At 72.7% G+C, this 54,832-nt stretch carries 54 protein-coding genes (2 of these 54 only partly in view); 19 read left to right on the top strand and 35 right to left on the bottom strand.

The annotated features are described in order from the left end of the window. The 5 genes in view from ACPPVX_RS04905 to ACPPVX_RS04885 are tightly spaced (at most 49 nt apart) and all read right to left on the bottom strand, a layout consistent with a single transcriptional unit that may run on beyond the window. Nucleotides 1-161, bottom strand: partial view of an amidohydrolase family protein gene (locus tag ACPPVX_RS04905; RefSeq protein WP_426573776.1) — the 5' end (the start) only. The gene continues 1,054 nt to the left of window position 1, outside the view; 161 of the gene's 1,215 nt are visible here — the first part of the coding sequence; it begins with the start codon at nucleotides 159-161; its stop codon lies beyond the left edge, outside the window. Between the two features lie 49 nt (nucleotides 162-210). Then, nucleotides 211-1,038, bottom strand: a complete 828-nt coding sequence (locus ACPPVX_RS04900) for an alpha/beta fold hydrolase (RefSeq protein WP_426573775.1) — start codon at nucleotides 1,036-1,038, stop codon at nucleotides 211-213. Nucleotides 1,039-1,047: 9 nt separating this feature from the next. After that, complete coding sequence (locus ACPPVX_RS04895; protein ID WP_426573774.1) at nucleotides 1,048-1,467, bottom strand: MmcQ/YjbR family DNA-binding protein; 420 nt, start codon at nucleotides 1,465-1,467, stop codon at nucleotides 1,048-1,050. Between the two features lie 3 nt (nucleotides 1,468-1,470). Then, nucleotides 1,471-2,307 carry a hypothetical protein gene (locus tag ACPPVX_RS04890; protein ID WP_426573773.1) on the bottom strand — a complete coding sequence of 279 codons (837 nt, stop codon included), beginning with the start codon at nucleotides 2,305-2,307 and terminating at the stop codon, nucleotides 1,471-1,473. Beyond that, nucleotides 2,304-3,290 carry an ABC transporter ATP-binding protein gene (locus ACPPVX_RS04885; protein ID WP_426573772.1) on the bottom strand — a complete coding sequence of 329 codons (987 nt, stop codon included), beginning with the start codon at nucleotides 3,288-3,290 and terminating at the stop codon, nucleotides 2,304-2,306. The genes ACPPVX_RS04890 and ACPPVX_RS04885 overlap by 4 nt, the downstream gene beginning before the upstream one ends. 117 nt (nucleotides 3,291-3,407) lie before the next feature. Here ACPPVX_RS04885 and ACPPVX_RS04880 point away from each other — a divergent pair, with 117 nt between their 5' ends. Continuing rightward, nucleotides 3,408-3,923 (top strand): methylated-DNA--[protein]-cysteine S-methyltransferase, encoded by a 516-nt coding sequence (locus ACPPVX_RS04880; RefSeq protein WP_426573771.1) that lies wholly within the window; start codon nucleotides 3,408-3,410, stop codon nucleotides 3,921-3,923. Between the two features lie 6 nt (nucleotides 3,924-3,929). Here the strand turns inward: ACPPVX_RS04880 and ACPPVX_RS04875 are convergent, their stop codons facing one another. Beyond that, nucleotides 3,930-5,393: a lytic transglycosylase domain-containing protein gene (locus ACPPVX_RS04875; RefSeq protein ID WP_426573770.1), complete on the bottom strand. Its 1,464-nt coding sequence runs from the start codon at nucleotides 5,391-5,393 to the stop codon at nucleotides 3,930-3,932. 86 nt (nucleotides 5,394-5,479) lie between these two features. Between ACPPVX_RS04875 and ACPPVX_RS04870 the strand changes: the two genes are divergently transcribed. From ACPPVX_RS04870 to ACPPVX_RS04860, 3 genes are all read left to right on the top strand, one after another. Then, nucleotides 5,480-6,571 (top strand): FKBP-type peptidyl-prolyl cis-trans isomerase, encoded by a 1,092-nt coding sequence (locus ACPPVX_RS04870; protein WP_426573769.1) that lies wholly within the window; start codon nucleotides 5,480-5,482, stop codon nucleotides 6,569-6,571. Nucleotides 6,572-6,649: 78 nt separating this feature from the next. Then, nucleotides 6,650-7,666 carry a mechanosensitive ion channel family protein gene (locus ACPPVX_RS04865; RefSeq protein WP_426573768.1) on the top strand — a complete coding sequence of 339 codons (1,017 nt, stop codon included), beginning with the start codon at nucleotides 6,650-6,652 and terminating at the stop codon, nucleotides 7,664-7,666. Between the two features lie 42 nt (nucleotides 7,667-7,708). Beyond that, nucleotides 7,709-7,993 (top strand): hypothetical protein, encoded by a 285-nt coding sequence (locus ACPPVX_RS04860; RefSeq protein WP_426573767.1) that lies wholly within the window; start codon nucleotides 7,709-7,711, stop codon nucleotides 7,991-7,993. Here ACPPVX_RS04860 and cydD read toward each other — a convergent pair. The 5 genes from cydD to valS form a co-directional block, all read right to left on the bottom strand. Further along, nucleotides 7,979-11,518: a thiol reductant ABC exporter subunit CydD gene (cydD, locus tag ACPPVX_RS04855; protein ID WP_426573766.1), complete on the bottom strand. Its 3,540-nt coding sequence runs from the start codon at nucleotides 11,516-11,518 to the stop codon at nucleotides 7,979-7,981. The two genes, ACPPVX_RS04860 and cydD, sit on opposite strands and share 15 nt — an antisense overlap. After that, on the bottom strand, nucleotides 11,443-12,459 hold the full coding sequence (gene cydB, locus ACPPVX_RS04850) for a cytochrome d ubiquinol oxidase subunit II (protein ID WP_426573765.1): 1,017 nt from the start codon (nucleotides 12,457-12,459) through the stop codon (nucleotides 11,443-11,445). The genes cydD and cydB overlap by 76 nt, the downstream gene beginning before the upstream one ends. A gap of 12 nt (nucleotides 12,460-12,471) precedes the next feature. Further along, nucleotides 12,472-13,968, bottom strand: coding sequence for a cytochrome ubiquinol oxidase subunit I (locus tag ACPPVX_RS04845; RefSeq protein WP_426573764.1), 1,497 nt, complete (start codon nucleotides 13,966-13,968; stop codon nucleotides 12,472-12,474). A gap of 173 nt (nucleotides 13,969-14,141) precedes the next feature. After that, complete coding sequence (locus ACPPVX_RS04840; RefSeq protein ID WP_426573763.1) at nucleotides 14,142-14,384, bottom strand: DUF5522 domain-containing protein; 243 nt, start codon at nucleotides 14,382-14,384, stop codon at nucleotides 14,142-14,144. Nucleotides 14,385-14,404: 20 nt separating this feature from the next. Further along, entirely contained in the window at nucleotides 14,405-17,029 is a 2,625-nt protein-coding gene (gene valS, locus ACPPVX_RS04835) for a valine--tRNA ligase (RefSeq protein WP_426573762.1), read from the bottom strand. Between the two features lie 174 nt (nucleotides 17,030-17,203). Between valS and cysS the strand changes: the two genes are divergently transcribed. Beyond that, complete coding sequence (gene cysS, locus ACPPVX_RS04830; protein WP_426573761.1) at nucleotides 17,204-18,631, top strand: cysteine--tRNA ligase; 1,428 nt, start codon at nucleotides 17,204-17,206, stop codon at nucleotides 18,629-18,631. Nucleotides 18,632-18,789: 158 nt separating this feature from the next. Then, nucleotides 18,790-20,022, top strand: coding sequence for an acyl-CoA dehydrogenase family protein (locus ACPPVX_RS04825; RefSeq protein WP_426573760.1), 1,233 nt, complete (start codon nucleotides 18,790-18,792; stop codon nucleotides 20,020-20,022). Between the two features lie 124 nt (nucleotides 20,023-20,146). Here ACPPVX_RS04825 and ACPPVX_RS04820 read toward each other — a convergent pair whose 3' ends face one another. After that, complete coding sequence (locus ACPPVX_RS04820; RefSeq protein ID WP_426573759.1) at nucleotides 20,147-20,536, bottom strand: hypothetical protein; 390 nt, start codon at nucleotides 20,534-20,536, stop codon at nucleotides 20,147-20,149. Nucleotides 20,537-20,674: 138 nt separating this feature from the next. After that, nucleotides 20,675-21,037 carry a hypothetical protein gene (locus ACPPVX_RS04815; RefSeq protein WP_426573758.1) on the bottom strand — a complete coding sequence of 121 codons (363 nt, stop codon included), beginning with the start codon at nucleotides 21,035-21,037 and terminating at the stop codon, nucleotides 20,675-20,677. A gap of 73 nt (nucleotides 21,038-21,110) precedes the next feature. On the opposite strand from ACPPVX_RS04815, the gene ACPPVX_RS04810 reads away from it, so the two are divergent. Next, the gene (locus ACPPVX_RS04810) at nucleotides 21,111-21,410 is read left to right on the top strand and encodes a pyridoxamine 5'-phosphate oxidase family protein (RefSeq protein WP_426573757.1); all 300 of its coding nucleotides are present in this window, start codon (nucleotides 21,111-21,113) and stop codon (nucleotides 21,408-21,410) included. Nucleotides 21,411-21,459: 49 nt separating this feature from the next. Here the strand turns inward: ACPPVX_RS04810 and ACPPVX_RS04805 are convergent, their stop codons facing one another. From ACPPVX_RS04805 to ACPPVX_RS04795, 3 genes are all read right to left on the bottom strand, one after another. Next, the gene (locus tag ACPPVX_RS04805) at nucleotides 21,460-22,023 is read right to left on the bottom strand and encodes an N-acetyltransferase family protein (protein ID WP_426573756.1); all 564 of its coding nucleotides are present in this window, start codon (nucleotides 22,021-22,023) and stop codon (nucleotides 21,460-21,462) included. Between the two features lie 178 nt (nucleotides 22,024-22,201). Beyond that, the gene (locus tag ACPPVX_RS04800; RefSeq protein WP_426573755.1) at nucleotides 22,202-22,882 is read right to left on the bottom strand and encodes a response regulator; all 681 of its coding nucleotides are present in this window, start codon (nucleotides 22,880-22,882) and stop codon (nucleotides 22,202-22,204) included. 110 nt (nucleotides 22,883-22,992) lie between these two features. After that, nucleotides 22,993-23,427: a pyridoxamine 5'-phosphate oxidase family protein gene (locus ACPPVX_RS04795; protein WP_426573754.1), complete on the bottom strand. Its 435-nt coding sequence runs from the start codon at nucleotides 23,425-23,427 to the stop codon at nucleotides 22,993-22,995. 196 nt (nucleotides 23,428-23,623) lie between these two features. Here ACPPVX_RS04795 and ACPPVX_RS04790 point away from each other — a divergent pair, with 196 nt between their 5' ends. Both ACPPVX_RS04790 and ACPPVX_RS04785 read left to right on the top strand, forming a co-directional pair. After that, nucleotides 23,624-24,229, top strand: a complete 606-nt coding sequence (locus tag ACPPVX_RS04790) for a hypothetical protein (RefSeq protein WP_426573753.1) — start codon at nucleotides 23,624-23,626, stop codon at nucleotides 24,227-24,229. A gap of 121 nt (nucleotides 24,230-24,350) precedes the next feature. Next, nucleotides 24,351-25,214 (top strand): universal stress protein, encoded by an 864-nt coding sequence (locus tag ACPPVX_RS04785; RefSeq protein ID WP_426573752.1) that lies wholly within the window; start codon nucleotides 24,351-24,353, stop codon nucleotides 25,212-25,214. 22 nt (nucleotides 25,215-25,236) lie between these two features. Here the strand turns inward: ACPPVX_RS04785 and ACPPVX_RS04780 are convergent, their stop codons facing one another. From ACPPVX_RS04780 to ACPPVX_RS04770, 3 genes are all read right to left on the bottom strand, one after another. Next, nucleotides 25,237-26,292 (bottom strand): PAS domain S-box protein, encoded by a 1,056-nt coding sequence (locus tag ACPPVX_RS04780; protein WP_426573751.1) that lies wholly within the window; start codon nucleotides 26,290-26,292, stop codon nucleotides 25,237-25,239. Between the two features lie 109 nt (nucleotides 26,293-26,401). After that, entirely contained in the window at nucleotides 26,402-27,703 is a 1,302-nt protein-coding gene (locus ACPPVX_RS04775; protein ID WP_426573750.1) for an ATP-binding protein, read from the bottom strand. Nucleotide 27,704: 1 nt separating this feature from the next. Next, on the bottom strand, nucleotides 27,705-28,376 hold the full coding sequence (locus ACPPVX_RS04770; RefSeq protein WP_426573749.1) for a response regulator transcription factor: 672 nt from the start codon (nucleotides 28,374-28,376) through the stop codon (nucleotides 27,705-27,707). Between the two features lie 112 nt (nucleotides 28,377-28,488). Between ACPPVX_RS04770 and ACPPVX_RS04765 the strand changes: the two genes are divergently transcribed. The 4 genes from ACPPVX_RS04765 (at nucleotide 28,489) to ACPPVX_RS04750 (ending at nucleotide 32,415) form a co-directional block, all read left to right on the top strand. Continuing rightward, on the top strand, nucleotides 28,489-28,932 hold the full coding sequence (locus ACPPVX_RS04765; protein ID WP_426573748.1) for a hypothetical protein: 444 nt from the start codon (nucleotides 28,489-28,491) through the stop codon (nucleotides 28,930-28,932). A gap of 27 nt (nucleotides 28,933-28,959) precedes the next feature. Then, nucleotides 28,960-30,060 carry a Rieske 2Fe-2S domain-containing protein gene (locus tag ACPPVX_RS04760; RefSeq protein WP_426573747.1) on the top strand — a complete coding sequence of 367 codons (1,101 nt, stop codon included), beginning with the start codon at nucleotides 28,960-28,962 and terminating at the stop codon, nucleotides 30,058-30,060. Nucleotides 30,061-30,240: 180 nt separating this feature from the next. Then, nucleotides 30,241-31,566 carry an acyl-CoA dehydrogenase family protein gene (locus tag ACPPVX_RS04755; RefSeq protein WP_426573746.1) on the top strand — a complete coding sequence of 442 codons (1,326 nt, stop codon included), beginning with the start codon at nucleotides 30,241-30,243 and terminating at the stop codon, nucleotides 31,564-31,566. A 15-nt stretch (nucleotides 31,567-31,581) separates the two neighbouring features. Further along, complete coding sequence (locus ACPPVX_RS04750) at nucleotides 31,582-32,415, top strand: hypothetical protein (RefSeq protein WP_426573745.1); 834 nt, start codon at nucleotides 31,582-31,584, stop codon at nucleotides 32,413-32,415. A gap of 123 nt (nucleotides 32,416-32,538) precedes the next feature. On the opposite strand, the gene ACPPVX_RS04745 is transcribed toward ACPPVX_RS04750, so the two are convergent. The 4 genes from ACPPVX_RS04745 to ACPPVX_RS04730 all read right to left on the bottom strand — a co-directional run bounded on the left by ACPPVX_RS04745 (nucleotide 32,539) and on the right by ACPPVX_RS04730 (nucleotide 37,265). Continuing rightward, on the bottom strand, nucleotides 32,539-33,342 hold the full coding sequence (locus ACPPVX_RS04745) for a hypothetical protein (RefSeq protein ID WP_426573744.1): 804 nt from the start codon (nucleotides 33,340-33,342) through the stop codon (nucleotides 32,539-32,541). Beyond that, a complete protein-coding gene (locus tag ACPPVX_RS04740) occupies nucleotides 33,339-35,306 on the bottom strand; it encodes a thiamine pyrophosphate-dependent enzyme (RefSeq protein ID WP_426573743.1) in 1,968 nt (655 codons plus the stop codon). The genes ACPPVX_RS04745 and ACPPVX_RS04740 overlap by 4 nt, the downstream gene beginning before the upstream one ends. A gap of 92 nt (nucleotides 35,307-35,398) precedes the next feature. Further along, the gene (locus ACPPVX_RS04735; protein ID WP_426573742.1) at nucleotides 35,399-36,649 is read right to left on the bottom strand and encodes a DUF1214 domain-containing protein; all 1,251 of its coding nucleotides are present in this window, start codon (nucleotides 36,647-36,649) and stop codon (nucleotides 35,399-35,401) included. Nucleotides 36,650-36,674: 25 nt separating this feature from the next. After that, nucleotides 36,675-37,265, bottom strand: coding sequence for a carboxymuconolactone decarboxylase family protein (locus ACPPVX_RS04730; protein WP_426573741.1), 591 nt, complete (start codon nucleotides 37,263-37,265; stop codon nucleotides 36,675-36,677). 108 nt (nucleotides 37,266-37,373) lie between these two features. Between ACPPVX_RS04730 and ACPPVX_RS04725 the strand changes: the two genes are divergently transcribed. From ACPPVX_RS04725 to ACPPVX_RS04705, 5 genes are read left to right on the top strand one after another with little or no spacing between them, the layout of a single operon-like run. Then, nucleotides 37,374-37,961: a TetR/AcrR family transcriptional regulator gene (locus tag ACPPVX_RS04725; protein ID WP_426573740.1), complete on the top strand. Its 588-nt coding sequence runs from the start codon at nucleotides 37,374-37,376 to the stop codon at nucleotides 37,959-37,961. Nucleotides 37,962-38,008: 47 nt separating this feature from the next. Beyond that, nucleotides 38,009-38,812 (top strand): SDR family NAD(P)-dependent oxidoreductase, encoded by an 804-nt coding sequence (locus ACPPVX_RS04720; protein ID WP_426573739.1) that lies wholly within the window; start codon nucleotides 38,009-38,011, stop codon nucleotides 38,810-38,812. Between the two features lie 53 nt (nucleotides 38,813-38,865). Then, nucleotides 38,866-40,047, top strand: coding sequence for a sulfotransferase family protein (locus tag ACPPVX_RS04715; protein ID WP_426573738.1), 1,182 nt, complete (start codon nucleotides 38,866-38,868; stop codon nucleotides 40,045-40,047). Then, nucleotides 40,044-41,030: an NAD-dependent epimerase/dehydratase family protein gene (locus ACPPVX_RS04710; RefSeq protein ID WP_426573737.1), complete on the top strand. Its 987-nt coding sequence runs from the start codon at nucleotides 40,044-40,046 to the stop codon at nucleotides 41,028-41,030. The genes ACPPVX_RS04715 and ACPPVX_RS04710 overlap by 4 nt, the downstream gene beginning before the upstream one ends. Before the next feature lies 1 nt (nucleotide 41,031). Next, nucleotides 41,032-41,841, top strand: coding sequence for an SDR family NAD(P)-dependent oxidoreductase (locus ACPPVX_RS04705; RefSeq protein ID WP_426573736.1), 810 nt, complete (start codon nucleotides 41,032-41,034; stop codon nucleotides 41,839-41,841). On the opposite strand, the gene ACPPVX_RS04700 is transcribed toward ACPPVX_RS04705, so the two are convergent. From ACPPVX_RS04700 to ACPPVX_RS04645, 12 genes are all read right to left on the bottom strand, one after another. Next, the gene (locus ACPPVX_RS04700) at nucleotides 41,817-42,878 is read right to left on the bottom strand and encodes a DUF2889 domain-containing protein (RefSeq protein ID WP_426573735.1); all 1,062 of its coding nucleotides are present in this window, start codon (nucleotides 42,876-42,878) and stop codon (nucleotides 41,817-41,819) included. The two genes, ACPPVX_RS04705 and ACPPVX_RS04700, sit on opposite strands and share 25 nt — an antisense overlap. A 16-nt stretch (nucleotides 42,879-42,894) precedes the next feature. Next, nucleotides 42,895-43,134, bottom strand: a complete 240-nt coding sequence (locus ACPPVX_RS04695; RefSeq protein ID WP_426573734.1) for a hypothetical protein — start codon at nucleotides 43,132-43,134, stop codon at nucleotides 42,895-42,897. 81 nt (nucleotides 43,135-43,215) lie between these two features. Further along, complete coding sequence (locus tag ACPPVX_RS04690; RefSeq protein WP_426573733.1) at nucleotides 43,216-44,886, bottom strand: AMP-binding protein; 1,671 nt, start codon at nucleotides 44,884-44,886, stop codon at nucleotides 43,216-43,218. Nucleotides 44,887-45,030: 144 nt separating this feature from the next. Next, nucleotides 45,031-46,461 (bottom strand): DUF222 domain-containing protein, encoded by a 1,431-nt coding sequence (locus ACPPVX_RS04685; protein ID WP_426573732.1) that lies wholly within the window; start codon nucleotides 46,459-46,461, stop codon nucleotides 45,031-45,033. Between the two features lie 89 nt (nucleotides 46,462-46,550). After that, a complete protein-coding gene (locus tag ACPPVX_RS04680; protein WP_426573731.1) occupies nucleotides 46,551-47,771 on the bottom strand; it encodes a thiolase family protein in 1,221 nt (406 codons plus the stop codon). Next, nucleotides 47,768-48,196, bottom strand: a complete 429-nt coding sequence (locus tag ACPPVX_RS04675; RefSeq protein ID WP_426573730.1) for a Zn-ribbon domain-containing OB-fold protein — start codon at nucleotides 48,194-48,196, stop codon at nucleotides 47,768-47,770. The genes ACPPVX_RS04680 and ACPPVX_RS04675 overlap by 4 nt, the downstream gene beginning before the upstream one ends. Continuing rightward, nucleotides 48,193-48,999, bottom strand: a complete 807-nt coding sequence (locus tag ACPPVX_RS04670) for an enoyl-CoA hydratase/isomerase family protein (RefSeq protein ID WP_426573729.1) — start codon at nucleotides 48,997-48,999, stop codon at nucleotides 48,193-48,195. Before ACPPVX_RS04670 ends, ACPPVX_RS04675 begins: the two co-directional genes overlap by 4 nt. A 73-nt stretch (nucleotides 49,000-49,072) precedes the next feature. Next, nucleotides 49,073-50,239, bottom strand: a complete 1,167-nt coding sequence (locus ACPPVX_RS04665; RefSeq protein WP_426573728.1) for a hypothetical protein — start codon at nucleotides 50,237-50,239, stop codon at nucleotides 49,073-49,075. A gap of 5 nt (nucleotides 50,240-50,244) precedes the next feature. After that, entirely contained in the window at nucleotides 50,245-51,741 is a 1,497-nt protein-coding gene (locus ACPPVX_RS04660; protein WP_426573727.1) for an aldehyde dehydrogenase family protein, read from the bottom strand. 30 nt (nucleotides 51,742-51,771) lie between these two features. After that, entirely contained in the window at nucleotides 51,772-52,992 is a 1,221-nt protein-coding gene (locus ACPPVX_RS04655; protein ID WP_426573726.1) for a cytochrome P450, read from the bottom strand. Then, complete coding sequence (locus tag ACPPVX_RS04650) at nucleotides 52,989-53,888, bottom strand: LLM class F420-dependent oxidoreductase (RefSeq protein ID WP_426573725.1); 900 nt, start codon at nucleotides 53,886-53,888, stop codon at nucleotides 52,989-52,991. The genes ACPPVX_RS04655 and ACPPVX_RS04650 overlap by 4 nt, the downstream gene beginning before the upstream one ends. Nucleotides 53,889-53,890: 2 nt before the next feature. Further along, nucleotides 53,891-54,541 (bottom strand): TetR/AcrR family transcriptional regulator, encoded by a 651-nt coding sequence (locus tag ACPPVX_RS04645; protein ID WP_426573724.1) that lies wholly within the window; start codon nucleotides 54,539-54,541, stop codon nucleotides 53,891-53,893. Between the two features lie 117 nt (nucleotides 54,542-54,658). Here ACPPVX_RS04645 and ACPPVX_RS04640 point away from each other — a divergent pair, with 117 nt between their 5' ends. Then, on the top strand, nucleotides 54,659-54,832 hold the beginning of the coding sequence (locus tag ACPPVX_RS04640; RefSeq protein ID WP_426573723.1) for an aldehyde dehydrogenase. 1,263 nt of this gene lie beyond the right edge of the window; the window shows 174 of its 1,437 coding nt (coding positions 1-174); its start codon is at nucleotides 54,659-54,661; the stop codon falls past the right edge of the window.

Here is a 54,832-nt window from a genome sequence, read left to right as displayed (position 1 = left end):
CGGCCCATAACCGCCCAGTCGAAGACGCGGGCCTTGTGCTTGGGGTCGAGGTGGCGGCTGAACGCGTCGAGCGCCTCGTAGTAGTGGTTGTCGGCATCGAAGGGCCGGTAGCCGTGAGCGCCCTCGAAGGCGTTGTTGGCAACGGTGGTGGGGTCGGACATGGCTCGCTCCCTGGGCGCTGGGCCGTACCCCTCCAGACTAGAACGTGTTTCAGTTTGAGAGGAAGGCGACGGCTTCTCGGGCCAGCAGCACCGGGTCTTCGAAGGGCCCGAAGTGGCTCAGCTCGTCGTAGCGGCGCAGCTCGCCCGCCGGGAGCGCGTCGGCGATCAGGCCGGAGAACCCGGCCGGCCCGAACTCGCCCTCGCGGCCGCCGCGCGCGATCACGGTGGGGGTGGCGACCGAGACGATCTGCTCGATGGTGGCCTTGTGGGCGCCTTCGAACGTCTGGGCCTCGTGCTCGGGCGTGCACTTGAGCACCACGCTGCCGTCGGGTGCATCGGCGAGCCCGTGGTCGACGTAGGCGGCCAGGGCGTCGGCCCGCCAGCCCCCCAGCGGCGGGCGGCGGGCGTAGCGGCCGAGGGCGTCGTCGCGCGTGGCGAACCCGGGTCGACGGCGACGGGCGGCGATGGCCAAGGGGTTGGCGCCCGAGTCGGGGCCCCACGAGCTGGGCACGATGATCGGCTCGAACAGGTAGGCGCCGGTGAGCAGCCCGGGCCGCCGCAGTTCGGCGGCGATGAGGCTGGCGCCGCCCATCGAGTGCCCGAAGCCGGCGACGGGGTCGCCGCCGAGCGCGTCGACGACGGCCAGCACGTCGGCCGCCATCCCGGTCCAGGCGAGGTCTCCGGTGGTGGGCGCGGTGGAGTCGCCGTGGGCCCGGAAGTCGACGGCCCACACGTGGAAGGCCTTCGCCAGGATCGGGACCATGGGGAGGTAGGCGCCGGCGCACATGCCGGTGGCGTGGGCGACGAGCAGGGTGGGGCCGTCGCCGCCGAAGTCGTGGAGCTCGAGGTCGACGCCGTCGGTGGAGGGAACGCGCATGGTCCGGTGCTAGTCGGCCACGGGCGGGCCGTCCGAATCGCCGGCGCCGGACGCGGCGTCGAGCTTGGCCACGAGGGTCTTGGGCGCCACCTGCCGGTAGGCCTCGGTGACGATGTCGCGCAGCTCGGCCCAGTCGGGCGCCACGTCGAGGCGCACGCCGATCCACCCGCGGTGGCCCACGTAGGCGGGCCGGTAGAAGCGCTCGGGCTCGGTGTCGATCAGCTCGGCCTGGGCGCCGGGGGGTGCGGCGCACCAGATGCCCAGGATCCCGTCGCCGTGGTGGTCGTCGTGGAACATCACGAACGACTTCTTGTCCCGGACGAAGAAGGTGGGGGCGCTGTGGCTCGGTCGCTCGGTCACCTCGGGCAGCGCGGCGCAGGCGGCCCGCACCTCGCGGAGCGCCTTGTCGACCTGGCGAGCGGTGGCCATGGCCTAGGCGTCGCGCCGGTTCACGAGGATGGCCCCGATGATCACGAGCCCCGCGCAGAACGCGGCGAAGTACAGGCCGCCGCCGAGGAGCGACTGGAGGTGCGTGGTGCTGCCCTGGTCGGGGCGGACCGTCATCTGGATGCCGTTGTTGAACGGCAGCCACTTCTGCGTGCCCTTCCAGATGTTGCCGACGAGCCCCTCGATGATCAGCGACTCGGCGACCATGATCAAGATGCCGGCGATCGGTTGGCGCACGATGGCCCCGATGCCCACGCCGGCGGCCGACCACAGCGCCGCGAACAGGACCGTGGCCCACATGACGCGCCGGTCGGTGCCATCGAGCACGAAGCCGTCGAGCATCACCGACCCCACCAGCCAGCACACGGCGAGCATGGCCGCGGCGATGGCCGCGCAGGCGGCGGACACCACGATGATCTTGGCGGCCATCACCCGGTAGCGGTGGGGTGCCGCCGTGAAGGTGGGCCGGATCGTGTTGAACCGGTACTCCTGGCCGATCACCTGGACCCCCAGCACCCCGAACAGAAGGGTGGCGAACAGCACGCCCAGGGTGATGTCGGTGAGGTGCGTGGTCTGGTTGCCGACGACCACCTCGAAGCCCGGTCCGCAGGCGTTGCCGGGATCGGGGACGGTGGTGGCCGACCCGGGCGCGGGCGTGGACTGCGACGTCTGCTCGCAGTGGATGGTGCTGGTGTCGGAGTTGAGGTGGTTGGCCGTGAGCACGGCGATGAGCACGACCAGCACACCGGCCAGCGCCAGGACGACGACGGTGGATCGGACGCTGCGGAACTTGATCCACTCGGATCGCAGGAGGTGGATCACGACCCGGTCCCTCCCGGAGCCGGCGACGCGGGCGGTGGCGGTGGGGGCGGCGGGGGCGGCGGCGTCGCCAGGCCGGGGTCGCCCTGGCCGCGGTACTCCTGGGCCCCGGCGGTGACCTCGAGGAACACGTCCTCGAGCGACGCGGTCTGCGGGCTGAGCTCGTGCAGCGTGGCGCCGAGGCCGGCGGCGACCTCACCGATCTGGGCGGCGGTGGGGCCCACCACGTCGATGGCGCCGGGGCCGGAGGCGACCACCTCGTGGCCGGCCTGGTGGAGCGCGGCGGCGATCTGCTCGAGCTGCGGGCTGCGGACGGTGACCCACTTCTTGGCGGCGCCGTCGACGAACGCGCCGACGGGCCCCTGGAAGATCAGCTCGCCCTTGCCGATGACGACGAGGTCGTCGGCCACCAGGGCGATCTCCGACAGGAGGTGGCTGGACACGAACACCGTGCGCCCCTCGCCGGCCAGGCCTTTGAGGAAGTGGCGCATCCACAAGATGCCCTCGGGGTCGAGGCCGTTGGCCGGCTCGTCGAACAGGACCGTCTGCGGATCGCCGAGCATGGCGCCGGCCAGCCCGAGCCGCTGCTTCATGCCGAGCGAGAACGCGCCGACCCGCTTGTTCGCCACCTCGGACAGGCCGACCAGGGAGAGCACGTCGTCGACGCGCGTGCGGGGGAGGCCGTTCGACGCGGCGAGCCCCCACAGGTGGTCCTTGGCCTTGCGGGTGGGGTGGAGGTACGAGGCGTCGAGGAGGGCCCCGACGCTGTGCATCGGGAGGCGGAAGTCGGTGAGCCGCTTGCTGTCGATGCGGACCGCGCCGGCGTCGGCCCGGTCGAGGCCCAGGACCATGCGCATGGTGGTGGACTTGCCGGCGCCGTTGGGGCCGAGGAACCCGGTGACCCGCCCGCTCTCGACCTTGAAGCTCAGGTCGTTCACCGCCGTGGTGGACCCGTACCGCTTGGTCAGGCCTCTCGCTTCGATCATGGACCTGCTCCGGTCGAGGACGTTGGCGGGCCACCGTACCGGTCGGCCCGCGCCCCGCCGGTCCACCTGTCCGATTCCCGCCAGTGGGAGCCACCGGATGGGCGTACCGTCGGTCCCATGGTCACCCAAGCACCCGCCGCCCCCACGACCGATCGCTACACGCGGGTCTCGTCCCCGGTCGACGACCTGATCCTCACCGGCGACGGCACCACGCTCACCGGCTGCTACTTCACCGGCACCGGCCACGACCACGATCCCACCGAGGGGCTCCTGCGGGACGACGGCGCCTTCGCCGGAGCGACGGGGCAGCTCGAGGAGTACTTCGCCGGCGAGCGCACCGAGTTCGACCTGCCGCTCGGTCCGTCGGGCACCGAGTTCCAGCTGCGGGTGTGGCAGCAGCTCCGAGCCATCCCCTATGGCACCACCTGCACCTACGGTGACGTGGCCCGCGAGATCGGCGCCACCAACGGCTTCCGGGCGGTGGGCCTGGCCAACGGTCGCAACCCCATCTCGATCATCGTCCCCTGCCACCGGGTGATCGGCGCCGACGGGAGCCTCACCGGCTACGGCGGCGGCATGGACCGCAAGCGGTTCCTGCTCGACCTCGAGGCCGGCACCCTGCCGTTCGGCTGAGGGCGGTCAGTTCCCGGTGTCGGTGGCGCGGGATCCGTTCCCCGACCCCGGCGCCGATCCTGCCGTGGCCGCCGGCCGGTCCGGAACGTCGGGGAGGTCGAGGGCGTCGCGGTAGGCGCCGCCCTTCGCCAAGACGTCGGCCACGTACGGGTTCGACCGGTTGTAGGCGAGGAGCGCGCCGCGGAGCTTCGCGGTGGTGTCGAGGTCGCCGCGCCCGAAGCACAGGTAGCGGGCGGCGCCGCCGGCAGCGTCGTAGAGGTTGTGCGGATCGGCCTTGCGGTCGGCGTTGTCGTCGACGGCCCACCGGCCCCAGGTGCCCGGCAGGAACTGCATCGGTCCGACGGCCCGGTCCCAGGTGGCATCGCCGTCGAGCAGCCCGCCGTCGGTGTCGGGCACTGCCATGGTGCCCGGCCGTCCGTCGAGCGGGATCCCGAGGATGGGCACGGTGGTGTCGCCGTCGACCGTGAGCTTGCTGCCGAAGGCGCTCCCGTGGCGGCTCTCCACCCGACCCACGCCCGCCAGGACCCACCACGGGATGGCGCAGGGGGCCAGGGCCGCGGCCCGCCAGTAGGCGTCGAGCGCCACGAGCGGGAGGTCGAGCCCCTCGACCCGGGCCGGCAGCCGGGCCCGTCGGCGCTCCACCAGCACCGCCTGCGAGGCGGCGGTGGCCTCGTCGACGTGGGCCTGGGCGCCGTCGACGGCCGCCTGGGCGGCGCGGAGGTCCTCGTCGAGGTGGTCGCGCTGGGCGGCGCGATCGCTGGCCGTCTTCGCTGCCGCACGGGCGGCGGCCGTGGCGTGGTCGACCCGGCGCTGCTGACGGGCGACGGCGCGCGTGGCCGCCACCCACGGCCGCTCGGCCTGGTCGAACAAGCGCGTCTGGATGGCGGCCCCGCGGTCGCGCAGGGCGTCGGCCCGCTCGGCTCTGGAGATGTCGGCGAACGTGCCGAGGATGGCGTAGGGGTCCTCGGGCGGCGCCGTGAAGAGGGAGGCGGCCAGGCTCCGCAGCTCCCGGCGCCTTGTCTCGTAGCGCGTCCGGAGGGGACGCTCGGCGGCCTGACGCTCCACCAGCACCTGCTGGGCGGCGGCCTGGGCGGCGGTGGCGGCGTCGAGCGCCTGCTGGGCGTCCTCGGCTGCCTGGACCGCCGTCCCGCGGCGTGCGGCCACCTCGGTGCGGGCCTGGCCGGTGTCGGTGAGCGCCCGCTGGGCCTTGGCCTGGTCGGACGCGGCGCGCACGAGGTCGGTGGCCGCCCGGATGGTGGCCGCCGTGGCTTCGACCGCGACGCCATCGAGCACCGGGTCGACGCCGGGCGTGTCGATCGGTCGGATGGCGACCAGGTCGATGGGCGCATCGGCGGGGGGATCGGCCTGGGCCGCGGCGGGCCTCGTCGACGGGACCAGCGCCGCGGTCCCCAGGAGCAGGGCGAGGGCGGTGGCGGGTGCGGTGCGTCGACCTCTCCTGCTGCCCGGCACGGAGGGTGACGCTACCGGAGGCATCCGGCGCCGCCCGCCCCTGGCGACACGAGCGAGCGACAGCCGCTTGATTAGGGTTCGACCCCATGTCCAGCACTGCACCTTCGACTGCCGCGTCGGCGAACCGTCGCCCTCACCGCGCCCCTCGCGGCCGCCTGCTCGCCCTCGGCGCGGTGGCGATCACCCTCCTGCTCGCCGCCTGCGGGAGCAGCGATGGTGGTTCCCTCGGCGGAAAGGTGGCCAAGGACGGCCTGGGCTGCACCGTCAGCCAGGTCGATCGCAAGACCACCGACGTCCCGGTCGTGAAGGCGGGCACCAAGGCCGGCAAGGCCACCACCGAGACCACGGTCACCGCGGCACCCAAGGGAGCCTGCACGGCAGACAGCACCATGTACCTGACCGTCGACGTGGTGGGCGCCACCGCCAAGGACGGCAAGGACTTCACCAACACCTTCACGACCGACCGGCCGCTCACCGTCCGCCTCGGCCAGAACCAGCTCATCGCCGGGCTCGAGACCGGTCTGACCGGCATGAAGGTCGGCGAGCGCCGCCAGATCGTGATCCCGGCCGCCGAGGCCTACGGCAAGGACGGCAACGCCGCCCAGGGCATCGGCGCCGACGAGGACCTGGTCTTCATCGCCGACCTCATCTCGCTGACCGACACCCCCACCTACTGCAACGCGGTCACGACGGTGCCGGCCGGCACCCGCGAGGGCAAGCCCACCCAGGTGAAGATGCCGGTGAAGGCCCCCACCGACAAGGTCGTCACCACGGTCCTCGTGCCGGGCGACGGCCCCAAGGCCACCAAGAAGAGCTACCTGACGGTCGACTACGCCGGCTTCTCCTGCGCCTCCGGCCAGCAGTTCGACTCGTCCTGGGACCGGGCCGACCCCATCACCATCGCCATGGCCGACGCCACCCCCACCGACACCGCGTTCAGCGTGATCCCGGGCTGGACCGAGGGCCTGAACGGCCAGGCCCAGGGCTCGACGGTGCAGGTCGACATCCCGTTCGAGGACGGCTACGGCACCGCCGGCTCGCCCCCCTCGATCGGCCCCAGCGATCCGCTCACGTTCATCGTGAAGATCATCAAGGTCTCCGACACGCCGCCGGCCTCGACCACCACCACCACCACGCCGGCCGGCGCCGAGACCACCACCACGGCCTCGGCCGGCTGATCTCCCGGCGATCCCGGTCGGCTCCCGCCGGCCGGGTCTCCCGCCGCCGGTGAGGCCCCTCGGTAGGGTTGACCAGCCATGGCACCACCACTGACCACCCTGCTGGGCGCGGAAGACCCCGTGCAGCTGGCCAAGGCGTGCTCCGCTCAGCCGGGCAACGCCTGCCAGTTCGTGTTCGAGCACACCCACAACCAGGCGCTGGCCAAGTTCGTCGACTGGATCACCGACGTCCCGCTGCAGATCCTCTGGATCCTGCTGGTCGCGTGGATCGTCAACCAGCTCGTGGGCCGGGCCATCCGGCGCTTCGGCGAGCGCATCCAGGGGATGCACGAGAGCGAGACGAAGCACAAGCACCGCTTCTTCACCAAGGAGCACCCGCCGTTCGTCGACACCGGTGAGGTCAACATGCGGTCGGCCGCCCGGGCCATGACCATCACCGGCGTGCTGCGCAGCGTGGCCTCCGGGGTGATCGGGGTGTTCGCCGTCATCTACATCCTCGGGGTCCTGGGCTGGGACCTCGGCCCGCTCATCGCCGGCGCCGGGCTCGTGGGCATCGCCCTCGGCTTCGGCGCCCAGAGCCTGGTCCGGGACTTCCTGTCCGGCTTCTTCATGCTCATCGAGGACCACTTCGGGGTGGGCGACGTGGTCGACCTCGGTGAGGCGTCGGGCACGGTCGAGCAGGTCACGCTGCGGGTGACCCGCCTGCGCGACCAGAACGGCACCGTCTGGCACGTGCCCAACGGCGAGGTCCGCCGGGTGGGCAACAAGTCGCAGCAGTGGGCGCGGGCCGTGCTCGACGTGGCCGTGTCGCCCCAGGCCGACCTCGAGCGGGCGGCCCAGGTGATCGGCGACGCCGCCGCCGCCGTGTGGGAGCTCCGCGAGGCGGCGCCCGACGTGCTGGGCGAGCCCGAGGTGCTGGGCATCGAGTACCTGGGCCCCGACGCCGCCACCATCCGGGTCCAGGGCAAGACCCGGCCCGGCGCCCAGTGGCGCGTCAGCCGCCTGCTGCGGGTGCGCATCGCCGAGGCCCTGGCCGAGGCGGGGATCGACCTCCCGCCCTCCACGTTCGTCCGCCAGAACGTCCCGCCCCGCTGACCCAGGTGGCGTCACCCCCCGCTGGTGGGGAATGCTGGGCCGATGGCTGCTGGTCACGACTCCTCCACCGTCGACGAAGAGGTCCCGCACGAGCACCCGGGCGAGGGCGAGCCCGTCGGCGGTCACCAGGGCGACGACGTCGTGGCCGGCCACGACCACGACGACCACGGTCACGACGCGCACGATGACCACGGTCACGACGCGCACGACGACCACGGATCCGGTGGCGACCGCTGGGTGCTCATCCCGCTGCTCGTCGGCCTGGTGATCGGGCTGATCCTGGCGGCGTACTTCGGCCTTGCCAGCGGCGCCTCACCCCTGGGCTGATCCTCCGGCCGCTCGCCACCGCGACGGCCCTCCCGCCGCCGGCACGAGCACGTGCTGGTCGGCGATCCCCGCGGCGTCGCCCTCGTGGGCGATGACCACCACGGCCTGGTCGCGGCTGGCGGCCAGCAGATCGGCGAGCACGGCGCTCGCCGTGGCGGCGTCGAGGTGGGCGGTGGGCTCGTCGAGGACGATGGCGCGGTGGCCGCCGAGCAGGGCGCGGGCCAGGGCCAGGCGCTGGCGCTCGCCTCCGCTCATGGCCTCGGCGTCGCGCTCCAGCCGGGTGCCCAGGCCGTCGGGCAGGCCCTCGGCCCACCGATCGAGGTGGACGACGCGCAGGGCATCCCACAGGTCGGCATCGGTGGCGGTGGACGACGCCACGCGCAGGTTGTCGGCCAGCGTGGAGTCGGCGAACCACGGGTCCTGCTGGCACCACGTGACGAGGCGCCGCACCGCCTCGCCGCCGAGGTCGGGGGCGGGAGCACCGCCGATGCGGTAGTCGCCGGCCGCAGGGGTCAGGAACGACACGAGGGTGTTGGCGATGGTGGACTTGCCGGAGCCGCTGGGCCCGGAGATCACGGTGCGCGAGCCCTCGGCCAGCGCCAGGTCGATGCCCGTCACCTGGGCGGCAGCACCGGGCCAGCCGACGTCGACGTGGCGGAGCGCCAGGCCCCCATCGGTGGGCGGGTCGACCGGTGCCGCCGGCTCGGGCACGGGATCGGGCCGGTCGAGGATGGCGAGCACCCGGGCGGCTGACGCCTCGACGCGGGCGAGCACGTCGCCCGCCGCGCTCAGCGGGGCGAGCAGCTCGATGACGGCGAGCGGGAGGAGCACCAGGACGCCGAGCGCCGGTCCGGACAGGCCGTGGTGCGCCGGTCCGACCGCCGCCACCACCGCCGCGCACGTCAGGCCGGGAGCGGCGGCCGCCACGGCCGCGACCGACGACGAGACCCGGCCCTGGGCCGAGTCGAGCGCGTCGGCGCGCCGGGCGCCCGTCTCGATGCGGTCGCGCCAGGCGGTCTCGCCCCGGCAGGCCACCAGCTCCTCGACGTGCTCGGCCAGGTCGATGGTGGTGGCCGCCACCGCGCCGCGCTCGTCGGCGAGCGCCGCCCCCCGCCTCCGGGTGGCCCGGTGGGCGACGCCCGGCAGGGCCACCCCCACGACCAGCACGGCCACGGCCAGCACGGCACCGCCTGCGGGGTCGATCAGCCCGGCCAGCACCGCGGCGCCGCACGCAACGACGAGGGTGGAGATCAGTGGGCCGAGCACCCGGAGGAAGAGGTCCTGGAGCCGGTCGATGTCGTCGACCAGCCGGGTCAGCAGCTCGCCCCGGCCGCCGTCGGGCAGCCCGGTGGGGGCGAGGCGGGCCAGGCGGGCCACGGCGGTGGCCCGCAGGTCGGCCAGCAGGCGCAGGGTGGCGTCGTGCGACGCGAGGCGCTCGCCGTAGCGCAGCACGCCCTTGCCGATGGCGAACGTGCGGACCGCCACGGCGGCCACCGCGAGGTCGGCGAAGTCCGGGTGCTCGGCCGCCCGCATGATCAGCCACGCCGCGGTGGCCGCCAACCCCACCGTGCACACCTCGGTGAGCACGCCGAGCAGCTGGGCGCCGAGGAGCCGGGCCCGCTGCGGGCGGGCGGCGCGCAGCAGCCAGCGGATGGCGCCGGGGGAGGCGGAGGCGCCGGCGGCCGAGGCGACCGGCTCGAGCGCGTCGATCTCCTCGAACGTGTCGAGCGGGAGCGGGCGGGGCCGGGCCGCCGGGGCCGACGCGATCGGTGCCGGGGCGGCCGTGGGATCCGGCGAGCCGACAGCGGCGGCGACGGCCACCACGCGGTCGGCCGCGCCCGTGAGCCGGGCATCGTGGGTGACCGCCAGCGTGCCGACCCCGGCGTCGGCCGCCCAGCGCAGGGCGGCGATCACCCGATCGGCGGCGACCGGGTCGAGCTGGGCGGTGGGCTCGTCGAGCAGCAGGTGGCCCACGGTGCCGAGGTGCACGCCCACCAGCGCCCGGGCCACGGCCAGGCGGCGGCGCTCGCCCCCGGAGATCTGCGTGGGCAGCGAGTCGGCGAGGGCGGTCAGGCCCACCTGGTCGAGGGCGGCGGCCACGGCCCGGTCGGTGGGCGCGCCGGGAGCGTGGCCCAGGGCCGCCGCCGACGCCACCGTGGCCCCGAACGGCTGGGGGTGCTGGGGGACCCACGTGACCGCGGCGGTGCGGGCCGACGCGGTGAGCTCGCTCATGGCCCGCTCGCCCACGAGCACCTGCCCGCCGTCGGGATCGAGCGCGCCGCGCAGCACGTCGAGGAGCGTCGACTTGCCGGCTCCGCTCGGCCCGGAGAGGGCGACCAGCTCACCGGCGTCGAGCCGCAGGGACACGGGTGCCAGCCGGACCCCGCGCCGGTGGTCGGTGACCGACACGTCGGTGGCCACGAGCGGACCATCGGTGGGGGCGGCCAGGGTGCCCTCGGGCCGCACCGGCAGGGCGAGCGCCTCGGTGATCTCGACCGCCGCATCGGTGCCGGCGGTGGACGCGTGGAACGCGGCGCCGACCCGGCGGATGGGGAGCAGGCACTCGGGGGCGAGCAGCAGCACGATGAGCGCCGTCTGCAGCGAGATCGAGCCGTGGGTCAGCCGCAGGCCCAGGGTGACCGCCACCAGCGCGACCGTGAGGGTGGCGAGCAGCTCCAGGACCAGCGCCGACAGGAACGCCACCCGCAGCGTGCGCACGGTGGCCTGCCGGTACCGGTCGGTGACCACCCGCACCCGCTCGACCTGGGCCTCGGCCCGCCCGAAGAGGCGCAGGGTGGGCAGCCCGGTGATGACGTCGAGGAAGCGGCCGGCCAGGCGCTGCAGCGAGTCCCACTGCTTGGCCTGCTGGGCTTCGGTGGCCCGCCCGATGAGCACCATGAAGAACGGCACCAGCGGCACCACGATGATCAGGATCAGCGCCGACCAGCGGTCGGCCAGCAGGATCCGCAGCCCCGCCGCCAGCGGCACGACCACGGCGAGCATGAGCGCGGGCAGGTACGTGCGGATCCAGGGCTCCAGCGCATCGAGGGCGGTCGTGGTGAGCGCGCCCACCCGCGACGGGCCCAGCGCGGCCCGCTGGTCGGGGCGGATGCGGGCGAGGTGGTCGAGCACCCGCGTGCGCACGACCGTCCGGGTGGCGATCGAGGCGCGCGTGGCCGAACGTTCGGTGAGGGCGGCGGCGCCCATGCGCACCAGGGCGGCGGCCACCAGCCACGCGGCCAGTGGCGTCACCGCGGCGTGCTCGCCGCGCACCAGCCGCGGCAGGTAGCGGCTCAGCGCCTCGGCCTGGACGAGGATGGCCGCGGCCACGAGCACGGCGAACGACGCGCAGGCAACCAGGTGGGTGCGCAGCGCGGGGGACAGGCCGAGGATCCGGGGATCGAGCGGCCCGCGGGGTTCGGACGGCTGAGGGGCCGCCGCCTCGGGGGTCAGGGCTGTCCGGGCACGTGCACCGCAGGGATGTGCCGCTCGCCGATCCGGCGGCGGAACACCCAGTACGACCATGCCTGATACGCGAGGACCACGGGGGTCATGATCGCAGCAACCCACGACATGATGCGCAACGTGTAGGCGGTCGAGCTGGCGTTGTGGACCGTGAGGCTGAACGCCGGGTCCGTGGAGGAGGGCATGACGTCGGGGTACAGGCCCCCGAACAGGGCGATCATCGCGGCGGCGATGGCGATGCCGGTGGCGGTGAAGGCCCAGCCGTCGCGCCCGGCGCGGATCGCCACGAGCGACGCCACCAGGGCGACCGCGGCCACCAGGACCGGGCCCCAGGTCCACCCCGCGCCGCGCTCGACCTGGTTCCAGATGAGGAACACGGCCCCGAGCACGATGGCCACCGGCGCCACCCGCTGGGCGGCCAGCTTCGCCCGGTCGTGGATCGGCCCCTCGGTCTTCAGCGCCACGAAGTGCAGCCCGTGCAGGAGGAACAGCGAGGCGGTGACGGCCCCGCCGAGCAGGGCGAACGGGTTGAGCAGGGTGAAGAAGGTGCCGGTGAAGTCGCCGTGCCGGTTGATCGGCACGCCGGCGACGATGTTGGCGAACGCCACCCCCCACAGCACCGCCGGGACCCACGAGCCGAACGCGATGCAGAGGTCCCAGCGCTGGCGCCAGCGCGCGCTGTCGACCTTGCCCCGGTACTCGAACGCCACGCCTCGCACGATGAGGGCGATGAGGATCAGGAACAGCGCCAGGTAGAACCCGGAGAACAGGGTGGCGTACCAGTTGGGGAACGCCGCGAACGTGGCGCCGCCGGCCGTGATCAGCCACACCTCGTTGCCGTCCCAGACCGGCCCGATGGTGTTGATGAGGATGCGCCGGTCGGTCTCGGTGCGCCCGAGCGGGTGGAGGAGCATGCCGACGCCGAAGTCGAAGCCCTCCAGGAAGAAGTAGCCGGTCCAGAGGACGCCGATGAGGATGAACCAGAACGTGGTGAGCTCCATCACGGTCCCCGGTCAGTAGGCGAAGGCCAGCACGTCGGCCTCGCGCTCGTCGGATGGGGAGCTGCCGTCGCCCGGCTCGGCATCGGGATCGTCGGGATCGGGCGGGGGCGCCACGTAGGGCATCACCCCTTCGGGCCCGGCGGAGATGTAGCGGCGCAGCAGGAGGATCTCGACGACCAGCAGCACGCCGTAGAGCAGGGCGAAGCCCACCAGCGTGGTGATGACCATGCCGCTCGACACGCTGGGCGACGAGGCGTTGGCGGTCATGAGCCGCAGCTCGGGGATGCCCTTCGGGTTGGGGGCGACCACCCACGGCTGGCGCCCCATCTCGGTGAAGATCCAGCCGGTGGCGTTGGCGATGAACGGCGTGGCGATCACGGCGATCGACCCCACCCGCAGCCACTTCTTGTCGGTGGGCAGCTGCTTGCCCTTGCGGGTCTTCCACCAGGCGACCACGGCACCGAACGAGGCGATGGCGCCGAACCCGATCATCGACCGGAAGCCCCAGTACGTGATGACGAGGTTGGGGCGGTAGTCGCCGGGGCCGAACTTCTCGCGGTACCGGGCGTTGATGTCCTTGACCCCTTCGACCTTCCCGTCGAACGTGCCGGTGGCCATGAACGACAGGAGCCGCGGGACCACCACGGTCCGCACGTCGCACTCGGCGCCCACGTTGCCCACCGCGAACACCGACAGGCCGGCGGGCTGCTCGGTGTCGCACAGCGCCTCGGCCGCCGCCATCTTCATGGGCTGCTGCTCGAACATGAGCTTGGCCTGGTAGTCGCCGCTGACGGCGACCGCGATGCCCATGGCGAACGTCAGGTAGATCGAGGTGCGCACCGCCTTGTGCAGGGCCACGTGGTCGGCGTCGGGCATCGGGCGGTCGCGCATGAGCAGCCACGCCGACACGCCGCCGACGAACACGGCCGCGGTCAGCAGGGCGCCGGCCAGCACGTGCGGGTAGGCGGCGAGGGTGGTGGAGTTGGTGAGCACGGCGCCGATGTCGGTGAGCTCGGCGCGGCCGGTGGCCGGGTTGTAGATGGCGCCGACGGGGTGCTGCATCCAGGAGTTGGCGGCCACGATGAAGTACGCCGACAGCGCGGCGCCGATGGCCGCGGCCCAGATGGTGGCGAGGTGCAGGCGAGGGGAGAGGCGGTCCCAGCCGAAGATCCACAGGCCGAGGAACGTCGACTCCAAGAAGAAGGCGACCAGTGCCTCCATGGCCAGCGGCGCACCGAACACGTCGCCGACGAACCGGGAGTACCGGGCCCAGTTCATGCCGAACTGGAACTCCTGGACGATGCCCGTGACCACGCCCATGGCGAAGTTGATGAGGAACAGCTTCCCGAAGAACTTGGTGAGGCGGAGGTAGGCCTCGTCGCCGCTGCGGTACCACCGGGTCTGGAAGTACGCCACCGTCAGGCCCAGCCCGATCGTGAGCGGCACCATCAAGAAGTGGTACACGGTCGTGATCCCGAACTGCCATCGAGACAGGGTCACCACGTTCATGGCCGGCTCCTTCTGACGCTGGGCACCGCTCGTCCTCGAACGATACGTCCAGGGTAGGCCATGCATCGGTGAAGGTGATGGGTCGATGGCGTGTGATCTGTGACACCGATGGAAGGTCGAGCGCGTTGGTGCTCAGCCGGCGCGGGGCCGTTCGGTGGTCGGACCGGATCGGGTCAGGGCCCCTCGGGGTCCTGGTCGGCGCACTCCCACGGGCAGTGGCGGCACCCCTGGCTGCAGCAGTAGCCGCGCTCGGCGAGGTAGCGGGCGGTGAGCACGGTGTACCCGCTGCCCGGGTCGACGTAGGTGGACAGCCCGGCGTCGCTCGCCCGCTCGTGGCGACCGAGGATGTCGGCCCGGCGCGGGTGGTCGAGCGCGAGGCGGCTGGGGTGGGGCTCGAGGCGCCACCCGCGTCGCATGGGCCCGCTCGGGCCCGGCTTCACCCTTCGGCGGCCGGGACCGGCGCGAGGACCACGTCGACGGTGGCCTCGCCGTCGGCGGCCAGCTCGCGGGTGGTGACGGCCGCGACCGAACCGGCGGCCTGGACGTCGCCCAGCGCCAGGGCCAGCGCCGCGAGGCGGTCGGGGGTGTCGGTGACGGTGATCGACTCGACGTCGGCGCGCATCGAGACCTTGCCGTCGGACTTGGCCTTGCGGATGCGGCCGAGCACGTCGGCGGCGACGGCCAGGACCGACGGAACCCCGTCGGCGCCGGGCTGGTCGCCGGCGAGGGCGCGCAGGGCGTTGGCCTCGGGCCAGGCCGCGAGGTGGACCGACGGCGCCTCGAAGCCGGGGAGGGCGCCGTCGTCGGTGCGGCACCACGACCAGACCTCTTCGGTGACGTAGGGCAGGAACGGGGCGAACAGGCGCAGCAGCGTGTTGAGCGCGGTGCGCAGGGCGGCGCGGGCGGAGATCGCAGTGGGATCGTCGTCGCGGTAGGCGCGGCCCTTGACCAGCTCGAGGTAGTCGTCGCAGAAGCTCCAGAAGAACTCCTCGGTGCGCTGCAGGGCTCGGGCGTAGTCGAAGGCCTCGAAGGCGCGGGTGGCGTCGTCGACCAGCGCGGCCAGCTCGGCCAGCATCGTGAGGTCGATGGGCTCGGTGACGGCCGCACCGGCGGGGGCGTCGCCGGCGCCCAGGGCGAACTTCGACGCGTTGAGGACCTTGATGGCCAGGCGGCGGCCGATCTTCATCTGCCCCGGGTCGAACGCGGTGTCGGTGCCCGGCCGGCCGCCGGCCGCCCAGTAGCGGACGGCATCGGAGCCGTGCTGCTCGAGCAGGTCGGTGGGCACGACGACGTTGCCGACCGACTTCGACATCTTCTTGCGGTCGGGATCGAGGATCCACCCGGACAGGGCCGCGTTGGCCCACGGGACGGTGCCGTGCTCGTAGTGGCTGCGGACGACCGTGGAGAACAGCCAGGTGCGGATGATCTCGTGGGCCTGGGGCCGGACGTCCATGGGGAACGTCTGGGCGAACAGGGCCTCGTCCTCCTCCCAACCGCAGGCGATCTGCGGGGTGAGCGACGAGGTGGCCCAGGTGTCCATGATGTCGGGGTCGCCGCTGAAGCCGCCGGGCTGGTCGCGCTGGTTCGCGGTGTAGCCGGCGGGGACGTGGCTCTGCGGGTCGATCGGCAGGTCGGCCTCGGCCGGGACGAGCGGCTGGTCGTGGTTCGGCTGGCCGTCGGCGTCGAGGGCGTACCAGAGCGGGATCGGGACGCCGAAGAAGCGCTGGCGGGAGATGAGCCAGTCGCCGTTGAGGCCGCCGACCCAGTTGTCGTAGCGGTGGCGCATGTAGTCGGGGTGCCAGACCAGCTCGGCGCCGCGGGCGAGCAGCGCCGAGCGCAGCTCCTCGGAGCGGCCGCCGTTGCGGATGTACCACTGGCGGGTGGTGACGATCTCGAGCGGCTTGTCGCCCTTCTCGTAGAACTTCACCGGGTGGCTGATCTTCTTGGGCTCGCCGAGGAGCTCGCCGCTCGACGTGAGCAGCTCGACCATGACCTGCTGGGCGCCGCCTGAGGCCTTGCCGGCGAACTGGTCGTAGGCGGACTTGGCGGCGTCGTTGGGCAGCCACTCGGGCGCCTCGCGGAGGAAGCGGCCGTCCTTGCCGATGCTGGCGCGGGTGTCGAGCTGCAGCTCCCGCCACCAGATGACGTCGGTGAGGTCGCCGAAGGTGCAGATCATGGCGATGCCGGTGCCCTTGTCGGGCTCGGCCAGCTTGTGGGCCAGGACCGGGACCTCGACCCCGAAGACCGGCGTGGTGACCGTGGACCCGAACAGCGGCTGGTAGCGCTCGTCGTCGGGGTGGGCGACCACGGCGACGCAGCTGACGAGCAGCTCGGGCCGGGTGGTGGAGATGACGATGTCGCCGCCGCCGTCGGTGCGGTGGAACGCGAGGTCGTGGTAGGCGCCGGGGCGCTCGCGGTCCTCCAGCTCGGCCTGGGCGACGGCCGTCTGGAAGGTGGTGTCCCAGAGGCTGGGCGCCTCGGACGAGTAGGCCTCGCCCCGGGCCAGGTTGCGCAGGAACGCCCGCTGGCTCGTGCGCTGCGACCGCTGGGAGACCGTGGTGTAGGTGAGGCTCCAGTCGACCGACAGGCCGACCAGGCGGAAGAGGTCTTCGAAGACCTGCTCGTCGGTGAGGGTGAGCTGCTCGCACAGCTCGACGAAGTTGCGGCGGCTGATCGCCTCGAAGTCGTGGCGCTTCTTCCCAGGCTGGGCGGGCGGCGCGTAGCCCTCGGCGTAGGGGACCGTGGGGTCGCAGCGGACGCCGAAGAAGTTCTCGACGCGGCGCTCCGTGGGCAGGCCGTTGTCGTCCCAGCCCATGGGGTAGAAGACGGCCTTGCCGCGCATGCGCTGGTAGCGGGCGACGGTGTCGGTGTGCGTGTAGCTGAAGATGTGGCCGACGTGCAGCGAGCCCGACACGGTGGGCGGCGGCGTGTCGATCGAGAAGACCTGCGCCCGCTCGGCGGTGCGGTCGAAGCGGTACGTGCCCTGCTCGTCCCACACCGCGCCCCAGCGCGCCTCGAGACCCTCGAGGGACGGCTTGTCGGGAACGTTCGGCGTCGGCATAGGGGTCCAACGGTACCGGCCGTCCCGCGACCCCTCCGAACCCGTTCGCCCTCGCTCGCCCTCCGCCGAACTTGCTGTGATCGGCCGGCGGTCGGCCCGGGCGATCACAGAAAGTTCGGGGGAGGGGTGGGGCGGGTCCGGGGGTGGGGTGGGGGATCGGCCAGAATCGTCGGCGTGAGCTTCCCGGCGATCCACCTGTACGACACGCGGCGCCGCGCCGTCGTCCCCTTCGAGCCCCTGGTCCCCGGCCACGTGGGCATCTACACGTGCGGGCCCACCGTCTACGCCCCGCAGACGCTGGGCAACATGCGCAGCCAGTTCACCCCCGACCTCCTCCGCCGGGTGCTCATCGCCAGCGGGCTGGCCGTCACGTTCGTCACCAACATCACCGACGTCGGCCACCTCACCAGCGACGCCGACGACGGCGACGACAAGATGGAGAAGACGGCCAAGGCGCAGGGGATCAGCGCCGCCGACGTGGCCGCCCACTGGACCGAGCAGTGGGCCACCGACCGGCGCCGCCTCGGCATGCTCGAGCCCGACGTCCGCCCGGCCGCCAGCGAGCACATCGCCGAGCAGATCGCCATGGTCCAGGAGCTCGAGGCGCAGGGCCGCACCTACGTGATCGACGACGGCGTGTACTTCGACGTGGCCACGTTCCCCGCCTACGCCGACTTCGCCGGCCTCGACCTCGATGAGCTCGAGGCCACGGGCCGCGTCGACAACAGCGACAAGCGCCACCCCGCCGACTTCGCGCTCTGGAAGCTGAGCCCGGCCGGCAGCACCCGCCTCCAGGAGTGGGACTCGCCGTGGGGCGTCGGCTTCCCGGGCTGGCACATCGAGTGCTCCGCGATGGCCACCAAGTACCTGGGCGACCGCTTCGACATCCACACGGGTGGCGTCGACCACATCCGGGTCCACCACACCAACGAGGTGGCCCAGTCCGAGTGCTCGCTCGGCGTCCACCCCTGGGTCTCGGTCTGGGTGCACACCGAGTTCCTCGACCTCAAGGGCCGCAAGATCTCCAAGAGCGCGGGCGACGTGCTGCTCGTCGACACGCTCGTCGACGAGGGCATCGAGCCGCTGGCGTTCCGGTACTTCCTGCTCCAGGCGCACTACCGCCAGCAGCAGGAGTTCACCTTCGACGGCGTGCGGGCCGCCGGCACCGCGCTGCGCCGCCTCGTCCACCACGCCGTGGTGGCGCGCGATGCCGTCGACGGGGCCACCGACGGCGACGACCCGGCTCGCACCACCCCGTTCCGAGAGGCGTTCTGGGGCTTCCTGGCCGACGACCTGAACTCGCCGAGGGCGCTGTCGGTGGCGTCGACGGTCGCTCGCTCCACCGAGCTGACCGACGCCGACCGGTGGAGCCTGCTCGCCGACTTCGACCGAGCCCTGGGCTTCGGCCTGGCTGACGCCACCGACCCCGAGCAGTCGGGCGACGAGTCCGCCGACCCGCGCATCGCCGCCCTGCTCGCCGAGCGCACCGCGGCGCGCGCCGCCAAGGACTGGGCCGAGGCCGACCGCATCCGCGACGTCCTGGCCGCCGAGGGCCTCGAGGTCGTCGACACCCCCGACGGCCCGCAGGCCCGGCGCCGCTGACACGCTCCCCGTTGCGGGCGCAGGGTTCGCTTGGCATCGTGTCCGGAGGTCCGTCTAATCTCGGGCGGATAGTTACCGCCCGGTAACAACCGTCGTGTCCGCCTCTGACCAACCCCTGTTTGGCAGGGAGTCCGGACCAGCACTCGGAAGGTCGTGCCATGGCAGAGTTCTCGCTCGCGCTCAACGAGGATCAGGAACAGCTCCGGGACTGGCTCCACCAGTTCTCCAAGGACGTCATCCGTCCGGCTGCGGAGGAGTGGGACGAGAAGGAGGAGTTCCCCTGGCCCATCGTCCAGGAGGCCGCCAAGATCGGGCTCTACTCGGTCGACTTCGTCACCAACGCCATGATCGGTGACCCCACCGGGCTCACCATGCCGATCGCCATCGAAGAGGTCTTCTGGGGCGATGCCGGCATCGGCCTCTCCATCTTCGGATCGGGCCTCGCGGCGGCGGGCATCGCCGGCAACGGCACCACCGAGCAGCTCATCGAGTGGGTGCCCCAGTGCTACGGCACGGCCGACGACGTCAAGCTGGGCGCCTTCTGCGTGTCCGAGCCCGACGCCGGCTCCGACGTGAGCTCGCTGCGCACCCGGGCCGTCTACGACGAGGCCAAGGACGAGTGGGTGCTCAACGGCACCAAGGCGTGGATCACCAACGGCGGCATCGCGGATGTGCACGTCGTGGTCGCCGCGGTCGACCCCGAGCTGCGCGGCCGCGGCCAGGCCAGCTTCATCGTCCCGCCGAACACCCCCGGGCTGTCGCAGGGCCAGAAGTACAAGAAGCACGGCATCAAGGCCAGCCACACCGCCGAGGTCGTCCTCGAAGACGTGCGGGTGCCCGGCCACTGCCTGCTCGGTGGCAAGGACAAGCTCGACGAGAAGCTGGCCAGGGCCCGCGAGGCGCTGACCACGCCCAAGAAGGAGTCCTCCGGCAAGCAGCCGGCCATGGCCACCTTCGAGGCCACCCGCCCGGCCGTGGGCGCCCAGGCCATCGGCGTCGCCCGTGCCGCCTACGAGATCGCCCTGCAGTACGCCCAGGAGCGCAACGCGTTCGGCAAGGCCATCATCCACAACCAGGCCATCGCCTTCATGCTCGCCGACATGGCGACCGAGATCGACGCCGCCCGCCTGCTCGTGCAGCGCGCCGCGTGGCTGTCGAAGAACGGCAAGTACGTCAACGCCGAGGGCTCCATGTCCAAGCTCAAGGCCGGCCGCACCGCGGTCTGGGTCACCGAGCGGGCCATCCAGATCCTGGGCGGCTACGGCTACACCCGCGAGTACGGCGTCGAGCGCATGCACCGCGACGCCAAGATCTTCGACATCTACGAGGGCACCGAGCAGATCCAGCAGCTCGTGATCTCCCGGGCCATCTCCGGCCTGCGCATCGAGTAGCAGCCCGGACCACCCGCAACCTGGCACCGTCCACGGACCTCCGCGTCCGGGAAGGGTGCCAGGTTCGGGTCTCGAGGGTGGCGGCGAAGCTGATCGCCCGGTGAGTGCCCGCGACCAGCGGGGGTCAGGGGTGCCGCGGGTAGTTCCACGGCCCGCTCGACAGGTGCGATCGGGCGATCAGCGCCGGCGCGAACCGCCCGTGGAGCACCAGGTCGCTGCTGGGCAGGACCGGGAGTCCGTGGCCGACGGCCCGCAGGTCATGGCGGGTCTCGAGGTCGGGGTGGATGAGCACGGTGGTGTGCTGCGCCGGCCCCGCCGCCAGTCGTAGCAGCAGCTCGTCCATCCGGGGCCCAGAGGGGAGATGGACCTCGGTCAGGTCGATGAGCAGCGGCGTCTCCCCAGCACCGTCGATCAGGTGCTCCACCAGGACGTCTGCTTGGTCCGAGGCGTCGAGGACGCCGCCCAGGTGGACGATGCACGCCCCGCCGCAGTGCTCGGTGGTGACGACGATCATCTTGGTCGCTCCCTGTGCTCTCTACCCCCCATCGTGAGCCGTCGTCGCCCCGACCGCCAGGGGCCTTGGTCCTCTCCCGGTGGTCTGGGGCGACCCCCGGCTTCGGCGCGCCGACGGGCCGCAGGTCAGCGGCCCCGTTCACGTCGAAGGGTGCGATCGAGCGATCAGCGCCGACGCGAAGCGGCCGTGGCGGCCGAGGTCGTTGCTGGGGAGGACCGGGAGGCCCTGGGAGTCGGCGCGGAGGAGGCGGCGCGTCTCGAGGTCCGGGTGGATGAGCACCGTGGTGCTGTGGGTGGGCCGCGACGCCAGGCATCGGAGCAGCGCGCTCAGCTTGGGTCCGCCCGCCGGGTGCAAGCCGCTCAGGTCGACGAGGAGGGGGTCCTCGGCCGCCGCTTCGACCAGGTGGTCGGCGAGGAGGCTCGGTTCGTCCGATTCCTCGAGGGAGCCGACGAGGTGGACCACGCAGGCACCGTCGCAGTGCGCTGTCGTGAAGAGGACCATCGTGACGCTCCCTGCCGATCGGCTACCTCGATCGTGTGCCGTCGCCGGGTCCGGCGCCAGGGCCCTTGGTCCCATGTGGGCGGACCCGATCGACGTGGTGACCAACGGCCCTGTCGGGCGCCGCCAGGCCTGCTTCGAGGTCGATGGGTTCGACCGGCCGAGCCGCTCCGGGTGGAGCGTCGTCGTGCGGGGCCGTCTCGAGGAGGTGCCCGCGACCGACCACGCCACCCGCGCCGAGCTCGAAGGACTGGTGGAGCCGTGGACCCGAGGCGATGATCCCCACGTGGTCCGCCTGGTGCCCACCGTCATCACCGGTCGCCGCATCCGCCCTCGGCCCGCACCGAGGAAGCCCAGCCCATCGCCCGTGGGGTGATCGCTCGACGGCTGCGGGCCGGGCGGGGTCGGGTGCTCGGAGCGGTGGCTCAGGTCATCGGCGCGTCGAGGTCCAGGTCGTAGTCGACCTCGCCGCCCTCGAACGTCGCCTGGAACGGCCGCCCTGCGCCCATGACGAGGTCCTGCATCGGTCGGTTCGTGGCGAGGGTGACCGCGCGCAGGTGGTGGAAGCCGCGATCGGCGGCGAGCGCGGTGAGCAGGCTCATGAGCAGCGTCCCGATGCCCCGGTGCTGGTGGTCGTCCGTGACGGTGAACGCGACCTCGGCGGTCTTGACGGGCGCGGCGGTGATGCGGTCGTAGCGGCCGACCCCGACGATGCGGCCGCCGTCCTCGACGAGGACGGCCTCTCGATCGAGGTGGTCGACGCGCGTGAAGTGGTCGGCTTCGGCCGCGGAGAGGTGCGGATGCCCGCTGAAGAAGCGCCGGTACTGCGACTCCGGCGACAGGCCCTCGTGGAACCGCCTCAGGGCGGTGGCGTCTTCGGGCTGGATCGGCCGCACGTGGACGACGCCGCCGTCGTCGAGATGGAAGGGTCGTCCTCGGGGGCCGTCCACCGTCGGCGGCAGCCCTGCGTCGTGCACCTCGGCATCCATGGATCCATCGTCGCTGGGCCGGGAGGGCCGGACCAGGGTCGGAGGTCCCTTGCTGTCACCACACGGCGAGCAGCAGCGCCGCCCAGGGGGAACACCCTCATGGCGATGCCCGCGACCGACGTGGCCCCGAGCGGAAGCGGTACCGGTCCGGACCGGTACCGCCCGTGTGCCGGTGGGCTCAGGGCCGGCCGCGCTTGTCGGCCTGGCGGACGGCGTAGACCGCCGCTTCGGTGCGCCGGCTCATCCCGAGCTTCATCAGCACGTTCGACACGTAGTTCTTCACGGTCTTCTCGGCGAGGAACATGCGCTCGCCGATCTGCCGGTTGGTGAGGCCCTCGGCGAGGAGGTCGAGGATGTTGCGCTCCTGGGGGGTTAGCGATGCGAGCCGCGGGTCCTCGGTGCTGCCGCGGCGCAGGCGGTCGATGGCTCGGGCGGCGAGGGCCGGGTCGAGCAGCGACTCGCCCGCGGCGGCGCGGCGGATGCTGGACACGAGGTCGTTGCCCCGGATCTGCTTGAGCACGTAGCCGGCGGCCCCGGCGATGACGCTGTCGAGCATCGCCTCCTCATCGGTGAAGCTCGTGAGCATCAGGCAGGCGATCTCTGGGTGCGACGATCGGATCTCGCGGCAGACCTCGATGCCCGAGCCGTCGCCCAGCTGCACGTCGAGGACCGCGACGTCGGGGTGGCTCGTGGCGATGCGATCCAGCGCCTCGGCGACCGACCCGGCCTCGGCGACGACCAAGAGGTCGGGCTCGGCCTCGATCAGGTCGCGGACCCCTCGCCGGACGATCTCGTGATCGTCGAGGAGGAACACGCGCGTGCGAGGTGGCGGATCGTCGTGGGGGGCGGCGTCACTCATGTTGTTGGCATCCGTTCATGGTGCTCCTGGGGCCCGGCTCGTGGGGAACCGACGTGACGTTACGGCGCGTCGGATGCGGGGCGCGGGGGACCGCAGCAGCTGGCGCCTGGTCACCGGGCCCCAGGGGGGAGGTGACCGCCGACGTGGCGTCCGCTGACGATGGTGGCGTCGATGCGCACGTAGGCATCGCCGTGCCCGACCCACGGTCGCAGGGGGAGGGTCGTCGCCCGTTCGAGGTCGACCGGTTCGGTGAGCACGTGCGCGGTGCCGGTAATGGACACGCTCCAGCCGCTGTGCGCCTCGGCATCGAAGTGGTCGACCTCGAGGCACAGCACCTGGCCGGCGCTCGCCGCCATGAGCTTCGCGCCGGCGTCGGTGCGGAACACCGGGTCCCGGCCGAGCAGCGCGAAGTGCACCGGCAGGATCGCCGGGAGCGCGTTGACCGTGACGCCGATCCGGCCGAAGTGGGTCGAGCCCATGAGCACGAAGCAGTCGTGCTCGGAGAGGTGCTCCAGCCCGGTGTGACGGCTCGTGTCGGTGTCCATGTCAGGCCTCCCCGGGGCGCTCGGCGACCGGCGTTCGGTCGTGGTTGCCAGCGTGAGGGCGGCGGCTGTCGCCGCCCAGGGCCGATGGTCCCAACCTCGCAGGCCGGCTCCTGCCTGTCGGTGCGCCTCCGCTGGTAGGCCGGGCGTGGGACCTTCGGCCCTGGTGACCAGATCGCCCCGGGCGCACGATCGGCGCATGCACCTCCTCATGATCGAAGACCGGCCAGGGATCGCGGCGAGCAGCACGAGTGCACTCGAGCGAGCCGGCCACCAGGTCCACCGCTGCCACGAGGGGACCGGTTCGTTCCCTTGCCGCGGCCTGACCGGCGGGTGCCCGCTGGAGGGTCCGCAGCCGATCGACCTCGTCGTCGACGTCCGCTGCGGCACCGATGCGGCCGCCACGGCCAGCGAGGCGGGCGGGACGTGCGCCCTGCGCCGCGGCGTGCCGGTGCTCGTCGACGGTCGCACCGATCCGTTCCCCGGGTGGGCGGCGGTCCGCCGGGAGGACGAGGACCTGCTCCCTGCCTGCGAACGGGCCCTCGCGGACCACGACCGGGCCCGGTCTGCCCCCATCCAGATCGAGGTCGACCGGCTCCTCGAGGTCCACGCCCCTGGCTCGGGGCCGTCGACCGTGCGGTTCGGTCGGACGACCATGGGCACGTCCATCCAGGTCGAGGTGCCGGTCTCCGTCTCGCCGAGCTTCGCGGGCACGATCGCCGCCCGCGTCCACGCCATCGAACGGGCGCGGGGTGCCGGGCACCGGGTGCTCGACATCGGCGTCACCGGTCCCGAGCCGGCCTGAGCGGCACGTTCCCGGGACGCAGACGGCACGGGACGACCCGAAGGGGATGGGGACCTTCGGCCCTGGGCGGCGCGTGCCGGCGGGTGCACGCTGAGCAGAGACGATCACGGAGGACAGAGCCATGACGATCATCACCGTCGGATTCGATGGGTCCCGCCAAGCCCACCAGGCGCTCGAGTGGGCGGCCGACACCGCGTCGGCGAGCGGCGCCCGCGTCCACGTGATCCGCACCTGGGCCGAGCCGATGTTCTTCCCCGGTGCGGTCTCGGCGGGGAGCCCCGCCGAGAGCGAGTACAAGCTGGCGCTCGAGGACCTGCTGGATGCGATCGGTGACTCCCAGCGGCGCCACCCGGGCGTCGAGTTCACCCACACCGTCTCCGCCGACCCCCCGGCACCGGCGCTCCTCGACGCCTCGGGCGGTGCATCGATGCTGGTCGTCGGCGCACGCGGCCGGGGCGGCTTCGGCCGGCTCCTGCTCGGGTCGGTCAGCCAGAAGGTCGCCGCCCGCGCCGAGTGCCCCGTGGTCGTGGTGCGCGGTCCCGGATCGCCGCGCGGCGATGTCGTCGTGGGCGTCAGCGGCTCCGAGGAGGGCCGCGCCGCACTGGCCTGGGCCGCCGAGCAGGCCGGGCTCCGCAGCGTCCGCCTCCGCTGCGTGCTCGCCTGGAGCTACCTGCTCCCGCAGGGCCTCCACGGGGAGGAGCAGTTCCAGCCCGACTACACCCCGGAGGTGGCGAGGTCGGCGCTCGAGACGATCGTCGCAGAGGTGCTCGGCCCGGATCCGGCGGTGGAGATCGAGCTCGAATCACCCTGCGAGCTGGCGGCGAAGGCGCTGATCGAGCGCTCCGAGGAGGCATCGCTGCTCGTCGTCGGACCACGGGAAGGGCGCCACCCCCACCTCGAGTCGGGCTCGGTGACCCTGCAGGTCCTGCACCACGCCGCGGTCCCGGTGGCGATCGTCCACCAACGGGCCTGGATCGACGGCTGAGCGCGCCGCTCGGCCGTGGCGCTCAGCGGCCGAGCGGCACCGTCCACTCGAGCCGGCAGCCGCCTTCGGGTCGGGGCGACAGCGATGCCGCCCCGCCGAGCTCCTCGGCGCGGCCGGTGATGTTCGTGATGCCGTTGCCGCGGAGGCCGTCCCCGTCGGAACCGGATCCGCCGAGGCCGCAGCCGTCGTCGTCGACGGTCAGGCGGAAGGAGTCGCCGACCGACACCTCGACCGAGGCCGTCGAGGCGCGTGCGTGCTGCACGACGTTCGACAGGGCCTCGCGCAGGACGGGCACCACGTGGTTGACGATGGGTTCGTCGACCGACTCGATCGGCCCTTCGAACATCACCGTCGGTTCGAACCCGAGGTCGAGCCCCGAGATCACGTCGAGCAGGCGCCCTCGGACGCTGGGGGCCTGGGCCAACGGGGTCTGGAGCGAGAAGATCGCGATGCGCAGCTCGCGGATGGTCTCGTCGAGGTCGTTGATGGTGGCTTCGAGCCGGGGCCGGACCCGTTCGTCGCTGAGCGACGCGGCCGCCTGGAGGCTGAGGCCGGCCGCGAACAGCCGCTGGATGACCGTGTCGTGGAGATCCCGTGCGATCCGGTCGCGGTCCTCGGCCAGGGCGAGCACCTGCTTCGCGTCCTGGAGCTGCTCCTGGCTGACGCGCAGCTCCTCGGCCGCGGCGAGGCGCTCGGCGATGTTTCGGATCGCGGCGACCACGAACAGGCCGCCGTCCAACGTGAGCGGGCTCAGGCTGATCTCGGCGTCGAACTCGGTGCCGTCGACGCGCCGGGCCCGGAGCTCGAGGCCGGCGCCCATCGATCGCACCTCGGGGTGCGCCCGGTACCGGGTCCGGTGCGCTCGGTGGCGGCCCCGGAGCTGGGTGGGGAGCAGGTCATCGACGGAGGTGCCGACGAGCTCCTTCGCCTCCGCCCCCAGGAGGGTGCCGGCCTGGTCGTTGGCGAACGCGATCTCACCAGACTCGGCGACCACCAGGATCCCGTCGGGGGCGGCATCGAAGAGCGACCAGGCGAAGTCGTCTCCCACCCCGTCGAGGAGCTGCGATCGGTGTCCCATCGTCGCCCTCTCCCTCGGAACCTGCCGGCGTCGCTGAAGGCCAGCGTCAGCCGCGAGTGTAGGGACAGGTGGTTCACCCCCTGGCCGGGAGCCGGCCGCGGCGAGCGGATCAGGTCTCGTCGGGATGACCCGCCGGCAGCTCCGATGCGATCTCCGGGAGGCCCTCGGACGGTCCGCTCAACGATCCGAGCGGGAGGTAGAGCTCGAACTCGGCCCGGCGGGCATCGGCGAGCTCGAGCCGGCCCCCGACGGACTGGACGAGGGTCCGGGCCAGGGCCAGGCCGACGCCGGATCCGTTGCCGACCGAGACGTGGCGGGTGAAGATCGCCTGGTCGAACCCGGCGGGGATCCCGGGGCCGTCGTCGGACACGGTCACGACGAGGTGCCCGTTGGTGCGGCGGGCACGGAGCCGGACCGTTCCCCGGCCGTGCTGGAGGGCGTTCTCGATGAGCACGTTCAACACCTCGGCGATCGGGCGGGCGGGGATCAGGGCCTCGGCGACGCCCGCCTCGAGGTCGACGTCGATCCGGCGTCCGTCGGGCGCGGCCAGCGGATCCCACCGGGCGCGGGTCGCGTCGAACACGTCGCCGGCGGCGCCGAGCTCCGTGGTGGTGACGGCGTCCGAGCGAGCGAGGGTGAGCAGCTCGGAGATGGTGGCATCCAGGCGGTCGACCTCGAGGAAGGCGTCCTCGAGCGCGGGGCCCATCTCGTCGGGCCCGCCCATCGCCGCCTCCTCCAACCGGACGCGCAGGGCCGTGAGCGGGGTGCGGAGCTGGTGGGAGGCGTTCGACGAGAACTCGCGCTCGCGCCGGACCAGGTCGGCGATCCGGGCGCTGCTCGAGGTCAGCGCGGCACCCACCGCGTCCACCTCGGGGATGCCGACCGGCGCGACGGGCACGGAGAAGTCGCCGGCCCCCAGGCGCCTCGATGCGGCGGCGAGGTCGTCGAGGGGACGGCCGAGCCGGTTGGCTTCGCGCACGGCCAGCGCCACCGCGACCGCCATGCCGGCGACGGCGAGCCCGGCGACGATCAGCCACGCTTCGACCGTCCGACCGTCTGCTTCGCGGGCCGAAGCGAGGACGGTGATGTGCACGCCCGTCGCCGTGTCGATCTGCGCCTCGATCGTCCGGCCACCGGGCCGGGAGCCGACGCGGGTGGTCCGTCCCGCGGCGTCGCGGACGACGACGTACCGGTCGTCGCGGGCCGCCGTGCTGACTGCTGACGCGGGCACCGGCTTGCCCTGCTCGCTCGGCTCGGAGATGGCGAACCCGATGGCGTCGGCCTCGCGGTCGAGCGAGCGCACCGCCTGCTCGCGGGCCAGGTGCGAGGCGATGATCCCCAGCGGGACGCCGAGCACGGTGACCCCGACGACGATGACCGCGAGGAACGCGCGCAGGAGCCGCCGGCGCACCTCAGCCTCGCTCGAACCGCAGGCCGACCCCGCGCACCGTGGTGATGAACCGGGGGGCGACCGGATCGTCGCCGAGCTTGCGCCGCAGCCAGGACACGTGCATGTCGAGCGTCTTGGTCGACCCGAACCAGTGCTCGTCCCACACCTCGTCCATGATCCGCTCCCGCGTCACGACGGTCCCCGCGTTGCGCACCAGCAGGGTGAGGAGCTGGAACTCCTTGGGCGAGAGCGTCACCTCCGCGCCGTCCACCCACACCCGGCGGGCGGCCACGTCGACGCGGACCGGTCCCTGCACCAGCTCATCGCCCTCGGGCACCCGGCGCAGGTTGGCCCGGACCCGGGCCAGCAGCTCCGACAGGCGGAACGGCTTGGTGACGTAGTCGTCCGCCCCGGCATCGAGGCCGAGCACCGCATCGAGCTCCTCGGCCCGAGCGGTGAGCATGAGGACGGGCAGATCGAGGTCGGTCCGCCGGATGCGCCGGCACACCTCGACGCCATCGATGCCCGGGAGCCCGACGTCGAGCACGATCAGGTCGACTCCGCCACGCTCGAGCCGCTCGAGCGCGGCCTCGCCGGTGCCCACCGACTCGACCTCGTGGCCGTCGCGGCTCAGCGCCCGAGCCAGGGGCGCAGAGATGGCATCGTCGTCCTCGACGAGCAGCAGCTGAGCCATGGCGGGAGCGTACGGGTCCGACCCCGGCGGCCACGGGAAACCAGCTGGTCTTTGCCGAACCTTGACCTGCCCTTGGACCGAGCGTGGGCGTGGGGTTCGTACCGTCGTCTCCATGGACAGCACCCCCCACCCCGAACTGAACCACACCGCCCGTGGAGCCGGCGTCGTCGGCCTCGGAGCCATCGCGCTCATCCACCTCCTCGACCTCCAGGGCAAGCTCTCCGAGACGCCGTACCTGGGGATCGCCTACATCGGCCTGATCGTCGGCTGCGTCATCGCTGCGGGGATGCTCGTGCGCGGCGACGTCCGTCGAGGCTGGCTGCTCGGTGGCGGGCTCGCGGCGGCGACGCTCGTCGGCTACGCCGTGAACCGCACCCTCGGCATGCCGTCGGCGACCGACGACATCGGCAACTGGCTCGAGCCGCTCGGCCTGGCGTCGGTCTTCGTCGAGGCGTGCGTCGCCCTGCTCGCCGCCGGTGAGCTGCTCGCCTTCCGCCGTCACGCGACCCCGACGACCAGGACCGCCGCTCCCGAGCGCCAGCCCGCCCGGGTCTGACCGGAGCGGCGAGCGATGACCCGGCCCATGACCGATGCCCTCGATCGTCCGCGGCCCGCCCGAACGCGGCCGGCCGGACCGGACCGTCGCTCCGACATCGCCCTGGTTCCCCTGCGCGCCTTCCTCGGGATCACGTACGCGTTCGCGGGCCTGCAGAAGCTCGCCAGCACCTCCTACCTGTCACCGACCGCGACGGCAGGCGTGGCCGCCCAGATGCGTGCCGCGGCGCACACCAGCCCCATCGCGGGCGTGCTCGGCACGGTCCAGCAGCACGCCACCGTGTTCGGCCTGCTGATCGCGTTCGGTGAGCTCGCCGTCGGCATCGGCATGATCCTCGGCCTGTGGACCCGCGCGGCCGCGGTGGGCGGCATGGCGCTCGCCCTGTCGTTCCTCCTCGCGGTCAGCTGGCACTCGAACCCCTACTACCTCGGGCCCGACATCGTCTTCCTGGCGGCGTTCACGCCGTTCGCCATCGCTCCGCCCAGCCGGTGGTCCGTCGACGGTGCGGTCGCCCGACGGCTCCGCCTCGAGCGGCCGAACCCCTCGGCGCCGGCGCCGGACGAGGCCCGGCGCCGCTTCCTCGAGACGCTCACGATCGCCGGTTGGGCCGGAGCGGTCGGGCTCCTCGGTGGCGGGGCCGTCGCCGCGATGGGCCGGCTCGTCGGCTCCACCGGTGGCCAGGCCGCGGGAGGCGCCATCCGCCTGCACCCGCCGGTGGCGGCGGTGCCGAACGGATCGACCACCACCGCCGCCACCACCACCGGCGCCACCACCACCGGCGGAACCGAGACGCCGTCCACGACGCCGCCCGCGACGACCATCCCCGGCACCGCCGTCGGCCGCGCCAGCGATGTGCCCGTGGGCGGTGGCGCCCAGTTCGCCGATCCGGCCACCGGCGCCACGGCCATCGTCGTGCAGCCCACCGCCGGCTCGTTCGAGGCCTGCTCCGCGATCTGCACCCACGAGGGGTGCACCCTCGGGTACAACGGCGCCGTCCTCCAGTGCCCGTGCCACGGCGCCGAGTTCGACCCCGCCACCGGAGCGGTCCTGCAAGGGCCGGCGGAGCAGCCGCTCGCCACCCTCAAGATCCGGTCCGCGGCCGACGGCAACCTCTACGTCGAGGCCTGACGATCCAGCCCCGCCGGACGAGGTCGTCGACCGGCTCCAGCACCGCCAGCGACCACCGCCGCCGCCCTGATCGCGATCTCCGTCTTCGCTCGACGGCGCGCGGTCGGTGGTCCACAGGACATGATCGTGGGCATCACCCTCGATCTCGCCCGGTCGCACGACCGAGCAGAAGGACCAGACATGCCTGCACCTGGGATGCACTCCGGAAACCCCACCGACGACGCCCTCAACCTGGCCATGTCGGAAGGCGCCCTCCCGCTGTTCGAGGCGGTGAAGGCGTTCATCGCGGAGGAGGTCGAGCCGATCACGGCCGAGTTCTTCCGCCTGGGCGAGGGCCGGGCCGACCGGTGGGGCTACGGCGACGGCCAGCTCGAGCTGCTCGACTCGGTGAAGGCCAAGGCCAAGGAGCAGGGCCTCTGGAACTTCTTCCTGCCCAACGCCGAGACCGGTGAGGGCCTGTCGAACCTCGACTACGCCTACATCGCCGTGGAGCTGGGCAAGAACCCGATCGCGTCGGAGTGCCTCAACTGCTCCGCCCCCGACACCGGGAACATGGAGGTGCTCGAGCGGGTCGGCACCCCCGAGCAGAAGAAGCAGTGGCTCGAGCCGCTGCTGGCCGGCGAGATCCGCTCCGCCTTCGCCATGACCGAGCCCGATGTCGCCTCGTCGGACGCCAAGAACATCTCCACCTCTGCCGTGCTCGACGGCGAGGAGTGGGTCATCAACGGCGAGAAGTACTACATCTCCGGCGCCGGCGACCCCCGCTGCAAGGTCATGATCGCCATGGTCAAGACCAGCCCCGACGCCCACTCGTACCGGCAGCAGTCGCAGATCCTCGTGCCGATGGACGCGCCCGGCGTGGAGATCCTCGGCCCGATGCACGTGTTCGGCGACGACGACGCGCCCCACGGCCACATGCACCTCCGGTTCACCGACGTGCGGGTCCCGCAGTCCAACGTGCTGTGGGGCGAGGGCCGTGGGTTCGAGATCTCCCAGATCCGCCTCGGCCCCGGCCGCATCCACCACTGCATGCGCTCCATCGGCCAAGCCGAGCGGGCCCTCGACCTGATGGTGCGCCGCGGCCTCAACCGCGAGGCGTTCGGCAAGCCGCTCGCCCGCCTCGGCAAGAACACCGAGGTGATCGCCAAGGCCCGCATCGAGATCGAGTCGATGCGCCTGATGGTCCTGCGGGCCGCCAAGGCCATGGACACGATGGGCAACGCCGAGGCCCGGGTGTGGGTGTCGGCCGTGAAGGCCATGGTGCCCGAGCGCGTCTGCCAGATCATCGACGAGGCCATCCAGATCCACGGCGCCACCGGCATCTCGCAGTGGACGCCGCTCGCAGGCATGTACGCCGGGGTCCGCACGCTGCGCCTCGCCGACGGCCCCGACGAGGTCCACTGGCACGTGGTCGGCCGCGCCGAGCTCACCCGCTACGAGGACGACCACGATCCGGCCCCGCGGCTCGGCCAAGACGACGAGGGCGGCCGCTTCTCCGGCCCGTAGCGGATGAGGATCGGCATGTCCGAGCTGACGCTGCGGGCCGGCGAGGCGTCGGCCTCCGTCTACCCGGAGCACGGGGGTCGGCTGGGCCAGCTCGACCTCGGCGGCGGCCCGCTGCTCCGCCCTCGATCGGGTGAGGGGTGGATCGACTGGGGCTGCTACCCGCTGGTCCCGTGGTCGAACCGCATCCCGGGAGGCCACCTGCGCTGGGGGGACATCGACGACCAGCTCCCGGTGAACTCCGAGGACGGTGCCGCCATCCACGGGCTGGTGGCGGCATGCCCCTGGACCGTGCTCGACCAGGCCGAGTCGAGCGCGCACCTCGAGGTGGTGGTGGCGGCAGGGCCGTACCGGATCCGGGCCGCCCAGACCTTCGACCTCGAACCCGATCGGCTCGGCCTGCAGCTGTCCGCCGAGAACGAGGGGGAGGTCCCTGTGCCCGTCGGCATCGGGATCCACCCGTGGTTCCACCGCGGGCGGGTCCAGCTCGCAGCCGAGGAGCGGTGGCCCGGCGAGCCCATCCCCACAGGCCCGCCCGTGCCCGTCGAGGGCCGCTACGACCTCCGGCAGGGCGTGGTCCCCGCGCCGATGGATGCGTGCTTCACGACGTTGACCGCCCCCGTCGCCGAGGTCCCGGGGGCGCGGCTCCGCTGGGACGGCCCGATCTCCAACGTGGTGGTCTACACCGGGGAGCCCGACTGGGTCTGCGTGGAGCCGGTGACCATGGCGACGAACGGCTTCGAGCTGGCCCGAGCCGGTGCGCCCCACCACGGCGTCCAGGTCCTCGAGCCCGGAGCCGCCATCGAGGTCGGCTACCGGTTCGAGCGCGCGAACCTTCAGCCACCAAGGTGAAGGTCCGGGTCCTTCTCAACCGGCAGGTCTCGCCGCTCACGCGGGCGATCGGGCGGAGTGGCTCAGCGGGCGGTGATGCCGGCGAGGTGGTGGCCGGTGGCCCACTTGGGCGTACCGGAACGATCAGACGCCGCTGGGGTGGTTGGCGGGGTCCCAGCGGAGGGCGCCAGGGCTGGGCCACAGCGGGCCGATGAGGATCCGGCCGCCGGCCTTGGCCGCCTGGAGCCAGCGCCACGCGCCGTCGGGGTCGGCGTGCTGGGGCGGGCAGGGGCCGGTGGCCAGGTGGAGCGGCGTCACGGCGAGGTGCCCGACGAACGTGGCGCCGTCGCCGACGTGGAAGGCGCAGTGGCCGGGGTTGTGCATGCCGGTCCACTCGGCCCGCACACCGGGCGCCACCTCATCGCCATCGGCGAACCCGTCGACGAGCCCCGCGCCGCGCAGGGCGGCGAAGGCGGCTTCGACGTCGCCGCCTTCGGGCTCGGCCACCGAGTGGGCGAGGGCCGCATCGCTGAGCAGGATGCGAGCGTTCGGGAAGTACGGCTGCCACCCATCGCCGTCGCGCACGGCGCTGAGGCCGATCGACTCGATGTGCGAGAGCAGGACGGTGTCGACCGTCTCGATGGGGATGCCGGCGGCCGCGAAGGCGGCGGCGTAGGCCTCCTGGTGAGCCGCCGTCGACGACGGCTCGTGGAGGAGGTCGTCGATGTTGCCCGATGGGTCGACGACGATGCGACGCCCGTCGGTCTCGATCACCCAGGCGCAGCTCGCCGCCCGGACCTGGCCGTCGGTGGCCCAGTCGGGGTCGGCCCACCGCACCGAGCGCACCTCTTCCGGGGTCAGCCCGGTGGGCTCGGGGTCGATGGCCGCATCGAGGTAGAGCACCCGCGTGAGCCGAACACCGTCGAGGTCGATCACCGTCGTGGTCACAGCAGGTTGGTGTCGGTGAGGACGTGCACGAGGGCAGGGCCGGGGTGGGCCAGCGCCTCGGCGAGCGCGGTGTCGAGCTGGTCGGGTGACTCCACCCGGATCCCGAGGGCGCCGCACAGCCGGGCGTACTCGGCGAAGTCGGGGTTGAGGAGGTCGGTCTGCCAGACCTCCATCTCGACGGCCCGCTGCTCCTTGGTGATCTTGCCCAGCTCCGAGTTGTCGAGGAGCACGTGGGTGATGCCCATGTCGAACTTCACCGCGGTGGTGAGCTCGGCGAGGTACTGGCCGAAGCCGCCGTCGCCGGTCACCGCCACGATCGGGCGGTCCGGCGCCGCCGCCCACGCCCCCATCGCGGCGGGGAACCCGAAGCCGATCGACCCGAGGTAGCCCGACATCAGGACCGACTGCTCACGGCACTCGAAGTAGCGCCCGAAGGAGTACGCGTTGTTGCCCACGTCGACGGTCACCACCGCATCGGCGGGTACGTGGCGGCCCATGGCATCGAACACGGCTGCTGACGACACGCCGCGGCCCCGGTCGTCGGCCACCCGTCGGGCCTTCTCGGCTCGCCAGATCGACCAGCGGTCGGCGACGTCGGCGCGCTGGTCGACCCGGTCGGCGGGCCCGTCGCCCAGCCGGCCGAGGAGCGTGCGGGCGGTGACCCCGACGTGGCCGAGGACCGGGACGGTCACCGGGCTGAACCGGCCCAGCGCCATCCGGTCGAAGTCGACCTGGATGGTGGGCTTGTACGGCGAGATGCCGGTGTGGTTCGAGAACGACGCGCCGAACACCACGAGCAGGTCGCACTCGTTCATCAGCCAGCTGGCGACGGGGGTGCCGCTCCGGCCGAGGACGCCCGCCCCGAGCGGGTGGTGGTCGGAGATCTGGCCCTTGGCCTTGAAGGTGGTGAGGACCGGGGCGTCGAGGGCCTCGGCCACGGCGAGCACGTCGGGCATGTCGAAGCGGGCGCCGTGGCCGACGATCACGACCGGGCGGCGCGCCGTCGCCAGCAGGGCCAGGGCCTCGTCGACCGCCGCCTCGGGTGGCGCGATGGCCAGGTCGGGGACCCGTCCGGTCGGCCCGGACGCGGCCACGCCGGGGGCCGGCAGGACCTGGACCTCGTCGGGGAGCACCAGGTGGGCGACGTCGCGGTCGAGGATGGCGGTCTTGCACGCCAGGGTGACCAGCTCGGCGTGGTCGGAGCCGGGCAGCACGGTGCGCGAGGTGCGGGCCACGTCGGCGAACGCACCCGTCAGGTCGACATCTTGGAACGCCCCCTGGCCCAGCACCTTCGACGGCACCTGGCCCGAGATGGCCAGCACGGGGGAGCGGTCGACCTTCGCGTCGTAGAGGCCCGTGAGCAGGTTGGTGGAGCCGGGCCCGGCGATGGCGAAGGCGGCCGCGGGCCGGCCCGTGAGCTTCCCGTAGGCGGAGGCGGCGAACGCGGCGGCGCCCTCGTGGCGGATGCCGATGTAGCGCAGGTTGCCGGCCTCCTCCTGGCGGCGGAGGGCATCGGCGAACCCGAGGTTGGAGTGGCCCACCATCCCGAAGACGTGGGTGATGCCCCACGCCACCATGGTCTCCACCATCACGTCGGAGACGGTGCGCACGTGCGGGGCGGGCGGCCGGATGGAGACGTACACCCCGTCGTCGCGCACCTCCACCGGGAACGACTCGGGGCGGTCGGAGAAGGCGCCGGGCGGCTCGCCGGTGGTGGGGTCGTAGTCGTAGCCGTGCCACGGGCAGCGCAGCAGCCCGCGCTCGATCGAGCCCTCGCCGAGGGGACCGCCCTGGTGGGGGCAGCGGTTGTCGAGCGCGCCGTACGTCCCGCCGCAGTTGGTGAGCGCCAGGCTCCGAGTCCCCGCCACCACCGTGCGGACGCGCCCGTCGCCCAGGTCGCCGACCTCGGCCACCTTGACCCATGTCGCCTCGGGGAGTGCGGCCGTCACCTCGGGTTCAGCCATGGGAGCAGCCTCCCGGCTGCCGCACCGACCGTCAAGCTTCGATCGTGCAGCCCGTGCTCGCGCCGAGCGGTTGCGGCGGCGGCCCTCGGCCCTCAGCCCAGCTCGCTGAGCTTCACCACGCGGGTCGACGGGAGGAGGTCGACCACCTCGGGGCCGACCCAGCGGACGCCGACGGTGCCGCGCCGGTGGCCGGCGGTGTCGAGCCAGTTGGGGAGGCCCGGGTCCTGGTGGGCGACGATCCAGCGGACGCTGCCGTCGGGCTCGAGGACCGTCGAGTGGCTGTTGAGCGTGATCTGGTGGTTCGTGTAGTCGAGCGTCTCCATCCAGTGGTTGTGGAGGGCCACCATCCAGTACTCGCAATCGGGGGGCACGGCCTCGATGACCAGGGCCTCGTCGTCGGCCAGGTCGAAGTAGGCCTGGTGCCACTTGATCTGCGGGTCCTTGAACTTGTCGGTCTCGGGCAGCTCGGCCTCGTCGGTGAAGACGTTGGGCCACTGCGCCTGGCGCGTCGCCCAGCCGGCGCCGATGTCGGCGACGCCCTTGACGTAGAAGCCGGCGTAGAGCAGCGAGTGGTAGAGGTGCTCGGCGCTGAGCGGGTCGGGCGGGGTGCCGTCGTCGTCGAGCCGCTCGATGTGCAGCTCGGCCCGCGCCTGGTTCTCCTTGTCGAGGAACGTCTGGCGGACGGCGAGCGACCGCGTGTCGGGCTCGGAGCGCAGCCAGTTGCCGGGGCGCTCCTCCTGCGTGATGAACAGCTCGAAGGTCCCGTCGGGCTCGAAGTGCATGTGCTCCTCGTGCATCGTCTCGCCCACGCCCGGGCCGCCGCTGCCGAAGCCCCCGGCGGAGAACAGGTTGAAGCTGATCCACTTGGCCTCGCCGCGGGTGCCCCAGATCCGGTAGTCGTACTTCCCGTCGAGCTTGGCGCCGAGGTAGTGGTTGTCGGGGTTCTCGCCGACGATCTTGATGGTCTCGTGGCAGGCGTGGACGAGCACGGGCGTCTCCGGGATCCCGTACTCGAGCGTCCCCTCCAGCGCGCCGCGCAGCAGCCGGGTGAGCATCCGGAAGCCCTCGGCCCGGTCGAGCGGGTCGCTCGGGTTGGTGTCGGCCATCACGGTCTCGCCGGCGGCGGCGAGCAGGTCGCAGAACTCCCGCCACGCGGTGCCGTCGACGACCTTCTGGGTGGCTTCATCCATCGGTGGCTCCTGGGTCTGCTGGGTGTGCGTTGTTGTCGAGGATGTCGACGCGCCATCGCGCGCCAGGGCGGCGGCGACGGCGGCACCGATGCCGCGCGCGCTGCCGGTGACGATGGCGACCTTGCCGTCATGGCGGGTCGGGCGGTCGCTCATCCTCGGAGGGCGAGGGGACGGATGGTCACGAGCCGGTGGGCACGCCGTCGTCGACGGCCCGGCTGGCGTCGACCTGGCCCGGTGCGAACGGCAGCACCGGCGGGTCGGTGCCGAAGATGTCGAGCGTGTGGATGAACCGGTGCAGGCCCATCGACTCGGCGCAGGTGGTGCCGAGCTCCACGATCTGGCCGATGGTGAACACCCCGGCCAGCTCCCGGTAGAAGTCGGCGTCGATGGCGTGGTGGTCGGCCGACAGCAGGTCGAGGAACCGGATCGCCATCCGCTCCTGCGGGTCGAGGTCGAGGTGGTCGGCGTCGATCAGGCACGCCACGTCGTCGTCGGTGATGGAGTCGTGCTTGCGCGACTGCATGCACGGCTGGCACTCGCCGAGCTGAGCGCTGCGGATCCGGAGGAGCTCCAGGATGCGCCCGCCGAGGAGGGTGCCGGCCCCGGCGTTGAGGCGCTTGGCGTGGATCGTCTCGAGCAGCGCCGTGCGGTACGCGAAGACCTGGAGCGGCAGCGGGGTGGCGTACAGCCCGTCGGCGACGCCGCCCTCGATGATGGCTCGTGAGCTGGGGGAGAGCTCCTCGATCGGAATCGGCTCGATGATCGGCACGGCGGTTCCCCCTGTGGTCTCAGCGCCCGGTTGGTGCGCCGACAGATGTAACACTATTGCTCACTTCTGTAAACCACGACCGGGTCGGACGGGTTAGGGTCCCCGGCCATGGCTGCCGAACCCGCGGGGACCACCACCAGCGTCGAGGCCATCTTGGCGGCCACCCGCGCGGTCATCGCCGAGCAGGGCCCGGGCAAGGTGACGATGTCGGCGATCGCATCGGCGGCCGGGGTGTCGCGGCCCACCCTCTACCGGTGGTTCCCCACCAAGGACCACGTGCTGGCCGCGCTGTCCGACTACGAGAGCCGGCTCTTCGAGACCCGCCTGCAGGCCCTCGTCGATGCCGAGCGCACCCCCGCCCGCCGGCTCGATGCCGCGCTGCGGTTCCTCGTGACCTACCTCGACGGGCTGATGGGCCCCAACCCGATCGCCGCCGACCCCGCGTTCGCCCTCGCCAACCTCGCCGCCTCGCTCGGTCCGCAGACCACCACGTTCGCCCGGCTCGTCGGCGATGCGCTCGACCGGGTCCCCGCGGTGCAGGCGGGGCGCCTCACGCGCGACCAGGCCGCCGACATCCTCATGCGGCTGGCCATCTCCAACTACCTCCTGCCGCACCCCGATCAGGAGGAGCTCGTCGCCAACATCCGCGGCTTCGCCGGGCTCCCGCGCCGCTCGATCACCCGCGCCGCCGGCTGACCGCCGGTGCACGACCACAGCAACCACGACCAGGAGAGGGGTCCCGCATGGATCTCGGATTGAAGGGCAGTGCCGCCGTCGTCACCGGCGGGAGCAAGGGGATGGGACGGGCGATCGCCGAGGCGTTCGCCGACGACGGAGCCAAGGTGGCGATCCTCGCTCGTGGCGCCGAGGCGATCGACGAGACCCTCACCGAGCTGCGCCGCCGGGGCTGCCCCGACGCCATGGGCATCTCGGTCGACCTCACCGACCCGTCCTCGATCGACGAGGCCTTCGCCACCATCGGCGACCGCTGGGGCGCGGTGAACAGCCTGGTCAACACGCTCGGGCCCGGGGACGGCACCTTCGACGCCCTCGACGACGCCGGTTGGGACACCGCCCTCCAGCTCGGGCTCATGGCGGCGGTGCGCTGCACCCGCGCCGCGCTCCCGCTGCTGCGCCAGGCCGAATGGGCCCGGATCGTGAACTTCGCCGCCCACTCGATCCAGCGCCAGAACCCGCAGATCGTGGCGTACACGGCGTCGAAGGCGGCGCTGACGAGCGTGTCGAAGAACCTGGCCAAGAGCCTGGCGCCCGAGGGCATCCTCGTGAACACCGTCAGCCCGGGCACCATCGTCACCGCCAGCTTCACCGAGAACCTCGACCCCTTCCTCAAGGAGGACGGGCTCGACTCCAGCAACCCGGTCGACGTCATGACCTGGATCGAGAAGCACTTCCACCAGCCCGCCGACCTCGGCCGCGCCGGGCTGCCGGAAGAGATCGCCAGCATCACCGTCTACCTGGCGTCGCGGCGCAACGGGTACGTCACCGGCGCCAACGTCAACGTCGACGGCGGCTCCGACTTCATCTGACCGGCGCCGCCGGTCCCACCAACGCAGGGCAACCAGGGGAACAGGGGACACACATGTTGGACATCGACGAGCTGGTCGAGGCCGCCTGCCGCCAGGCCGGCTCCACCGACCTCGGCCCGGACTCGTGGCGCGAGCCGCTCGAGGTCCTCGTCCACGCGTGGAACACCGAGGCCGCGCTCAACGAGTTCGGCGTGTCGGCCGCCACCGACATGGCCGTCGGCTTCCTGGCGAACCGGCTCGAGGTCGAGCAGTGGTACGCCCGCCACCCCGAGATCGACGACGAGGAGATCGTCGCCCCCCTGTTCGGCCTGGGCATGCCCCGCACCGGCTCCACCGCGACGAGCTACCTCATCGCCCAGGATCCGGCCCGGCGCTCGCTCCGGGTCTGGGAGGCCGGCAAGCCGTGCCCGCCGCCCGAGACCGCCACCGAGCACACCGACCCGCGCATCGCCGAGGCGCAGGCCGGCATCGACTTCACCAACGAGATGTTCCCGGGGTTCGCCGGCATGATCCCCACCGAGGCCGAGGGACCGCAGGAGTGCCTGCTGCTCCTGGCGCTCGACTTCCGCTCGCAGATCTTCGAGGGCCTGGCCCACATCCCCACGTACAGCCGGTACCTGCTCGAGACCGACCTCGAGCCCACGTACCGCTACCACCAGCGGGTCCTGAAGCTGCTCCAGTGGCGCTGCGGCCCGACGAGCTGGTCGCTGCGCACGCCGGCCCACATGCACTCCATCGAGGCGCTCGACGCGGTCTACCCCGACGCCCGGTTCCTGATGACCCACCGCGACATCGGCAAGGTGCTGCCGTCGCTGTGCGCGCTCTACGACACCCTCTCGTGCGTGCTCACCGAGCGCCCCGACCCGGTCGCCATCGGCACCCAGAACCTGGAGCTCTGGCGGATCTCGCTGGAGCGCCTCATCGCCTTCCGCGAGCGCGGCAACGATCACCGCTTCCACGACCTCGCCTTCGAGGACGTGCAGCGCGATCCCATCGGCTCGATGGAGCGCCTCTACGCGGACCTGGGCGACGAGCTCACGCCCGAGACCCGGCGGGGGATGGAGGCGTGGTGGGCCGACGCGTCGAAGGACCGCTCCGGTCCCGGGCGCTACGACCCCGCCGCCTACGGGCTCGACCTCGCCGCCATCCAGGAGCAGTTCGCCTTCTACTACGACCGCTTCGACATCCCCGTCGCCCCGGTCGAGCCCACCCCCTCGAACGGAGTCAACCCATGAGCACCATCTTCGTGACCGGCGGCACCGGCCTGACGGGCGGCAACGTCTGCCAGCAGCTGATCGAGCGCGGCGACGACGTCCGTGCCCTCGTGCGCAACCCCGAGGAGGCCGCCGCGCTCGCCGCCCTCGGGGTCGAGCTGATCCAGGGCGACATCGCCGATGCCGACGACGTGCTGCGCGCCGCCAAGGGCTGCGAGGGCGCCATCCACACGGCCGCCCTCCTCGGCGGGTCCAGCCAGGACATCGCCGACTTCGAGGCCGTCAACGTGGTGGGCACCCGCAACGTCCTCGACGCCGCCCAGGCCCACGGCATGCGCCGGGCCGTCGCCCTCAGCACCGGCACGTTCTTCGACCTCGCCTATGACGGTCCCCGCGAGGAAGCGCCGCTGCTGGACGACCCGCCCGACGATCCGTACACGGTCACCAAGCTGGCGGCCTTCCGCGAGACCCATGCCCGCGCCGAGGCCGGCGAGGACGTGCTGACCTGCCACCCCGGTGCGATCTACGGCCCCGGCATCGTGGCCCGGCGGGCGTTGCACCCCACCAGCTTCAACGCCATCCTCCTGGCCTCCATGCGCGGCCGCATCCCTGCGTTCCTCTCGTTCCCGGTCACCTGGGTGGCGGGCTCCGACGTCGCGGCCGGCTCCATCGCCGCTCTCGACCGCGGCGTCGCCGGCGAGCGGTACTGGCTCACGGGCCGCCCCGAGGACGAGATCAGCACGGCGGCCGGGTGCAACCGGGCCTGCGAGCTGGCCGGCGTGGAGCACCGCGTGGCCGACCTCGACCACCGCGACGACATCGAGGGCTACACGGCCGCCTTCGGCCCCACGCTCATGGCCATCTCCGAAGCGGCCGCCAACCGGGTCCAGCCCGAGCGCCCGGCCGCCAACCTGACCCACGAGCGGCTCGGCTACGACCCCATGAGCCTCGACGACGGACTGGGTCTGCTGCTCACCTGGCTCCGAGACCTGGGGAAGATCTGACATGGCGATCGATCCATCCAAGATCCTGCTGGACGGGCGCGTGGCCGTCGTGACCGGCGGCGGCTCGGGCATCGGGCGCGGCGTCGCCGAGGGCCTGAAGGCGTTCGGTGCCCACGTCGCCATCTGGGAGAAGGTCCCCGAGGCGTGCGCGGCCACCGCCGACGCCCTCGGGGTGCTCGGCATCCCCACCGACGTCCGCGACACCGACCAGGTCGACGCCGCCCTGGCCCAGACCGTGGCCGAGCTCGGCCCGGTGACGATCCTGGTGAACAACGCCGGCGGCGTGTTCTGGTCGCCGATCCTCGAGACCAGCCCCAACGGGTGGGATGCGCTCTACAAGGCCAACCTCAAGCACGTGTTCCTGTGCACCCAGCGGGTGGCCCGGGGCATGGTCGACGCCGGGCTGAGCGGCAGCATCATGAGCGTCACGTCGATCGAGGGCGTCCGGGCCGCCCCCGGCTACGCCGCGTACGCCGCCGCCAAGGCCGGGGTCATCAACTACACGAAGACGGCCGCGCTCGAGCTGGCCCCCCACGGGATCCGGATCAACGCCCTCGCCCCCGACATCACCCTCACCGAGGGCATCCAGGCGGTGGCGCCCCCGGGCTCCGAGGAGAGGTTCGGGTTCACGGTGCCGATGGGCCGGGCCGGCCACGTCGACGAGATGGCCGGCGCGGCCGTGTTCCTGGCGTCCGACCTCTCCAGCTACATCACCGGCCAGACCATCCACGTCGACGGCGGCACCGACGCGGCGGGCGGCTGGTACCACCACCCGCAGACGGGCGCCTACTCCCTGGGCCCCACCGACTGATCGCTCGCCGCGCCGGCGTCATCGAGCAGTTCCAGCAGGGGCTCGAGGTCGGCGAGCATGCGCAGCGTGTCGTTGAGGTGGGTGCAGGTGCTCACACCGGTGAACTCGGTGCGGACGCGGGCGCGCACGTCGCCGATGGGCGTGCCGGTGAGCCGGTCGGCGCTGGCCAGGGCGCCGGGGCACTCGATCCACGGCAGCACGCGGGCGGTGGCCTCGATGGCGACGAACGTCCGTCGGGCGGCGTCGATGCGGCCGGTGACGAGGTACTCGTGCACCACCTCCTCGTGGGCGTGCTCGTCGGCGTAGCTGTCGCGGAAGTGGGCCTCGAAGGCGTGGGTGGCGCCCCCGGGCGCGGCGTCGGGCCACAGGTCGAGGCTGCGCCGTCGGCGCGTCGCGTTGGCGGGCAGCGCGCTCAGCGGGTGCCAGCCCCGGGGATCGTCGTCGCGCTCGAGCGTGGGGGCCGGCGGGCCGATGGGCATCGGCATGTCGTCCTGCTCGCGCAGCGCCGTGATCATGGTGGCGTCGGAGGCCCAGCCCGAGCAGATGTCGGCGATGGCGAGCATGTGCTCGCGCATCGCTGGACCGGCCATCAGGTCGGGGTGCGACCGCTGGAGCGCGATCCCGGCCACCAGCGCGGCGCCGGGCATGTCGTCGACCAGCAGGTAGAGCAGCGTGCGCCGGGCGGCGTCGTCGGGGAGCGCGTCGAGGGCGCGCTGCCGGTAGCCGCTGGCCACGGGTGCGCCCACGAGCTCTTGGAGGCCGGCGACCTCGGGCACGGAGCCGATGGCCAGCAGGGTGCGCGCCACGTCGGTGGTGCCGGTCAGCACCACCTCGTCGACGACCTCGCCATCGGCGGGGCCGGTGGCGCCGACGGGCGTCACCAGATCACGGGCCCGGGCCTCGATGCGGACGTCGGCGAGCAGGCCGTCGGGCCGGGTGGAGTCGATCGACGAGGTCCGGCGCACCGACCCGGCCCGGCGGGCGGGGCTGGCGGGGAGCGGATCGTGGGGCCCGGCCCGGTCGGGGAGGATCAGCACGTTCGGGACCGTCGGCTCACTGCAGGCGCGCCGGCCAGCCCGGCGCCCCGGGGGCGAGGGCGGCCGAGGCGGCGGTGACGTCGTAGGGGGTGGGGAACCGGGTGGGGCCCGCCGGCGTGCGGTGGCGCGCGGCCGGGGCCGCCACCCCGATGGCGGGGGAGGTCATCCCCGAGCCCAGCCCGAGCAGGGCCGCGGCGCGCAGGAGCCGGTGCAGGGCCCCCGTGGGCTGCTCGGCGGTGGTGCGGATTGCGGTCACATTCGTCCCCTGACGTGACTTCCCCTGGGGCCGACGGTACTCGACCGGTCCCGCCGCGGCCCCGTCGGCGGGGCCGCCGGGTCAGGCCCGATCGAGGGCCCGGCCGTGCTCTGCGAAGCGGGCCTGGAGGGCCTCGAAGTCGGCCGCGGTGAAGGGCTCGTAGGCGATCGCCCGGCCGTTCCGCCAGAAGATCGGGTCGTCGGTGAACCACCGCTCCCGCTGGAGCCTCCGACGGTCGATCTTGTTGGTGGCGCCCACCGGCAGGGTGGTGATCCGCACGTACCGCGGCGACCACTTGGGGGCCAGGTCGTCCTGCTCCTGGAGGAAGGCGGCGAAGGCCTCGGGATCGAACGCGGCGCCGTCGGCCAGCTCGATGGCCGCCATGACCTGGTCGTCGGCGGTGCGCTCGTCGGGGACGCCGTAGACCGCCACGGCGGCCGCTCCGGGGAAGCGGACGAGGACCCGCTCGATGGGCGCGGTGGCGAAGTTCTCGGAGTCGACGCGCAGCCGGTCGCCCTGCCGGCCGGCGAAGTAGAAGAAGCCGTCGGCGTCGACGTAGCCCAGGTCTCCGGTCCAGAACCACCCGTTGCGCGCTCGCTCCGCCGTGGCTTCGGGGTTGCGGTAGTAGCCCTCGAAGCGGCCCAGGGCGTTGAGGCCGACGATCTCGCCGATGGCCTCGTCGGCGTTGGTCATCCGACCGTGCTCGTCGAAGGTGGCGGTGGGGCAGACCTCGTTGGTCTCGGGGTCGACCACGGCGGCCTCGACCCCCTCGGGCGGGCGGCCCAGCGCGTCCTTGGGCATGCCGGGCGCCGGCGCCATGATCACGGCGTTCTCGCTGGACCCGTAGCCCGCGATGCACGAGATGCCGAACCGCCGCCGGAACTCCCGCAGGTCGGCGGGCGACGATTCGGGCGCCAGCCCGTACTTCACCGAGTGGTCCTTGTCGTCGGGCCGCTCGGGGGTGGCCAGCACGTACCCGATGGCTCGCCCGACGCTGGTGAAGAACGTGGCGCGGTAGCGGCGCAGGTCGTCGAGGAAGAGCGACGCCGAGAACCGCTCACGGAGGGCGATGGTGGCGCCGGTGGAGAGCGCCGGGAACACGATGGCGCCGAGCGCGTTGCCGTGGAACAGCGGCATGGCGCAGTAGAGGACGTCGTCGGGCGTGAACCAGAAGGCGGCGTTGGCCGACTCGGCGGCGCGGCCGTTCGACATGATCACCGCCTTCGGCGCGCTGGTGGACCCCGAGGTGAAGATGAGCAGCAGCGGGTCGGAGGGAGCGATCGCCTTGGGGGCGGGCATGCGGTCGGCGGCGGCCAGCTCGGCGGCCCACGCGTCGCGGCCCACGTCGATGACCGGGATGCCGCCGAGGTCGATGCCGTCGAGGAGGGGCGCGTGGCCGGCGTCGGTGAGGACGAGGGCCACATCGGTGTGGACGATGTCGCGGCCGAGCTCGTCGCCCCGGCGGGTGTTGTTGAGCCCCACTACGGTGACGCCGGCCTGGGCGGCGCCGAACAGGGCGAACAGGTAGGCGGGGGCGTTCTCCATGAGGAGGCCCACGTGGCGGATGTCGCTGACGACCAGGCGGTCGAGGGCGGCGGCGTAGCGGTCGCTCTCGGCCACCACCTCCGCCCACGTCCAGACCTGGTCGTCGAGCAGCAGGCCGGCGGAGTCGTCGTGGCGACGGAGGTCGAGCAGGTCGGCCAGCGTGGCGGGCGCGCCGCCCATCGTGCTCCGCGGTGCTGGCTCGGTCATCGGTGTCTCTCTGGCCGGGTCGAGTGGCTGCGGCAGGGCCTCAGATCGGGGCGAGTCTGCCATGACGGGCGCGCCGGTGCGGCCGTCATCGGCGACCGGTTCTGGGGCGTGGCGCGATCCGCTCGGCGGGCTGCGGACCGAGGGTCAGGAATCGGTGGGGCCGGCGCGGGTTGGCTCGATGGGCGAGCGGCCGCCGCGGCTGCCAGACGGGCGAGACGCGCCGTCCCAGACCGGGGCGGTGACGCCCGGGGGAGGCTCATCCTGGCCGTCGGCCGCCCTGCCGCCTGCGGAGTGGACCGGGGGCTCGGGCGGGTTGCGCTGGAGGTGGAACTGGAGGCGGTCGAGCCGTTCACCGGTGGGCGGGAGGAGCTCGGGCCGGGGCAGGCCTGCGGCTCGAGCAGCCGCGGGAGCGTCGGGGTGTGCCGGGCGGATCGACGGGCCGACCGGGTTCATCTGCCGGCCGCGGGCATCGGAGAAGATCACGCCGTCTCCGGTGTGGCGGGGGAGGTCGGCGTGGCCGGCGATGCCGAGGAGCCCCTGGTGGTGCAGCGAGTGGTGGCGACGGCACAAGGTGAGGAGGTTCCAGGTCTCGGTGACCCCGCCGTCCTCCCAGTGGATGATGTGGTGGACGTCGAGCCCGGTGGTGCGGTGGCAACCGGGAACGGCGCAGCCGCCATCGCGGTGCTCGATGAGGCGGCGCAGCCGCCGGTTCACGATGTGGGTGGCTCGACCCATCGCGACCGGCGCGGTGCCCTGGTGCAGCGTGGCCCGCAGCCGGGCGTTGCACAGGACCAGGCGCCGCTCGCCGTGGGGGAGGGGCAGGCCCAGGTGGGCCATGAGCTCCGGTCCGTGGAGGCCGGCCTGCAGGTGGACGTGGACCAGGTAGCGATCGGTGCCGGGGCGGACGGCTTCTCCAGCTCGGAGGGCGGTCTCGGCCAGGGCGACGGCCGCGTCGGCCAGGGTCACCCGCTCCGGCTCCTCGCCCTCGAGCGTCTCGGCCTTGGCCTGGCGCTTGAGGTCTTCGTGCATCGCCGTCAGCGCCTGATCGACGACGGCCCCCTCGGCCTCGGGGAGGCGGAGGCGACCCCACCAGCCGTGCTCATCGACGCCCGTGGCCACCTCGCGGCGCTCCCGCCGCTCGCCATCGGGCTTCGGGTCGGCGTAGTGCGGCAGGGCCTGGCGCAGCTGCCTCACGGTGCAGCACGACGCCACCCGAGCCGCCGACTCGTCGTACTCGGTGGGGACGTGGCGGGCGATCTGCGCGGTCTGGTCGACGGTCAGGCCGCCGGTGCGGAGGGCCGCGACCGAGCAGGGCAGCCCGTCGACCCGTTCCGCCACCCGCACCAGGTCGGCGGCGCGCTCCGGCGCGGTGCCGGTCCGCAGCGCCACCCAGTCGGTCGAGGACAGGCCGCCGAGGCCGGGCTCGCCCAGCGCGATGCCCTCGGCCACCAGGGTGACCATCGCCCCGTGGGCGACGTTGATCACGCCCTGCAGCTCAGCGAGCCGATCGACCAGCACCTGCCCGCGATCCGGCGACGGCGCACCGTCGGCATCGGAGCGAGGAGGAGGAGGCATGGACCCACCCTAGTCCGAGAACGAACAGGTGTTCGATCGTTTCAGATAGTTTCAGATGGTTCCCTACGCGACCAAACGGGGATGGACTGCTAGCGCCTGGTCAGGAGGAACGACGAGGCCAGCGGGCCGCCACCGGCCGCGGCGATCGCCACCTCGGGATCGCCGGCCACCTGGCGGTCGCCGCCTTCGCCCCAGAGCTGGGTGCAGGCCTCGTGGAGGAAGCCGTAGCCGTGGAGCCGCCCGCCGGAGAGCTGGCCGCCGTTGGTGTTGAGCGGCAGCGAGCCACCACCCGACGCCAGGGGCCGTCCGGCTTCGAGGTACGGGCCGCCCTCGCCGTGCTCGCAGAAGCCGAGGGCCTCGAGCCAGCACAGGGTGATGAACGTGAACCCGTCGTAGAGCTCGGCCACGTCGACGTCGGCGGGGGTGAGGTCGGTGCGGTCCCACATCATCGTGGAGGCGTCGCGCAGGGCCATCGTGGTGAGGTCGTCGAACTGGTCCCACGAGGGTCGGCCGTGCAGCGCGGTGCCCATGGCCTCGATGCGGATGGGCTCCTTGCGGAGGTCGGGCGCCGAGTCGGCGCGCGACACGATCACCACGGTGGACCCGTCGGCGGGCACGTCGCAGTCGTAGAGGCCGAGCGGCCACGACACCAGCCGGGCGTTCAGGTAGTCGTCCATGGTCATCGGGTCGCGGTAGATGGCCTTGGGGTTGAGGGCGGCGTTGGCCCGGCCGTTGAGCGCCACCTGGCCCAGCTGCTCGCGGGTGGTGCCGAACTCGTGCATGTGGCGCTGGGCCATCATCCCGATCCAGTTGGCGGCCGACGCCGCGCCGTAGGGCAGCGTCCACTGCAGGAAGCCGCTGGCGCGGTACCCGCCCCCGCCGCCACCTCCGGTGGTCACCGCGGCGCGACCGCGGTCGCCCTGCGCCGAGGCCTCCCAGACGGTGCGGAAGCACAGCACGTGGTCGGCCAGGCCGGCAGCGACGGCGGCGACCGCGTTGGCCACCGAGCCCAGCTGGCCGGGGAGCTCGACGCCGCCCGCGAACCAGTCGAGGTTCAGGCGCAGCGCCTCCTGGAGCTCGACGACGCCCACCCCGGAGAAGCCGGGCGGGATGCTCATGGCGCCGGGGTAGGTGGAGATGCCGTCGATGTCGTCGCGGGTGAGCCCGGCGTCGGCGATGGCGGCGAGGGCGGCCTCGACGGTGAGGTCGAGGGGGTCGCGGTAGAGGCGCCGGCCCACCTGCGACTGGCCCACGCCGGAGATGACCGCGGCGTGCTCGCCGATGGGACGGGGTCGCTTGGTGATGGTCACGACGCCACCTCCGGACGGAAGATCGGGATCCACACGTCGCCGTGCTGCTCGAAGTCCACCGTGACGGCCATGCCGGTGTGGACCTCGTCGGGCTCGCAGCCGAACACGTTGCTGGTGACCCGCAGGCCCTCCTGCTCGGGGAGGGCGATGATGGCGACGACGTACGGCGGGTCGAAGCCGGGGATCCACGGCTGCCAGTTGATGGTGAAGGCGTGGACCACCCCCTTGCCCGACGCCGCGGTGACGTGCAGGTTGCGGCTGAGGCACGACGGGCAGACCGGCCCGTTGGGGTGGAGCCACCACCCGCAGTCGCCGCAGCGGACGAACCGCAGCTCGCCGTCCTTGCCGCCGGTCCAGTAGTGCTCGTCCTCGGGCATGAGGGCCGGGAGGATGCGGAACGGCACGTCGGCCGAGGTGTCGGTCATCGGTTCTTCCATTCTGGGGTGCGCTTCTCGGCGAAGGCCCGGGGGCCCTCCTTGGCGTCGTCGGACGCGAAGACCACGCCCGACAGCCCGTGCTCGATCTTGTAGGCGTCGCGCAGCGTGCCCGACATGCCCCGGACCACCGACTCCTTGGTGGCCCGCACGGCCAGCGGCCCGTTGGCGAGGATGCGGTCGGCCCAGCTCCGGGCGGTGGCTTGGAGCTGGTCGGGCTCGACCACCTCGTTGAGCAGGCCCAGCTCCAGGGCGCGGCTGGCGGGGAACGCCTCGGCGGTGAGCAGGAACTCCATGGCCGCCGCGTAGGGGAGCTGGCGGGGCAGGCGGGCGGTGGTTCCGCCACCGGCGAAGAGCCCCCGCTTGGGCTCCATGACGCCGAACGTGGCGCGGGGCGTGGCGATGCGGATGTCGATGCCGCCCAGCATCTCCATGCCGCCGGCCACGCACGGCCCGTCGACCGCGGCGATGATCGGCTTGTAGAGCTTGGCGTTGCGGAGCACGGCGTCGGTGCCGTCGGAGAGCTTGCAGCCGTCGATCTCGGTCACCTCTCCCTTGGTGATCTGCTCGGAGAGGCGGGTGATCTGCGGGACGTAGTCGCGCAGGTCGGCGCCGGCCATGAAGCAGCCGTCGACGCCGGTGACGATGGCCACCCAGAGGTCGTCGTCCTCGCGGAACCGCCGCCACGCCGCGGCCAGGTCGCGGAAGTGGTGGAGGTCCATCGCGTTCTTCCGCTCGGGCCGGTCGATCGTGATGGTGAGGAGCGGGCCGTCGGGTTCGTAGTGGATTGGCATGGGCGGGACCCTTCCAGGTGGTCTCGGTGGACGGTGGGACAGGTGCGCAGGCGCCGCCGCGCATCGTGGGGCCTCAGATGAACGACGACTCCCGGGTGAGGCCGAGGTCGGGGTGGGCGCCGATGGCGATCGTCTGGGCGTTGCCCCAGCCGCGCAGCCCCGAGGCCTCGTCGTGGAGGTGGACGACGCAGTCCCGGTGCTGGTGGATGCGGCGGGCGACCGCCGGGTCGGCGCAGTCGGTGATGTGCTCGCCGGTGACGTCGAGGGGACCGTGCCACTGGCCGTGGTGGCGGCCGTCGAAGCCGAAGTAGAGGCCGGGGCCGAGGTGGAAGCCGGTGGCGGACGGGACCTCGACGGTGAAGTCGCGCTCGACGCCCTCGATCGTGCGGGTCCGCAGCACGCCGCCGAGGAGCCGGCGGTTGTCGTCCTGGAACCGGAGCTGGGGATCGACGGACGCGAACGACTCGATGGTGCCGTCGGCGTGCTCGATCCCGCCCTGGAGGTGCACGTTGGTGCGCCCGTCGCCGGTACGACGCTGGAGGTACAGGTGCAGCGCCGACCGCGTGCCGTCAGGGGCCTCGAGCAGGGCCGGCATCCAGACGGTGAAGCTGCCGAACGCGGAGATCTTCGGCGGGTACGGGACGTCGGTGGCCGGCGCACCCACCTGGTAGCGGACGCCCCACGAGTGGTCGCGGGTGGAGATCCAGGCCGCCGGGTCGAGCTCGGTGCGCTCCCCGTCGACCTCGACCCAGCCGCTGGCCGTCCCGGTCTGGTGGTAGCGGACCACGTCGGCATCGACCCGGGCGCCGCCGAGGGAGCGGTGCTGCTCGCGCTCCTCCATGGCGGGCGGGACCGCGTGGTGGAACGTCCACTCGAAGCTGACCGGCACGATCTCGTTGGCCTCGAGCGAGAACCGGACCGTGCGCATGGGCTCGACGATCTCGTAGCGGATCGGGCCGATGGTGCAGCGGTCGACGTCGGGGGTGAGGTCGCGGCTGGCGCGGACCGTCCACTGCTCGTCGCCGCGGGAGACCCCGGCGTAGGCGTCGATGACCCCGCGGTTGGCGTACTTGCCCAGGCCGAGCGCCAGCTGCAGCGAGCCGTCCCGCGCGTACGCGGTGGCGCACACCTTCTCCGTCCAGCTCCGATCGTTCTGCGCGACGACCGCGAACGTGTCGGCGAACTGGTGGTTCAGGTGGTCGTCGGCGGGCGTGAGCGGGCCCGTGCCAGTGGCGGCCACCGGGTTCAGCGGCCGACGGAGATGGTCTTGGTCTCCGTGTACTGCTCGAAGCCCTCGATGCCGTTCTGGCGGCCGATGCCGCTCGACTTGTAGCCGCCGAAGGGCGTGTCGGCGCCGTAGAACACGCCGCCGTTGACGGAGACGGTGCCGGTGCGTATGCGCCGGGCCACGGCGAGGGCCCGCTCGTCATCGGCGCTGGTCACGCCGCCCGACAGCCCGTAGATGCTCTCGTTGGCGATGCGCACGGCGTCGTCGTCGTCGGTGAACGGGATCAGGCACAGCACCGGCCCGAAGATCTCCTCCTGGGCGATGGTCATTCCGTTGTCGACGTCGGCGAACAGCGTGGGCTCGACGTAGAAGCCCTTGGGGAGGTGGGCGGGGCGCTTGCCGCCGGTGACGAGCCGGGCGCCCTCGGCCACGCCCTGGTCGATGTAGCCGAGCACCCGCTCGCGCTGCTTGGCGCTGATCTGCGGGCCCTGGATGGTGCCGGGGTCGGTGGGATCGCCGTAGGCGACCGTCTCGAACGAGGCCTTGGCCAGCTCCACTGCCTCGGCGTAGCGCGATCGGGGGATCAAGATGCGCGTCTGCATGGCGCAGCCCTGGCCGGCGTGCATGCACAGGAACCCGACCATCGCCATCGACGACTCGAGGTCGGCGTCGTCGAGGAGGATGCTCGCCGACTTGCCGCCCAGCTCCAGGAACAGGCGCTTCATGGTGGGAGCGCCCGCAGCCATGATCCGCTTGCCGGTGGCGGTGGAGCCCGTGAACGAGATCAGGTCGACGCGGGGGTCGGTGACGAGCTGCTCGCCGATGAGGTGGTCCGACGACGGCACCACGTTGACGACGCCGGCCGGGATGTCGGTCTGCTCGGCGATGAGCCGGCCGATGCGCGTGGCGTTCCAGGGCGTGTCGGGGGCGGGCTTGATGACCATGGTGTTGCCGGCGGCGAGGGCCTGGCCGAGCTTGTTGATCAGGATCTCGAACGGGTAGTTCCACGGGATGATGGCGCCCACCACGCCGGCCGCCTCCTTGACCACCCGCGACGACGTGGGCATGCCGAAGGGCTCGGAGTCGGGAAGGGTGCGCTCCCACTCGAAGCGGTCGATCATGGCGGCCGGCCAGAGCAGGCCGTCCTGCAGCGGGGCGTCGAGCTGCGCCATGTAGGTGACCAGCACCGGCGTCCCGACCTCGGCGACCAGCTCGGAGCGGAACAGCTCCTGCTCGGACACGATGGCGTCGTGGAGCTGGCGGAGGCAGCGCTGCCGCAGGGCGTGGTCGGTGGACCACGTGGTCTCGTCGAACGCCCGCCGGGCCGCGGCGATGGCCCGGTCCATGTCGGCGGCGCTGGCGTCGGCCGCCTGGCCCAGCACCTCTTCGGTGGCCGGGTTGAGGTTGTCGAAGCGGCGGTCGCCCTCGGCGGTCACGAGCTGACCGTCGATGAGCATGCGGACCTCGCCCTCGGCCGTGACCGGGGTGGCGGTGGTGTCGGTGGTGTCGGTCATCTTCTTCGTGCTCCTGGGGTGGTGTCGGCGTCAGCCGACGCGGATGGGGACGTTCGAGTAGCCGGCGACGTTGGTCATCTGCACCCGGCGGAGCCCGTCGGTGTCGACCTCGTAGCGGGGGTAGCGCTGGGCCAGCTCCTCGACGGCGATGCGACCCTCCATGCGGGCGAGCGCGGCGCCGAGGCAGCTGTGGATGCCGTGCCCGAAGCCGAGCGAGAGGGCGGGTGGGCGGGTGATGTCGAAGCGGTCGGGATCGGTGAAGGCCCGTTCGTCGCGGGTGGCCGCTCCGGTGAGCAGCAGGACCGGCGACCGGGCCGGGATGGTGGTGCCGTGCAGCTCGACGTCGCGCACCGTCATGCGCCCCTGGAACTGCGAGGGCGGGAGGATGCGCAGCAGCTCCTCGAACGCGCCCGGGATCAGGGACGGGTCGTCGCGCACGAGCTGCCACTGGTCGGGGTGCCGGCCGAACAGCACGACGGCGTTGCCCACGAGCTTGGTGACGGTCTCGGCGCCGGCCCCGCCGATCAGGGTGCCGAAGCCGGCGATGTCGACGTCGGACAGGCCGACGAGGTTGCCGTCGTCGTCCTCGACCTCCACCTGTGTGAGCCGGCTGAGCATGTCGTCGACGGGGTGGGCGCGCTTCTCGACCGCCAGCTCGTAGAAGTACGTGCCCATGGCGACCATGGCCGCGGTGTTCTCCTCGCCGAACGTCCGCTGACCCACCTCGCGGTGCAGGGCGACGTCGAGCCACAGCCGCACGTCCTGGCGGCGCTCGGCCGGGATGCCGAGCATGCGGGAGATGATCTCGACGGGGAAGTACGCAGCGAACTCGCTGAGCAGGTCGACCTGATCGCGGCCGTCGAGCTCGTCGAGGTAGCCGACGATCACCTCGCGGACCATCGGCTCGAGCCCGCTGATGGAGCGGGGTGTGAACACTCGGCTGACCAGCGCCCGGAGCCGATCGTGCTTGGGTGGATCCATCATGATCAGGCTGTCGATGTCGTGGATGACCTCGCCGGCCAGCAGCGAGTCGAGCTCGATGCCGTAGGCGCTGCTGTAGGTGGACCAGTCGCGGGCGGCATCGACCACGTCGTCCCAGCGCGACAGCGCGTAGAAGCCGATGTCGGCGTTGTGGTGGACCGGCTCCTCGTCGCGCAGGCGGCGGTAGAGGTCGTACGGGTCGTCGAAGTACGTGGCCGAGTACGGATCGAAGTCGATCGGCGCGGGCTCGGCGGCGGGCTCGGTGCTCATGCGGTGGGGCCTCCGGTCAGGGTGGCGGCGAGGGCGGCCATGGCCTCGAGCTGCTCCAGGTAGTGGTCGAGCGAGTGGTGGACCAGCCGCACGCTCAAGGTGGTGGCGCCGATGGCCACCAGGGCGGCGGCCGCGGCCCTGGTGCCGTCGGGGTCGCCGATCGGGTCGTAGGCGCGCCCGGGCTGGAAGACCAGCTCGAGGGGCGTGGGGCGGCGGGCCCACGCGTCGGTCGCTCGGGCCCGGTCGAGCAGCGCCCGGAGGTCGGCGGCGCCGAGCCCGAAGGGCGTCCAGCCGTCGCCCAGCTCGACGGCGCGGCGCAGCGAGCGGCCGGTGCGGCCACCGATCCAGATCGGGACGTGCTCCTGCACCGCGCATGGCTCGACGACCATGCCCTCGTAGGAGGTGTGCGCGCCGGCGAACGACGGGATGGGCTGCGACAGCGACGCCCGCAGGGCGCGCAGCGACTCGTCGGCCCGCTCGCCCCGGTCGTCGAAGGGCACGCCGAGCAGGTCGAACTCTTCCTGCAGGGAGCCCACCCCGACGCCGAGGATCAGCCGGCCGCCGGACACGGCGTCGAGCGTGCCGTAGCGCTTGGCGATCTCGAGGGGGTGGTGGTAGCCGAGCACCAGCACGTTGGTGGCCAGCCGCAGCGTGGTGGTGCGGGCCGCGAGGTAGCCGAACGTGGCGAGCGGATCCCAGTACCGGGCCCCTCGCACCTTCGCCACCTCGACGGGCACGGCCACGTGCTCGCTGCAGGTGAGGTGGTCGTAGCCGAGGTCCTCGGCGGCGCGGGCGATGCGCGCCACGTCGTCGATCGTGCCCTCGTCCTCCCATCGGGCGTGGGCCCCGGGGAGCAGCGTGAGGACCGGGGTGATGATCCCGAGGCGGACCGGCATCGTCACCTCGTCCTGGCCGCGGCCCGCTGGGCGCGGCGCCGGCGGGTGCGCAGGCCGTCGAGCATGAGGTCGAGTCCGAAGCGGAACACCTGCTCGTCGTCGGTGAAGCTCATGGTGGCGACGTCGTCGCCGGCGCTCGCCGTGGCCAGCTCGGAGGTGACGGCGCCGAAGAGCAGGTACGCCATGGTCCGCTGGGTCCGGTCGCTCACCTCCCGGTCGAACCCGGCCGAGCGCAAGATGCCGGTGATGATGCGGTAGAGCCGCTCCTCGTTGGCGTGGCCCTCGGTGCGGACCAGCAGGTGCTCGGCCACGCCGGGGTACCGGAGCAGCACCTCGCGCCCGCCCTCGAACAGGGCGGCCAGCTGCTGGTCCCACGGCCGGTCGTCGGGGGGTGCCGGCACCTGGCCGAGCACGGCGTCGGCGACGAGGTCGAGCAGGGCCCGCTTGTTGGGCACGTGGTAGTACGCGTTCATCGACGAGATGCCCAGCTCGTCGGCGAGCTTGCGCATGCTCAGCGCCCCCAGCCCCTCGCGGAGGGTCAGCTCCAGGGCGGCCTCGACGACGTGGTCGCGGGTGAGCTCGCCGTAGCGCCAGGTGCGCCGGGGAGACGCGGCCGCACCGGCGTCGGTGCGCTCCTCGTCGATGGATGCCATGGCGGTCCCCGGGTCGTCCTGCGGGTGGAGGCTACCGGTCGACGGCGGGCGGGGAGGCTCGCTTGACGACCAACTTGAGCACTGTAAATGTTCGGCGGGCACACGACGAGGAGGATCATGCGCGCGTACGAGCAGCTGTTGATCGGCGGGGCCTGGGCCGACCCGAGCACGACCGGTGCGATCGACGTGGTCGAGGCGCACACCGAGCAGGTGATCGCACGCTTCCCAGCGGCCTCCGACGTTGATGTCGACCGCGCCGTCACCGCCGCTCGACGGGCGTTCGACGAGACC

Source organism: Aquihabitans sp. McL0605, from assembly GCF_049993875.1.
In the GTDB taxonomy this organism is placed as follows: domain Bacteria; phylum Actinomycetota; class Acidimicrobiia; order Acidimicrobiales; family Iamiaceae; genus Aquihabitans.
This window is presented reverse-complemented; position numbering and strand designations above follow the sequence as displayed.

Coding starts and splice junctions, on each gene's coding strand:
- valS (WP_426573762.1), bottom strand. CDS start 17,029: ATGCCGACGCCGAACGTTCCCGACAAGCCGTCCCTCGAGGGTCTCGAG.
- ACPPVX_RS04650 (WP_426573725.1), bottom strand. CDS start 53,888: ATGCCGGTCCGCCTCGGGATCATCACCCCGGTCCTCACGCTGCTCCCC.
- ACPPVX_RS04820 (WP_426573759.1), bottom strand. CDS start 20,536: ATGATCGTCGTCACCACCGAGCACTGCGGCGGGGCGTGCATCGTCCAC.
- ACPPVX_RS04780 (WP_426573751.1), bottom strand. CDS start 26,292: ATGGGACACCGATCGCAGCTCCTCGACGGGGTGGGAGACGACTTCGCC.
- ACPPVX_RS04685 (WP_426573732.1), bottom strand. CDS start 46,461: ATGCCTCCTCCTCCTCGCTCCGATGCCGACGGTGCGCCGTCGCCGGAT.
- cydD (WP_426573766.1), bottom strand. CDS start 11,518: ATGGTCGTACTGGGTGTTCCGCCGCCGGATCGGCGAGCGGCACATCCC.
- ACPPVX_RS04675 (WP_426573730.1), bottom strand. CDS start 48,196: ATGACCGACACCTCGGCCGACGTGCCGTTCCGCATCCTCCCGGCCCTC.
- ACPPVX_RS04805 (WP_426573756.1), bottom strand. CDS start 22,023: ATGGATGCCGAGGTGCACGACGCAGGGCTGCCGCCGACGGTGGACGGC.
- ACPPVX_RS04755 (WP_426573746.1), top strand. CDS start 30,241: ATGCCTGCACCTGGGATGCACTCCGGAAACCCCACCGACGACGCCCTC.
- ACPPVX_RS04795 (WP_426573754.1), bottom strand. CDS start 23,427: ATGGACACCGACACGAGCCGTCACACCGGGCTGGAGCACCTCTCCGAG.
- ACPPVX_RS04705 (WP_426573736.1), top strand. CDS start 41,032: ATGGCGATCGATCCATCCAAGATCCTGCTGGACGGGCGCGTGGCCGTC.
- ACPPVX_RS04790 (WP_426573753.1), top strand. CDS start 23,624: ATGCACCTCCTCATGATCGAAGACCGGCCAGGGATCGCGGCGAGCAGC.
- ACPPVX_RS04645 (WP_426573724.1), bottom strand. CDS start 54,541: ATGGCATCCATCGACGAGGAGCGCACCGACGCCGGTGCGGCCGCGTCT.
- ACPPVX_RS04785 (WP_426573752.1), top strand. CDS start 24,351: ATGACGATCATCACCGTCGGATTCGATGGGTCCCGCCAAGCCCACCAG.
- ACPPVX_RS04760 (WP_426573747.1), top strand. CDS start 28,960: ATGACCGATGCCCTCGATCGTCCGCGGCCCGCCCGAACGCGGCCGGCC.
- ACPPVX_RS04880 (WP_426573771.1), top strand. CDS start 3,408: ATGGTCACCCAAGCACCCGCCGCCCCCACGACCGATCGCTACACGCGG.
- ACPPVX_RS04800 (WP_426573755.1), bottom strand. CDS start 22,882: ATGAGTGACGCCGCCCCCCACGACGATCCGCCACCTCGCACGCGCGTG.
- ACPPVX_RS04770 (WP_426573749.1), bottom strand. CDS start 28,376: ATGGCTCAGCTGCTGCTCGTCGAGGACGACGATGCCATCTCTGCGCCC.
- ACPPVX_RS04825 (WP_426573760.1), top strand. CDS start 18,790: ATGGCAGAGTTCTCGCTCGCGCTCAACGAGGATCAGGAACAGCTCCGG.
- ACPPVX_RS04840 (WP_426573763.1), bottom strand. CDS start 14,384: ATGCGACGCGGGTGGCGCCTCGAGCCCCACCCCAGCCGCCTCGCGCTC.
- ACPPVX_RS04885 (WP_426573772.1), bottom strand. CDS start 3,290: ATGATCGAAGCGAGAGGCCTGACCAAGCGGTACGGGTCCACCACGGCG.
- ACPPVX_RS04765 (WP_426573748.1), top strand. CDS start 28,489: ATGGACAGCACCCCCCACCCCGAACTGAACCACACCGCCCGTGGAGCC.
- ACPPVX_RS04690 (WP_426573733.1), bottom strand. CDS start 44,886: ATGACCGAGCCAGCACCGCGGAGCACGATGGGCGGCGCGCCCGCCACG.
- ACPPVX_RS04750 (WP_426573745.1), top strand. CDS start 31,582: ATGTCCGAGCTGACGCTGCGGGCCGGCGAGGCGTCGGCCTCCGTCTAC.
- ACPPVX_RS04660 (WP_426573727.1), bottom strand. CDS start 51,741: ATGACCGACACCACCGACACCACCGCCACCCCGGTCACGGCCGAGGGC.
- ACPPVX_RS04845 (WP_426573764.1), bottom strand. CDS start 13,968: ATGAACGTGGTGACCCTGTCTCGATGGCAGTTCGGGATCACGACCGTG.
- ACPPVX_RS04870 (WP_426573769.1), top strand. CDS start 5,480: ATGTCCAGCACTGCACCTTCGACTGCCGCGTCGGCGAACCGTCGCCCT.
- ACPPVX_RS04725 (WP_426573740.1), top strand. CDS start 37,374: ATGGCTGCCGAACCCGCGGGGACCACCACCAGCGTCGAGGCCATCTTG.
- ACPPVX_RS04900 (WP_426573775.1), bottom strand. CDS start 1,038: ATGCGCGTTCCCTCCACCGACGGCGTCGACCTCGAGCTCCACGACTTC.
- ACPPVX_RS04735 (WP_426573742.1), bottom strand. CDS start 36,649: ATGAGCGACCGCCCGACCCGCCATGACGGCAAGGTCGCCATCGTCACC.
- ACPPVX_RS04720 (WP_426573739.1), top strand. CDS start 38,009: ATGGATCTCGGATTGAAGGGCAGTGCCGCCGTCGTCACCGGCGGGAGC.
- ACPPVX_RS04810 (WP_426573757.1), top strand. CDS start 21,111: ATGTGGGCGGACCCGATCGACGTGGTGACCAACGGCCCTGTCGGGCGC.
- ACPPVX_RS04710 (WP_426573737.1), top strand. CDS start 40,044: ATGAGCACCATCTTCGTGACCGGCGGCACCGGCCTGACGGGCGGCAAC.
- cydB (WP_426573765.1), bottom strand. CDS start 12,459: ATGGAGCTCACCACGTTCTGGTTCATCCTCATCGGCGTCCTCTGGACC.
- ACPPVX_RS04865 (WP_426573768.1), top strand. CDS start 6,650: ATGGCACCACCACTGACCACCCTGCTGGGCGCGGAAGACCCCGTGCAG.
- ACPPVX_RS04815 (WP_426573758.1), bottom strand. CDS start 21,037: ATGGTCCTCTTCACGACAGCGCACTGCGACGGTGCCTGCGTGGTCCAC.
- ACPPVX_RS04860 (WP_426573767.1), top strand. CDS start 7,709: ATGGCTGCTGGTCACGACTCCTCCACCGTCGACGAAGAGGTCCCGCAC.
- ACPPVX_RS04715 (WP_426573738.1), top strand. CDS start 38,866: ATGTTGGACATCGACGAGCTGGTCGAGGCCGCCTGCCGCCAGGCCGGC.
- ACPPVX_RS04670 (WP_426573729.1), bottom strand. CDS start 48,999: ATGCCAATCCACTACGAACCCGACGGCCCGCTCCTCACCATCACGATC.
- ACPPVX_RS04740 (WP_426573743.1), bottom strand. CDS start 35,306: ATGGCTGAACCCGAGGTGACGGCCGCACTCCCCGAGGCGACATGGGTC.
- ACPPVX_RS04895 (WP_426573774.1), bottom strand. CDS start 1,467: ATGGCCACCGCTCGCCAGGTCGACAAGGCGCTCCGCGAGGTGCGGGCC.
- ACPPVX_RS04655 (WP_426573726.1), bottom strand. CDS start 52,992: ATGAGCACCGAGCCCGCCGCCGAGCCCGCGCCGATCGACTTCGATCCG.